The 48,351-nt window shown below is 28.6% G+C and carries 31 protein-coding genes; 3 read left to right on the forward strand and 28 right to left on the reverse strand.

What is annotated here, in order from left to right; all coding sequences use genetic code 4:
* Positions 1-101: 101 nt before the first annotated feature.
* From C4B24_RS01560 to asnS, 7 genes are all read right to left on the reverse strand, one after another.
* Positions 102-410, reverse strand: coding sequence for a thioredoxin family protein (locus C4B24_RS01560; protein WP_131598694.1), 309 nt, complete (start codon positions 408-410; stop codon positions 102-104).
* Between the two features lie 25 nt (positions 411-435).
* Complete coding sequence (gene proS, locus C4B24_RS01565; protein WP_394343188.1) at positions 436-1,764, reverse strand: proline--tRNA ligase; 1,329 nt, start codon at positions 1,762-1,764, stop codon at positions 436-438.
* A gap of 233 nt (positions 1,765-1,997) precedes the next feature.
* Complete coding sequence (locus tag C4B24_RS01570) at positions 1,998-3,593, reverse strand: MHO_4530 family protein (RefSeq protein ID WP_131598698.1); 1,596 nt, start codon at positions 3,591-3,593, stop codon at positions 1,998-2,000.
* A 1-nt stretch (position 3,594) separates the two neighbouring features.
* Positions 3,595-5,736: an ATP-dependent helicase gene (locus C4B24_RS01575; RefSeq protein WP_131598700.1), complete on the reverse strand. Its 2,142-nt coding sequence runs from the start codon at positions 5,734-5,736 to the stop codon at positions 3,595-3,597.
* Positions 5,729-6,412, reverse strand: coding sequence for an RDD family protein (locus tag C4B24_RS01580; RefSeq protein WP_131598702.1), 684 nt, complete (start codon positions 6,410-6,412; stop codon positions 5,729-5,731). The genes C4B24_RS01575 and C4B24_RS01580 overlap by 8 nt, the downstream gene beginning before the upstream one ends.
* Positions 6,413-6,428: 16 nt before the next feature.
* Positions 6,429-7,397 carry a glycosyltransferase gene (locus tag C4B24_RS01585; RefSeq protein WP_131598704.1) on the reverse strand — a complete coding sequence of 323 codons (969 nt, stop codon included), beginning with the start codon at positions 7,395-7,397 and terminating at the stop codon, positions 6,429-6,431.
* Positions 7,398-7,636: 239 nt separating this feature from the next.
* Positions 7,637-8,983: an asparagine--tRNA ligase gene (gene asnS, locus C4B24_RS01590; RefSeq protein WP_131598706.1), complete on the reverse strand. Its 1,347-nt coding sequence runs from the start codon at positions 8,981-8,983 to the stop codon at positions 7,637-7,639.
* Between the two features lie 364 nt (positions 8,984-9,347).
* On the opposite strand from asnS, the gene guaB reads away from it, so the two are divergent.
* A complete protein-coding gene (gene guaB, locus C4B24_RS01595) occupies positions 9,348-10,448 on the forward strand; it encodes an IMP dehydrogenase (protein WP_131598708.1) in 1,101 nt (366 codons plus the stop codon).
* 617 nt (positions 10,449-11,065) lie between these two features.
* On the opposite strand, the gene C4B24_RS01600 is transcribed toward guaB, so the two are convergent.
* The 3 genes from C4B24_RS01600 to C4B24_RS01610 form a co-directional block, all read right to left on the reverse strand.
* The gene (locus C4B24_RS01600) at positions 11,066-12,400 is read right to left on the reverse strand and encodes an ATP-binding cassette domain-containing protein (RefSeq protein WP_168388311.1); all 1,335 of its coding nucleotides are present in this window, start codon (positions 12,398-12,400) and stop codon (positions 11,066-11,068) included.
* A 163-nt stretch (positions 12,401-12,563) separates the two neighbouring features.
* Positions 12,564-13,811 carry an ATP-binding cassette domain-containing protein gene (locus C4B24_RS01605; RefSeq protein ID WP_168388312.1) on the reverse strand — a complete coding sequence of 416 codons (1,248 nt, stop codon included), beginning with the start codon at positions 13,809-13,811 and terminating at the stop codon, positions 12,564-12,566.
* Between the two features lie 516 nt (positions 13,812-14,327).
* Entirely contained in the window at positions 14,328-15,692 is a 1,365-nt protein-coding gene (locus tag C4B24_RS01610; protein ID WP_168388313.1) for an MATE family efflux transporter, read from the reverse strand.
* Between the two features lie 298 nt (positions 15,693-15,990).
* Here C4B24_RS01610 and asnA point away from each other — a divergent pair, with 298 nt between their 5' ends.
* Positions 15,991-16,890, forward strand: a complete 900-nt coding sequence (asnA, locus tag C4B24_RS01615; RefSeq protein WP_131598716.1) for an aspartate--ammonia ligase — start codon at positions 15,991-15,993, stop codon at positions 16,888-16,890.
* A gap of 568 nt (positions 16,891-17,458) precedes the next feature.
* Here the strand turns inward: asnA and C4B24_RS01620 are convergent.
* The 14 genes from C4B24_RS01620 to C4B24_RS01685 all read right to left on the reverse strand — a co-directional run bounded on the left by C4B24_RS01620 (position 17,459) and on the right by C4B24_RS01685 (position 43,133).
* Entirely contained in the window at positions 17,459-18,181 is a 723-nt protein-coding gene (locus C4B24_RS01620; RefSeq protein ID WP_131598717.1) for a class I mannose-6-phosphate isomerase, read from the reverse strand.
* Between the two features lie 12 nt (positions 18,182-18,193).
* Entirely contained in the window at positions 18,194-19,687 is a 1,494-nt protein-coding gene (locus C4B24_RS01625; protein ID WP_131598718.1) for a glycoside hydrolase family 1 protein, read from the reverse strand.
* A gap of 129 nt (positions 19,688-19,816) precedes the next feature.
* On the reverse strand, positions 19,817-22,363 hold the full coding sequence (locus tag C4B24_RS01630) for a glycoside hydrolase family 38 N-terminal domain-containing protein (protein WP_131598719.1): 2,547 nt from the start codon (positions 22,361-22,363) through the stop codon (positions 19,817-19,819).
* Positions 22,364-22,378: 15 nt separating this feature from the next.
* The gene (locus C4B24_RS01635) at positions 22,379-24,511 is read right to left on the reverse strand and encodes a fructose PTS transporter subunit IIB (protein ID WP_131598721.1); all 2,133 of its coding nucleotides are present in this window, start codon (positions 24,509-24,511) and stop codon (positions 22,379-22,381) included.
* 8 nt (positions 24,512-24,519) lie between these two features.
* Positions 24,520-27,123: a glycoside hydrolase family 38 N-terminal domain-containing protein gene (locus tag C4B24_RS01640; protein WP_131598723.1), complete on the reverse strand. Its 2,604-nt coding sequence runs from the start codon at positions 27,121-27,123 to the stop codon at positions 24,520-24,522.
* Positions 27,124-27,132: 9 nt separating this feature from the next.
* Positions 27,133-29,751: a glycoside hydrolase family 38 N-terminal domain-containing protein gene (locus tag C4B24_RS01645; protein WP_131598726.1), complete on the reverse strand. Its 2,619-nt coding sequence runs from the start codon at positions 29,749-29,751 to the stop codon at positions 27,133-27,135.
* Position 29,752: 1 nt separating this feature from the next.
* Complete coding sequence (locus tag C4B24_RS01650) at positions 29,753-32,200, reverse strand: glycoside hydrolase family 38 N-terminal domain-containing protein (RefSeq protein WP_131598728.1); 2,448 nt, start codon at positions 32,198-32,200, stop codon at positions 29,753-29,755.
* A gap of 146 nt (positions 32,201-32,346) precedes the next feature.
* Entirely contained in the window at positions 32,347-33,093 is a 747-nt protein-coding gene (locus tag C4B24_RS01655; RefSeq protein ID WP_168388314.1) for a MurR/RpiR family transcriptional regulator, read from the reverse strand.
* A gap of 74 nt (positions 33,094-33,167) precedes the next feature.
* Complete coding sequence (locus C4B24_RS01660; RefSeq protein ID WP_131598732.1) at positions 33,168-35,126, reverse strand: ABC transporter ATP-binding protein; 1,959 nt, start codon at positions 35,124-35,126, stop codon at positions 33,168-33,170.
* 18 nt (positions 35,127-35,144) lie between these two features.
* Positions 35,145-35,669 carry an RDD family protein gene (locus C4B24_RS01665; protein WP_131598733.1) on the reverse strand — a complete coding sequence of 175 codons (525 nt, stop codon included), beginning with the start codon at positions 35,667-35,669 and terminating at the stop codon, positions 35,145-35,147.
* Positions 35,656-36,597, reverse strand: a complete 942-nt coding sequence (locus C4B24_RS01670) for a carbohydrate ABC transporter permease (RefSeq protein ID WP_131598734.1) — start codon at positions 36,595-36,597, stop codon at positions 35,656-35,658. The genes C4B24_RS01665 and C4B24_RS01670 overlap by 14 nt, the downstream gene beginning before the upstream one ends.
* A gap of 1 nt (position 36,598) precedes the next feature.
* Positions 36,599-37,549 carry a carbohydrate ABC transporter permease gene (locus C4B24_RS01675; RefSeq protein ID WP_131598736.1) on the reverse strand — a complete coding sequence of 317 codons (951 nt, stop codon included), beginning with the start codon at positions 37,547-37,549 and terminating at the stop codon, positions 36,599-36,601.
* On the reverse strand, positions 37,542-39,344 hold the full coding sequence (locus tag C4B24_RS01680) for a hypothetical protein (RefSeq protein ID WP_131598738.1): 1,803 nt from the start codon (positions 39,342-39,344) through the stop codon (positions 37,542-37,544). Before C4B24_RS01680 ends, C4B24_RS01675 begins: the two co-directional genes overlap by 8 nt.
* Before the next feature lie 243 nt (positions 39,345-39,587).
* Positions 39,588-43,133, reverse strand: a complete 3,546-nt coding sequence (locus tag C4B24_RS01685) for an endo-beta-N-acetylglucosaminidase (protein WP_131598740.1) — start codon at positions 43,131-43,133, stop codon at positions 39,588-39,590.
* A 332-nt stretch (positions 43,134-43,465) separates the two neighbouring features.
* Between C4B24_RS01685 and C4B24_RS01690 the strand changes: the two genes are divergently transcribed.
* The gene (locus tag C4B24_RS01690; RefSeq protein WP_131598742.1) at positions 43,466-44,320 is read left to right on the forward strand and encodes an ROK family protein; all 855 of its coding nucleotides are present in this window, start codon (positions 43,466-43,468) and stop codon (positions 44,318-44,320) included.
* Between the two features lie 1,036 nt (positions 44,321-45,356).
* Here the strand turns inward: C4B24_RS01690 and C4B24_RS01695 are convergent.
* From C4B24_RS01695 to C4B24_RS04945, 4 genes are all read right to left on the reverse strand, one after another.
* Complete coding sequence (locus C4B24_RS01695) at positions 45,357-46,316, reverse strand: ribose-phosphate pyrophosphokinase (RefSeq protein ID WP_131598744.1); 960 nt, start codon at positions 46,314-46,316, stop codon at positions 45,357-45,359.
* On the reverse strand, positions 46,306-46,905 hold the full coding sequence (locus tag C4B24_RS01700) for a DapH/DapD/GlmU-related protein (RefSeq protein WP_168388315.1): 600 nt from the start codon (positions 46,903-46,905) through the stop codon (positions 46,306-46,308). The genes C4B24_RS01695 and C4B24_RS01700 overlap by 11 nt, the downstream gene beginning before the upstream one ends.
* A gap of 84 nt (positions 46,906-46,989) precedes the next feature.
* The gene (gene rsmA / locus C4B24_RS01705) at positions 46,990-47,820 is read right to left on the reverse strand and encodes a 16S rRNA (adenine(1518)-N(6)/adenine(1519)-N(6))-dimethyltransferase RsmA (protein WP_131598748.1); all 831 of its coding nucleotides are present in this window, start codon (positions 47,818-47,820) and stop codon (positions 46,990-46,992) included.
* A 161-nt stretch (positions 47,821-47,981) separates the two neighbouring features.
* On the reverse strand, positions 47,982-48,152 hold the full coding sequence (locus C4B24_RS04945; protein WP_168388316.1) for a hypothetical protein: 171 nt from the start codon (positions 48,150-48,152) through the stop codon (positions 47,982-47,984).
* Positions 48,153-48,351: the final 199 nt, after the last annotated feature.

The following is a 48,351-nucleotide window of genomic DNA, read 5'->3' on the forward strand; positions in this document are numbered from 1 at the left end:
CAATTGTTTTAATGCCCACAATTTATCTTTAAATTTATAATGTTTCATAAAAGACACCACCCTTTCCGAGTTGTGTCTTAAATTTTTATCCTAATATAGGTTTACCCTCTTACATTTTCTTCAAATTGTTCTCTTGGTACGTAACCAGAGATTTCAGAAGCTTTTATTCCTTTTCTGTAAATAAACATTGTTGGTAATCCTGAAACATTGTTTGAAGTTGCCCAATCTCTATGTTCATCAGCATCAATTTTGTAAATTGAAATGTCGTTTTTTTCTTCATTAATTTGATTTCAAACTGTTGAAGTCATCATTTGACATGGTCCACATCATGATGCGGCCACAGCGATTACTACAAAGTCATTTTCTTTAATTTTTGCTTCTATTTCTTCTGGTTTAATAAATGTTGTCATTTTTTCTCCTTACATTAATGAAAGTTTAATAAGCCTTCGCGAAAATTACAAAACGCTTTGTTTCTTTCCCAGTAATTATACATCTTCTTATGCCTGGCTTATCAAATTTAAATGGTAAGCATCTTGTAGATGCAAATGTTTCTTTCTTAATCTTATTTTCATCTTCTTCATCACCTGCAAAAGGTACAATTACAAACTTAAGGTTTTTATCATCTTTGAATATTTCTTTAAATTCTTCATATGATTCAGTATATACTGTTTTTTCTTCAAGTCTTTGTTTTGCGCTTGATAGTAAATTATTATGGATATCTTCCAATAATTTCTTAATTCTATTTTTAACGTCATTAACTGGAACTTGGATTTTTTCAAGTGTATCTCTTCTTACTAATGTAACTAAACCTTGTTCTAAATCTCTTGGTCCAACTTCGATTCTTAATGGTGTACCTTGAATTTCTGATTGCCCTGCTTTGAAACCCGGTCCTTTATCTGAAGCGTCTAGTCTAACTCTTCACTTACGGCCAAGTTGCTTAATTAAATCTTGTGCAGTTGCATGAACATTTTCATGTTTATTACCAAAAATTTCTAAAACATCGATTTGTGTAGGTGCTATTTTAGGAGGCATAATAATTCCTCTATCATCACCGTGTGTCATGATTATTGCTCCAATTAGTCTTGTTGAAACTCCTCATGATGTTTGATATGCAAGTTCTTGCTTATTATCTTTATTTTGGAAAGAAACATTAAATGCTTTTGCAAAGTTTTGTCCAAGATAATGTGAAGTTCCTGATTGAAGTGCTTTACCATCTTTCATCATTGCTTCAATTGTATATGTAGTAACTGCCCCGGCAAATTTTTCTTTTGGTGTCTTTTTCCCAACGATTGTAGGAATTGCCAAGAATTTTTCTAAGAATTTTGCATATTCTTTAATCATTGTTCTTGAAAGTTTTCTAGCTTCAAGAGCGTTCGAGTGTGCAGTGTGACCTTCTTGTCATAAAAATTCTGATGTTCTTAAAAATGGGTTTGTAGTCTTTTCTCATCTTAAAACATTCGCTCATTGGTTATACATAATTGGTAAGTCATTATAAGAGTTAATTTCTTTTGAAAATAGCTCTCCAAATAAAACTTCTGATGTAGGTCTCATTACAGCATATTCATTCAGTTCCTTTTCTCCAACTTTTGTAATTGTTGCTAATTCAGGCGCAAATCCTTTTACGTGATCTTTCTCCTTTTCGATATATGAAAGAGGTATCAAAACTGGTAAATATACATTTTGAACTCCCTTTGATTTTATAATTTTGTTGAATTCTGTTTGGATGTTTTCTCAAATACCATAAGCATTTGGTTTGAATATAATTGTTCCTTTAACTGGACCATATTCCATAAGTTGCCCTTGTTTAACAACGTCTGTATATCATCTTGAGAATTCTTGTTCTTGTGGTGTTATTTTATCTAATTTTTTCATTGTCTCATTATTATATAACAACAACTTTAAAAAAACACTAATTTTTACAAAAAGATTACTTTTTCGCAAAAAGTTTCAATAAAAAAGCCACTTTTAAATAAAAAAAAGAGTCCTTAGACTATTTTTTATTTGTAATCATAGTAGAATTTTAAACTTATAACTTTTCTTTGTTTTGCATCAATTTTTCTTGATGGTAGTTCATAAATAATATATGTATTTTTAGCAGCTTCAGCAATTGAAGCTAACTTAACATAAGTAGCCGGATTATGAGCTGTTTTAGATACTTCTCTATCAATAATCATAAACTTAGGTTCTATCCTAATAATTGTTGTTAAGTGTTTAATATCTGCATTTTGAATTCTTATTCCACACATAATTTTTCTTTCTTGAAGTTTCTTAATTGTTGCAAATAATAATTTGTGTTGTGTTTCAGAAGTATATTCAACCATATAAATAATTTTCTTATTTGTTATTGATGCAGATCTTTTAATTAATCATTCAGCGTTAACATCTAAAATAGAAGGTTGTGTCTCTGGTGATTCCATAACTTTTTGAGCATGGGCATCCATCATTTTACGCCTCATATTAGGATTAGATAATACCATTGCAAAGTATCTTGGTTCGATATTTTCTATATCAGGATATAGGTAATTAATTAAGCCACGTTTATTTCTAGGGCTATCAACTTCACTATATTTTTTAACTCTTGTTGATCTACTTATCATTGATTGAGCTTTAATAGCCTGGCTAACGGTAACATATGCCTCTTTATATTTTTGGAATTCCTGAATATCCTCATCTAAATATCTAGATTTTGCATTCATTTTATCTGATTTTCAAAGTAGATAATCCAATTTGATAATTGTCTCAGCATTTTTTTTGGGGGAAGAAATACGTCTTGTTAGTAATAAACCATTTAAATCATAATATTGCTTAAATCCCTTGGCATAAAGAATTTTTTCCAACTTAGATTCTTTTCTTGATAACTTTCTATCGGTTAAAATAATGCTTGAAGTAGGTATAACAACAGCTAACTTATTTTCATATAAAAAATACTTAAGATTTTTAATACCAAGATTATCATGAATTGCTTGGAAAAATAAATCTTTCTGATAACTTTTTAATTCTCTTAAATTAAATACTCATAACCCAATAAATTTTTCTTCAAATTGAAATAATTTATTTGGAGAAATTCTACTAGGAAATATTTTTTTATCTTCATGCATTGGGAGCGCAAATTTAATTTCTCCAGCTATATATCCACTTTCAAAAATTCCATCGTTTTTTTTATCCTTACATTTAAATAATGTAGCGTGCATTAGAAAGTCTTTTTTATTTTTTTCTTTTGAACTCATTTTTTTAATGGGGTTGTTTTTAATAATAAACACTGGGAATGTTTTCTTTTCAGCAATACCATTTTCTAATTCGTGAAGTGAATTCCTAATTTTTTTATTTGTATATTCATCAAATATACTTGTAAACTCATCTAATTTCATCCACTTATTATTGTAAAATTTATTAATTCTTTGAGAATGTGGTAATCTATTCTCAATTAAAGATGGGTGATTCATGTTTCTAATCTTCCTATTTTTATAATCGATTTCAAACATAATCTTTCCACTATCATTAGCAATTAAATCTTTATTAAATAATAAATAGAGAATAGCTACAACCATTCCTAAAATTAATATTATTGATATTGTTATAATAGCGATTACCATTTTATTCCTCTGTTTCTACTTTAATTTCTTCAACTGAAGATAGTGATTTATGATTTTTCATTAATGTTTTTTCACCATATGGATCTTCAAACATAATTACAGCCATTTCTCCATCAAGTTCTTTTATTTCACCAATTCCAAATACTTTATGTTTAACTTTTGAACCTATTTTAAATTCTACATCTTCTACCTTTGAATAATGTAAATCCATAGTTTTAGGTATAAATATTTCTCTTGTAAAATCTTTTATTCTGATTCCCATTTCAGAAATAAATCTAGATGGGACTTTCATGAATCTATGATCGATTGAATAACCTTTTGAATCTGATATAAATAATCTTTGTCTTGCACGTGTTACTGCAACATAAGCAAGTCTTCTCTCTTCTTCAATTGAATCTAATCCAGCATCAATTGCTTTTGAAGAAGGGAATACTTGTTCTGACATACCAATTATAAATACATTATCAAATTCAAGTCCTTTTGAAGTATGTATAGTCATAAGATTTATATATGAAGAACCAGCACCCAATTCATCTTGTGCTGACATTAATGCTATTTGTTCTAAATAGTCATCAATTGTTTTATTAGGATTTTCCTCTTCTCATTTACCAATTGTATCAATCAATTCTTTAACATTAGCCACTTTTTCTGTTTCCTTAAATTGATTTAATGTTGTCATATAACCAATTTCAATTAAGAATTTTTCTAACACAAGTTTAATTGAGTTTGTTTTAAGCGCAGCTCTATATTTACCGAATAAGTTAAATGATGTCCCTAATGAATTTCTTTGTGAAGTTGAAACGGGTAAAACACCATAAAATTTAGTAATTGTTTCGTATAATGGAAGCTTTTTCTCCTCTGAGAAATTTGCTAATTTTTCAATAGTTGTTGAACCTATTTTTCTGGCTGGAACATTTATTATTCTTTGTAATCCAACTTCATCAGCATGTGCAATAACTTTTAAGTAAGCAAGAGCATCTTTAATTTCTTTTCTTTCAAAGAATTTAACGTCTCCAAATATTTTATAAGGAATATTGCCATTAATAAGTGCTTGCTCCATAGTTCTTGATAAGTAATTAGATCTATAGAAAATAGTCATATCTTTTAATTGAATTTTTTGACGTCTTAATTCATCTATTTTTTGAACAACTCATTTAGCCTCTGCTTCTGGTGAATATGCATGATGGAAAGTTATTTTTTCTCCCTCACCACTATTGGAAATTAATTTCTTAGGCAATCTTTTTTTATTGTGTTCAATTAATGAATTAGCAGCCTTAAGGATTTCCTGAGTAGAACGATAATTTTCTTCCAATTTAATTGTTGTAGACTCTTTAAAGTCTTTATCAAAATTAATTATAAGTTCAACTTTTGCCCCTCTTCATGTGTAAATTGTTTGATCTGGATCACCAACAATTGTTATGTTATTATGGTGTGCCAAAGTCTTAACTATTTCATATTGAATTCATGAAGTATCTTGGAACTCATCAACTAATACATAATCAAATTTATCTTTTCACTTATTAGCAACTGATTCATGGTCCTTGAATAGTTTGTAAACAAAAATTAATAAATCATCAAAATCAAGAGATTTGCTTTTAATAGTTTGGTCTCTATAACCCTTATAAATTAGGGCTTTGTATTTATCACCTTCTGTTTCTGCTAATGAAATTAACTCTTCCGGTTCTTCTAACGCTGACTTAGCTTTTGAAATATAATCAAGCATATGACTATAAGGCATAGTTTTAGAAGAGATATTATATTTTTTATAAATCGGTTTTAGAACTTGTCTTTGGTCAATCGTGTCAATGATATTAAAATTCCTTGGATAACCTAAAACTTGAATATCTTGACGCAATATCCTTACACACATTGAGTGATAAGTAGAAAGTAAAGATTTTTTTGCTTTATCTTCCCCAATAATCGCAGCAACACGTTCTTTCATTTCTCCTGCAGCTTTATTAGTAAATGTTACAGCAAGAATTTTTTCAGGTCTTATCCCTTTTTCTTCTACTAAATATGCAATTTTGTGAGTAAGAACTCTAGTTTTACCAGAACCTGCTCCAGCCAACAATCTTAAAGGGCCTTTTGTGTGTTGAACCGCTTTCTTTTGCCCATCGTTTAAACCTTCGATAATTTTACTCATATTTCTCCTTAGTGTCAATTCATTCGACTATTTTATTTTCTATTTCAGTAGGCGATATGATTGTGTTTTGTTCTTCAATTTGTTTATTGATTTTTTTATTTGTGTTTATCATTTGGCAATGTGCAAATTTATCGTTTCATCCTCTTTTTTCTGGATTTGGTATAACTGTGATGGCTAATCACATTTGTGCAAACCAAACAAGACCAGAAATTGAACCGGTAAATGTAATTCTAGTTTTTTCTCATTGAGTCATTTTTTGAGTTGGATTTTTATATCCTTTTATTTCTGCTGAAGCATTAATTAATGTATGGTTAATAACAATTAGCACTAACAAGGATACAAATATTCAAGCAAAAGCAAAAAATATCTCTCTTTTTAAAATAACTTTATATATATTTGTATCATCTACAGCAGTGATTTTAATCTTCATAATCTTCATCCCAATACTTCAACCCTTAGTTGCTAATGGAATTGCTATCATAAATAAAAATATTGAAAGCGTGGTTATTAAAGATCAAACATAGAAATTTCACGGTTCTGGAAATGTAGAATGTCCAAATTTTTGAGGTTTAGTAAAAATGAAAATAATACCAACAGAAATAATTGCTATAAATGTAAAATCAATTCCTCTAGCAACTAATCTTTTAAAAAGTCCTGCTGGTTTTGCAACTTCCATTTTACCCCCTTGTTTTTTATTCAAAATCTTTAACTGTTTTTTTAATTTCTGTTTTTGTTCTTCTTGCAGAAAGTCAAATAGCTTCCCTATTATTTTTTAATAAATATTTATTAACAGATAACGCATTTTTTAAATCTTTATCAAAAATCTTCGTTAGTTGGTCATATAACTTATCAAACATAACTTTATTTTTATAAGCTAATGTAAAAATAGGTAGGAAAATTGCATTTGAATATAATGATGCATATGTTAACTCTTGTATATATTTATTGTCATTATTTTCAAATTGAGAAATTATTCTCAAAAGTTGATTAGAAATTCTAATTGGATTAAATGAAACGGAATTTCTCCTAAAGAAAGTTTTTACAATTCTTTTGTTAACAGTAGCAAACGTCTTAGCTTCATAAATCAAAAACATATACATTCACTCAATTGCAAACTTAGAATTTATTTCGTTTTGATTACATCTAGATGTTGCTGCAAGCATTAAATCTGTTCTTACAACTTTATTAGCAAGAGTTGGAAGCGTTTTAGCAATAAATGCTGGTCTCTTTTCAATCTCTGTGGCCGTCAATGCTTTAATACTTAGATTTGTGTTTCATCTTTTCACACCTCTAAATGAAGCTGCAAATTCTAAAATATCTGGTTTATTAGTTTTATCTAGTGCTTTAATAATCTCATCAATACCATCTGTTCTTTTAATCTCATCTGACGTACAAATAAATAATGCGTACTCTCCAGTAGCAACTTTAATAGCATCCCTTTGCGATTTACTTCTTCCTTGGCGTTTTGTATTGTATATAATTTTCATTTTATTTTCAAATTTTTCAGCTCATTTTTGAATCTTTTCTAATTGACCTGATGTATTAGTTTCTACTGTAACAACTAATTCAAAATTTTGATTGTTTTGAGTATAAAATCTTTCAAAAAATGCATCAATTTCCTCTGCGTATCTATAAATATTTGTTATTATTGATATTTTCATTTTGCCCCCTATTTTTATATTAAATTATATCATTAAAATAAATGAACTTTTAAGGGTACTTTTAAAAATAGGCTTTTTTATTGAAAATCATTGGATTAAATAATAAATTTGTTGCTATTCAATTTTAATTTTGGTTTTTATAAGTTTTAAAAAAAATTATTTTTTTACAAAAAACACTAAAAAAAAGACACAAAAAAATGACTTTTAAAGGTCATTTTAAAGTTGTTGAAAATAATGAATTACATCATTAATTTTCCGGGTGTTCTTGGGAAAGGAATTGCATCTCTAATGTTTTCAACACCAGTTACATACATAACAAGCCTTTCAAATCCAAGACCAAATCCTGAAGACATTGATTGACCAAATCTTCTAAGGTCTAAATATCATTGTAAATCTTCTTGATCAATTCCCATTTCATTAATACGTGTAACTAACTTATCGTAATCACATTCTCTTTGAGAACCACCAATTAGTTCACCAACTCCTGGCACAAGAAGGTCAAAAGCAGCAACAGTTTTACCATCATCATTTTGATGCATGTAGAATGCCTTAATATCTTTTGGATAATTAATAACAGCTACTGGTGCGTTATGCAATTCTTCTGCAAGATATTTCTCGTGTTCAGTTGCAAGGTCAATACCAAACTCAATGTTTTTTTCTTCAAATCTATCAGCAACTTTTTTAAGTTCGATAATAGCATCTGAGTAATCCATAACTTTAAGATTTTGTTCTAAGAATAGTGAAAGTTTTTCCATAAGGCCTGGAGCAACAAATTTTTCTAAAAATGCAAATTCTTCAGGATGTTTTTCTATTGTTTTTGTAATGATTGTTTTTAATAAATCATCAGCAATTCCTAAAATATCTTGTAAATCAGCGAATGCAACTTCAGGTTCAATCATTCAGAATTCTGCAGCATGTCTTTGTGTATTAGAATTCTCAGCTCTAAATGTTGGAGCAAATGTATAAACTCCACCAAAACCATTTGCATATGCTTCAGCATGCAATTGTCCAGTAACACCTAAAGTAGCTTTCTTACCAAAGAATAAATCTTTTGATTCATCATCTGTTACAAAAGCTTCACCAGCACCTTCTCCATCATTACCTGTAATAATTGGAGATACTGCAAGTAAGTAACCTTTACTTGCAAAGTGTGCGTGCAACTCTTGTGAAAGTGTTGATCTAATTCTCATAACTGCACGGAATAAGTTTGTTCTGTGTCTTAAGTGAGGTATTTCTCTAAGAACCTCTTTTGACATTCCATTTTTTTGTAATGGAAAATCTTCATCTGTATTTTTAAGAATTTCAAATTCCTCTGCAACCATTTCAGCGATTTGTTTACCGTTTGGCGTATGAAGTATTTTCCCTTTTACTAGTACTGATGCACCCATTCTTACTTGATCGACTATTTCTAAATCAATCTTAGAACCTTCTTTTGCTACAATTTGCAGGTTTGCAAATGTAGAACCATCGTTAATAGTTATAAATTTAATTTTTTTATTTCCTCTATTTGATAGGGTTCAACCCTTAATTTTTATTGTTGAATCATGTAGTTTTTCAACATCTTTTAATATTTCTTTTATTGTCATATTGTAATTATATATTAGCCCTTGCTAATCTCCTTTTTAATTTATAAATTATTATGAAAAAACACATTCACTTGAATGTGTTTCATTAATTAACGACTCCACATTCAATAATAAAATTAACGTAGAGTTTGCTTCTACGCCTAACAATTATTATTATTCAATGTACTAAAAAGTTTTTTCATAACAAAATTATTATAAACTAAAAATATAAAATTGAGATATTTTAAAATAACTTTAATGCCTCTATGCGCCTTAAAATAGGGACATTTTATATATTCAAAAAAATGTAGAAAAATTATTTATTTTCAAAATGTTGGATGCTATATAATTTGTTAACATTTAAAAAGTTTAAAAGGAGATAAGAATGTTCAAAAAATTTGCGGATATGGAAACATCATTTACTTTTGATGATGTTCTAATTAAACCAGCTTATTCAGATATCCTACCTAGTGATGTTTGCACAGCTATTAGATTGAATGATAAGATCGAATTGGGTATCCCTGTTATGAGTGCTGCAATGGATACTGTAACTGAATATGATATGGCTAAAAAAATGATCGAATTAGGTGGCATTGGTGTTTTACATAAAAATATGTCACTTGATTTAATAATAAAATCGATTGAAAAATTACATAAAGAGTTTGGAGATTCAAAACCAATCGCAACTTCTGTTGGAGTTGGTTCAACTGATGAACATATTAAAAGAGTTGTAGAGGCAGGGGCAAATGTGTTAATTGTTGATTCTGCTCATGGCCACTCAAAAGGTGTTGGTGATGTAGTTGAAAAAATTAAGATAAGATATCCAGAAGTGTTTTTAATAGCAGGGAATATAGTTACAAAAGAAGCAGCCGCCTTTTTAATTGATAAAGGAGCTGATGCAGTTAAGGTTGGAGTTGGTCCGGGTGCTATTTGTACAACACGTGTTGTTACGGGTGTTGGTGCTGGTCAAATTTCTTCACTTAAGAATGTTTCATCTGTTGCAAAACTAAAGGGAGCCTTAGTAATTGCTGATGGTGGTATGAAACAAACAGGTGATATTACAAAAGCAATTGTTGCAGGGGCCGATATGGTTATGCTTGGTTCAATGCTTGCCGGAACAAAAGAAACACCAGGAAAAATCATTGAACATGATGGTGAAAAATACAAGTCATATAGAGGGATGGGTTCTTTAAAGGCTATGAAAAAAGGTTCAAAAGATAGATACAACCAATCTTCAGTTGCTGATATTAAATTAGTACCGGAAGGTATAGAAGGATTTATTAAATACAAGGGTTTAACAGAAGATGTTATCCAACAAATTGTTGGTGGTCTTAGAAATGGTATGGGATACATAGGAGCTTCAACAATTCAACAAGCACATGAAAATGGACAATTTGTTAGAATTACTCAAGCTGGATTTAAAACTTCAAATCCCCATACACTTGATAAAATCTTACCCACAACTAACTTCAAGGGTACAAAATAATAAAAAAATCAAGGTTTTCTTGATTTTTTATCTTGCATTTTATATAAAAAAGACTTAGCTATGCCAAGTCTTTATGCTCGTTCAAATTATTTAATTGATTAAATCTTAAGTACACCAAAAATGATGTAAGCATTGCTGAGAATATAGATATTTGCACAAAGTAATTCAACAATTAAACACTTAATTGTCAATCTCTTTATAATATCAATTATATAAAATACTCAAATATCATAACAATAGTCGATGAATATAAAATTGGTCATATAAAATATAATAAAATTCTCCAAAGAAAAAACACAATTCCTTTAAAAACTATTAAAAAACAATGTTTTTGTTTTCTTGAAAATTTATTTAAACTAAAACATTTCAAAATTATAAGTCTCTAAATATAACTAATAAATATTAGTGAAAAACTTTAAATTATCTTCATATTAACAGTGCCGAATAATCAACCTGGAATATTAGCACATAACTCCTAAAACTTTTATAATTTTATTATTCTTTAGTTAATTCTATTGCAATCATGATTGTCTTATTATGATGAATTTGTAAACAAATTGCTTTAATTTACTAAAATAAAATCTGGTTTCTTAATTATAGAGTGCAAAATTGGTGGGTTAGTATATCGTAATTTCTTTTCAATTGAGATTTGTAATGTCTGTATGAGACACATAAATAATTGTCTTATTTACATGATCAAGATAATTTTCAATTTTATCTTTATTATCTTTTGAAACGGCATCTAATCCTTCATCAATAATAATTAATTCTTTATTAGATATCAATGACCTCAATATTGCAATCATTTGTTTTTCACCAAGAGATAATAAGGTGGCTTCTGAATTATAGTCATTAAAGTTTTTTGTAATAAAATGAAATTCTTTATTTATGTTATCCCAGTCCTCTTTAGAAATAAAAAGATTTTCTAAAATGCTTCCTTTAAATATTAAGGGTTCATGCCTTAAACTGATAATTTTAGAAGATATTGTTGGGACATTTAAATCTTTTCTATTATATTTGTTATATTTTATTTCACCTTCACCAAAAATATGAGTTCCCTGAAAACCTCGTAGTAGAATAGATTTACCGACGCCATTTCTTCCGCTTAAAATATATTTATTATTTTTCCTAATACAAATATCCGGGTAGCTCAAAGTTTTGTTTCTCGTTTTAAAATATAAGGATTTTGTGGAAATTGGAAATATTTCTTTTTTTAGTGTAATTTCTGGTTTGTGTAATATATTCATATCCTCCATTAATTTGTTCATTGATTTAAGTTTCCCAAAATCACTAAATACGTTATTCATATAAGCATTCATAGTTGTATTAGCTGCTATAAGAGAAATAATAACATATAAACTTATTATCCCTTCTCTAGACATTAAAATAGTTACAATTGAAATGGTTGCTGTAACAACTATTGAAGTAATCCTTATTATGGAAGAATAAAGAATATCTCTTCTATTCACTTTTAGATTATTTTTATAATAAAGATTATTTATTTCGTTTAGAAATGAATCCATAACTTCAGTCCTATTAAAGGCTTGCAAATCAGATGAACCATCAAATATTTTAGATGATTCTTTTATGAATTTACTTCTATTTTCAGCATAATCTTTTTGAATTTGTGCATTTTTATTTTTTAGGATAAATATTGTTAAAATAATAATCATATTCATGAAAAAAGCCAAAATTGCAATTTCTCAAGAAATTAACGAAGTAAAAACGAATGATAGAATAATTGCGAATGTATATATAAAAATATCTATTTTCTTAAAATAGTAATTTGAAACTAATTTTTCAGAATTATATAAGTAATCATTTTTAAAAACAGAATTGGAAAATTTATCTATTGAATCATTTTTTTTATTATTCAAGAAAGCTTTCTTGAATTTATATTCTATTTCATATCTAACTTTTTCACTAAGAATGTCTATTATTAAATATAACATCGCGGAAATTATAACTAATGCACATTGTACAGCCAAAAGGAAAATCATATAATTTATTTTGTTGTCTATTAAAGATTTAATTAATAAATTTGTTAAAAAGGGGATAGATGTGAGCATTATATTATATAAAAATTCACAACATATAAATATGAAAACAGCAGGACTAATTAATTTTAATTTTCTTAAATTCATTTGAAACCTCCTTGTGAGAAATTATAATCACACCCATTTTTTTTGCCAGTAATTTCTTTTCGATTATATTCTTACTCTTCATATCAATATTATTTAATGTTTCATCTAAAAATAAAATATTTGAGTTATAAATAAACGCTCTAGCTATAGAAATTTTTTGTTTCTGCCCATCAGATATGGCATCATTAGATATTTTTTCATTTAATTTTAGTTTTAAATTTACTTCTTCGAGAGCTTTAATAATTTCAGCATCATTTATTGATTCATTAAATAAACTTATATTTTCTTTTACGGTCCCGTTGAATATATATGGTTTTTCCCCCAAGAAAACAACACCTTCCTGTCCTAATAATGAAGGATTTAGAATATCATTAACAACAAATTTCCCCTCAAATGTTAAGAGTTGACCTTTTAATATGTTTAATAAAGATGATTTTCCTGATCCATTTCTTCCAACGATGTTTAATTTTGAATTATTATTTATATTGAAAGAAATTGGAGAAGAAAATATTTTTGTTTTATTGATAATTGGATTTATTCCTTTAATTTCAACTTTACTTATAAAATCCATTTTTGTACGTGTCGAACTTTTGAGTAGATCATTCATAATAGACTTTGAAGATACAAAACTTTTAATTAATTCTGGTAAAACAATTAAAGTTGATAGTGCAGTGCCAAATATATATGCAGATATTCCTACTAATGTGACAGAAACCATACCATAGTGTGCAAGAATAGCAGATAAAATTGGAGCAAAAATCTGAGAAATTAGCCCAAAAACAATATTTGGTGAAAAAGTTATAATCATTTTTTTATATATTTTATATGAATTCTTATTTTTACCTAATGTTAATCTTGCAGCTATATTATTTATTATATTTAATTTATTAATTAAGTACATTGGATTTCTTTGATTGATCAGTATCCCCATCTCACCTTTGTACTCATTGTCAATTTTGATAATTTTTGATTGATAATTATTATATTTTTTTCTATAGAGAATTGGGAGTAAAGATAATGTTATCGCAAAGAAAGCAGCAAGCACCCCATAAGATCAATGATAATACATTAAAAGACTTATGGCAAATATAAGAGAAAAAGAATTAGAAATTATTTCAAATAAGTTAAAAATTCTAGCTTGCGTTACAAAATTAACATTAGTTATTATTTTTGAAACGTTCAAGTCAGTTGAATTTTTATTCATATTATTTTTAAACATTTCACTCAAGGCCTCTTGTCTTATGTAATTATTGACTTTTAATTTAAAGCTTTTAGAAAAATAATTATTTATAATTGATATTATTAGTCCTCCCCCAATTATTGAAATATAAATAATTAAATACTCAATATAATTATTGGTTTCGAAAATGAGTGCTTCAAATAGCTTATTTGTAAAAAACATACTAACTATTCACAAAAATTCTATTGTAAATAATAAAAATATATATGAAAAAGTTAGCATTTTAAAGTGACTTAAAATTTTAATGGTATTTTTCATTAGCACCTCCTAGATTTATGCAATATTGCTCAAATGCATTCCATTACTTTAATTATAAATTAATACTTTGTTATCAATTTTTAAATTTTTAATCTAAAAAATATAATAAAGCAAGAGAAGGATGACATATGATAATAAAGGAGTCTCATAAGTATGATTTGAAACTTCAAATTAACACATTATTGATAAATTTTATCCACAACTAACTTTAAAGGTACAAAATAAAAAAAGACTTAGCTATGCCAAGTCTTTATGCTCGTTCAAATTATTTAATCAATTAAATCTTAAGTACACCAAAAATGATGCAAGCGCTACTGAAAACATAGACATTTGTGCAATAAAGAATGTTCATTTAAAACCAAGGCCAATAACTCATGGTCCACAAATAATCGCTAAAGGTATAACCAATCAAATTTGTGTAAAGTAATTTAAGAATGAGACACTTAATTGTCCACCTCCAGCTTCTAATAAACATGAGTAATAAGAATTTATAGCAAATGCATATAGCGAAGTAGAATATGTATATATCATTCACTGAGCCATTTCTTTATAGTGCTGTCCATTTATGAGATATTTAGGTAGAGTTGCTCCAGAAATTATTCCAAATATTACAACAATGGTAGAAACCACAAAAATTGGTCACACTAATTTCTTTGAATATTGTTTTGCAATAGCAAACTCTCCCTTACCTAATTCAGAACCGATAATTATTTTAACTGATTGATTTATAGCTGGAAAAATTGTAAACATCACCGATGAAATAGCATAGGCAATCGCCATTGATTTCATTAATTCCGAACCAAACATATTTGATCACAGTATTGTTAACGCTACAAATGAAGCATTCATTAATGAGAAAGATAAAATCATTCAAGATCTTTTTAAAAATATTTTAGTAAGTTTTTTATCAAGTAAGAATATACTTCCAAAATTACTATAAATTGATTTATTTTTAATCGCTATAATAATTGATAAAATCATTTGTATAAAGAATGAACCAGACGTTGAAATAGCAGCTCCTGTTGCCCCTAAATCAAGTGGATAAATAAATATATAATCAAACAAGGTATTTGTCAATAAGGATATTGCAGAAACAATTAATAAGTACTTAGTCTTGCCTAAAGTTATTAATGGATTTAGCAATAAATATGAAACAGATACAAATATATTTCCAAGTGCCAATATTTTAAAATAATCCACCGCTATTTTAAAAGCTATTTGAGAATTTGTTGAATCATCACTCATAAAGAATAGATTAATTATTGGTTGTGCCAGGAAAAACATAATTAATGAAGTGATAATCATAATTCCAAATGAAAAGTGAATATTTATTTTAAATGTTTGAGTAAATTTATCTTTATCACAACTAAATTGAGCATAAAATATACTAAATAAAATACCAATTGAAATATATATTGATGAAAATCCAAATCACATTTCTGCACCAGCACCAACTGCTGTTAGATGATTTTGTGCAGAATCATAACCAGTAATCATAAAATTATCAACAAAACCAACTGCAATAATTAACATTTGAGATAAGACTACTGGAATTATAATTTTTAAAGATTTTTTTCAAAATATCTTGTTTTCTTTTATCATTTTTTTCATATTATAAATAATACTACAACTAAATAAAAAAATGCCTGCCAACCTAAAAAAATATTTTTAAAATTGTTAAAAATATTTTTAAGAAAATTCTTCAACTTTTAAATGTTGAAAAAGTTGGTATAATTATCATATGAAGACAATGCAAATCATCAACAATAATAATAATTATTAATTAATGGGTTAAATGCTCATTAAGATTTTATTATGTTGTGAGCGTTGTTGAATTACTTTTAATAAAACGCTCTTGAGGCGTTTTATTTTCATTCATAAAATATAAAAGGAGAGAAATATGACAATTAAAATATTAAAGAAACAAGAACAAGTATTAAAGACATTTGAGGAAGAATTAAAAAATAATCTTTCCTTAATAAAAGTACAAGCACCATTATTTGTAACTAAAGAATCAAGATTGAACGATTCTTTAAACGCAATAGAAAAAGCAGTAAGTTTTAAATGCAAGCAGGATGTTGAATGAGAAGTAGTGCATTCACTTGCAAAATGAAAAAGGGCAGCTTTATGAAAATATGATTTTCCACTATATGAAGGATTGGTTACACATATGAAGGCTATAAGAAAAGATGAAGAGCTTGATGAAACACATTCTTATTTTGTAGAGCAATGAGATTGAGAAAAAGTTATTTCTAAACAAGATAGAAACAAGGAATTCTTGAAAAATGAAGTATCTAAAATTTATAAAGCTTTAAAGGCAACAACAACAAAATATTCAAGTATTGAATTACCCGAGAAAATATTCTTTATAGATTCTATAGAACTTGAAAAAATGTATCCAACACTTTCAAGAAAAGAAAGAGAAGATACGATTTCTAAAATACACAAAGTGGTATTTATTATGGGTATTGGTTGGGAACTTGAAGATGGAAAACCACACGATGGTAGAGCACCTGACTATGATGACTGAGAACTAAATGGAGATTTATTAGTTTGATTTGAACCGCTTAAAAAGGCCTTAGAATTATCTTCTATGGGTATCAGAGTAAGTGAAGACTCAATAAAAAAACAACTTTCTCACAGAAAGGTGAAATTTAATAAAATACCAAACTTCCATCAATCAATAATTGATGGTAAATTACCTTACACAATTGGTGGTGGCATTGGACAAACAAGAGTCTTAATGTATGTCTTAGGAATAAAAGATATTAAAGATGTCCAACTATTTAACAATTTTTAAATTATAGTTTCTTATAATTATTAAAAACTAAAATAGACTCTAAGAAAGAGTCTATTTTTTATCTAAACAATTAGAAAATAATGTAATTCTCACTGCAATGCATGTTTAGCAATGACACTTGTAAAATTATGGAATACATCGCTAAATACATAATAATAAAAACAACATCAAAACAAGCAAATTTAGTAACACCGATATTCATAAAAATGTTCTCTCTAAACAAGAGGATATTTTAGTAATGAGAAATTAAAATTTTCTCTTTTTCTCAAACCATTGTGATTAAAGTTACATCAGTGTTCCTTAAACGCTCATTTTAATACATGTATTAACATATGATAATAGGATATTTACGTATTTTTCTATTTCTATATTAAGCAAAGTAAATACCTAATCTTTATACAAAATTTAAATCTCCACTTTAATTAGAAAAACAATATTTTGGTAATATAAAGTTATAGAGGACAATCATATTTTCTAAATGCCCAATATATAAATTTCTAATTAAAATCATTCGCAACCATAAAACAATATCCATTTAAAAATAGAGTTAAATATCTTTTTTAAATTACTAGTATGTAACAATTGCGTAATGTTTAAATTTAATTTGTTCTCCCTCAGAAATATAGGCATTTTCCAATTCAAGATCTATAACTATAGAATCTTTAGGAGCAAAAAAATCCGTTTTGTGAATTTCAACTTGATATGTTTCACATTTTTGAGTTTTAAAATCTTGAGTAGAACTTTCCTGTTTCCACTCTAATTGTTTTATTGATTTTATTGATTTTTCAATATGAAGTTCCCTTGGCTTCCCATTTTCTAATCTTCCATAATCATAAAATCTATAAGTAGTGTCAGAGGGTTGTTGAACCTCCATAACTTTGGAACCACCACCTATTCCGTGAACTAAACCTGCAGGCACATTTATGAAATCACCAACTTTTGGTATATAAATATCTAATTGTCTAAAAAAAGTTCCATTTTTTAAAGATTCCCTTATTTTTTTACCGTCAGTTGTCTTAATACCAACAATAAATTCCGTATCTTTATTAGCCTCTAATATATATCAACACTCGGACTTACCATTAGGTTGTCCTTCTAATTCTTGTGCAAGCATATCGTCAGGGTGAACTTGTACCGATAGCGGTCTATTAGCCTTGATTATTTTTATTAATGGACCTTTTGTTGTTTCTACATCATTTTCAGTTTTAGTTGGATTTTTTTTATACGTAGAATGTAGTCAAATCTCATAACCTCAAATTTTTTCTACTCTTATTGGTATTACTTTTATCATAATATTCTCCTTCTACATTCCTCTTGATTTGCTAAATTTAATCTTATCAAAATCCATATAGTGTTCCATTTTTTTATAATTCAATTTGATTTCTCTTGTTTCAATTAAATCTTTCATAAAATAAGCAGACTTCTTATATCTTCTTGTGAGATTATTTTCTAAATCAACCTCAATAAGACCATATCTATTTTTAAATGCATTACCTCAAGATCAGCAATCAATTATTGCCCAAAGATGCGCTCCAATAATATTTACACCGTCTTCCATAGCTCTATGTAGATGCTCTAAGTGTTCTTTTATAAAAGAGACTCTATATTCATCTTGAATAATGCCGTTCTCATCTCTAAAGATACCTTCATTTTCGACTCCCATCCCAAATTCAGTAAGCATGTATTCAATTCTACTTCCATATTTATTAAACATTGCTTTTAATGTATCATAAACTGCTTCAGGATATATCTCTCATCCCCTAAATTTATTTTCTCTTCTATTAGGCATTTTATAATCTTCAAAATAATCATCAAACTTGGATTTATTTCCCATCTTAGAAGGGGCCTTCGCTCTTCTTGGTGAATAATAATTCAATCCCACAATATCTAAACGAACTTTTGCAAGAGTAGTTTTATCATGAATGCTATAATTTGTTGGAAATAAATCCATTTCTAATAATCATTCTTTCATCCCTTCGGGTCATTTACCCATTACCATAGGATCTGTTAAACCACTAAATTCAAATAAATCCATGTATTTTGCAGCCTTAATATCTTCAATATTATTTGGGTCCTTAGGATAAACAATAGCGGAATTAAATATACCTCCAATTTTAATATCTTTGAATTTTTCTTTTAATTCTTCATTAAAATAATTAACCACTAAAGCGTGTGACATTACAATTCCATACGCAGCATTAACTCCACTTTGATCGTTGTTTAACTTAGGATACTGAACATCTTTTAAATAAGAAGCTTCTGCAGGGACTCATGGTTCGTTCATAGTGGTTCAAATTTTAACAATATCAGATAATTCATTTAAAACTGTTTTTGAATACTCTAAAAAATCAAATCAAACTTCGCGGGATTCCCAACCACCTTTTTCTTGTTCATAAATCGGCATATCAAAATGAAATAGTGTTGCTATTGGTTTGATTCCATTATCCAACATCTCTTGAAAATAATCCCTATAAAATTTTATCCCTTCTTTAGAGGGTTCTTTAGTCATCCCATTAGGATATATCCTAGCTCATGATATTGATGTTCTTAAAGAGTTAATCCCTAATTCTTTTCACATTGCAATGTCTTCTTTATACCTTTTAGTTATATCTATAGTTATGTTAGAGCCAATTTCTCCAAAAAAATCTTTTGGTTGTTCTTTAAATCACCTTTCATAAACTGTTTCAGCTTTTGGCGTGATTCCTCTACCTTCAGTTTGCTCTGCAGATATTGCTCCGCCTCATAAAAACCCATTAGGAAAACTAATTTTTTTTGTCTTTTTATCTTTTATATTCATATATAAATTATATATTTATAGAGTTGTATTTTGACAAAAAAAACTAAAAATAAATACAAAAATGAAAAAAAATTTCACTATTTTTAAAATAAGTTTAAAATCGTTGAATAATTTATTGAAGTAAAAACTCTAAATCTCCACCGTTAAAAGTTTTCAAGGCCTAATTTTTTTATCATCTAATTTTATGATTTTGTTTGTTACATTTAACAATCTAACTTTAAATTTACCTTCAGGATCTTTATAAAGTGCCTTCATACTTAAACCTTCAGGAATTGAAAACGGCAATTTAAATTCTTTATTTTCCCCAATATAAAATTCCTCTTCAAATCCAAATACCTCCATTGGATTCTTCGTGTCTCAAGAATCTTTTATATAAAAAGCTTTATTCGAAAACATATTTGTTTGTTCGTAAAGTGCAACATTTGAAATATCGTTTGTAATGAATTTAATATTAAATTCCAAGAAACTATCTTTAAGTTGCGCTAATGGTGCAATCGAAGGTCTACCAGAAGGCCTACCTGGTCTGTATGCCATATCTCCTCTTGAAAATACGTCCAACGCTCTAAATAAAGTTAAGGCAACATGGGATGTACTATTAAAATTAATAACTTCATGTTCTTTTGAACCGCTTGTTATCAAAGCAACACCGGCGTTTTTTGAACTAATGATTTTTTGATGAGGTGATAAATTTGTTGGATATTCCAACCACTTATCTCCATTTTTATCAACTTTCTTTCAATCGATATTTTTATCAAAATCAACTTTTCTTTCAGTTATGAAATATTGCATATCATGCTCTCATTTTTTAACTTTTTTACCTAAGTTAATCATTGCCCTCAATCTTAAATTATCACAATTATTTTTTACTTTAATATTAAAAATTAATTGTTCTTTAAATAATGTGATTGTTAGAAAAACTTTTTGGGTTTGAGTTTTCTTTTTGAGTTTTCATTCACTCAAACCATTGGGAAGTTTGGTTTCATAAGTTAGTTCAATTGTTTTTAATTTATTACCCTCAGTAACTTTAGTGTTGACAATATTTTTTAATTGTATTTCATTTTCTTTAAAATCAAGGGGTGAATGGTCATAGGTATCCCCAGCTGATGCATCGGAAATTAATTTAAAAACATCATCGTAAATTTTATCTTTCCTCTTATCGTAAACATTAATCTTTTGATTTTTAACTTCTATTTTTCAAAAAATATTTTGAATATTTTTTTGAATATTTATCGTTTTTTCTTCAGAAATATATTTAATATCAATAGTTTGCAATTCAAAAGGTGGTATATCCTCTACAAACAATATAACATCATCAAGAGTTCTGTTGTAGTTTTCTTTTCTATTTCTATCATTTAAGTGATATTCAACTTTTTTTCCTTCTAATTCAAATGAATATTCACTAAATTTTTCACCTTCTTCTTCCGGTTCATAAGACATTTGTATTTTATATGGTCCTGTATAAGGTTTTGGAGAGAGATTCATTATAAATGCTTGATCTTTTTTTGAAGAAGTTCTTTTCTTATAAGAAATAAGTTTCATAAGCATTGTTTCTACACTTCTTGTAATTATCAATGCATCCACAAGCCTTTGCATCATTTTTTTATAGACAAAATCTTCAACACAACCACCATAAGAGTCATGTGCTGATGTTTTGAATAAATCTTTTCAAGCTCTTTCAATCATTTTTCAAGGAACGTCAATTCCTTTTTTAGCTGCAACTACTGACAGTGGTTCTATAACTTCAATCAACGACGATTCTAATTCATATAATTTTTGCTTTAAATCCATTCTTGCAGACATTATTGATCTGTGAGCTCTCCCAGTGAATGAATCTCTTAATTCTCCTTCATATTTTTCTATTTTAACATTATTATTATTAATGTACTCCTTTGCCTCTTTGATTGCATCTTCATAATTTGACATTATAAAATTATATTTTTTATCATCTTGGAATTTTTCAATGTAATCATTAATTTCAGGTTTAAAACTTCTCATATCACCACCCATGGTAATTCAAATTGGTGCACCTAATGAACGTTCATCATATGATTCGACTGTGACTTCCCCTGTTGTACCCCTATTTTTATATCCGGTTTTCATAAATCCTTCATAGGTATTTCATTTACTTGATGTAAAGTAGTGAGTTTGCCATACCCCAAGAACTTCATCCCCAGATGGAGCAATAAAATTAAAATAAAGTTTATTATTTACTTTTTTAGGATCCAAACCTCTATAAAATGTGAAATTATCAATTCCTACTTGTCTCATAATTTGAGGAGTTTGAGGGTTGTGCCCAAATGAATCTGGTAAGTAACCAACATTCATTCTATGTCCCATATCCTCGGCAATCTTTCCACCTATTTCTAAGTTCCTTAAAATTGATTCACCCATTGGCTGTAAATTATCAGTTTGTGTATATCATGGTCCAACCATTAATTGTCTAGAAGTGATGACTTTTCTTAATCTTTCTTCTCAATCAGGTGCAAATTCAATAAAATCATCAATAATTGATGTTTGACCATCAAATAAGAATTGCGCCTTATTATTTTTTTCTAAATATGCAATCATATATTTCATACTTCAATAACACATTGCTTTTGAATTTACAGATGAATAATATCATTCTCTGTCTCAGTGAGTTTGAGGTATTAAATGGACATTTTTTTTATTTGACATTTCTATTTCTCCTGTTTATTTCTTTCTAATGAAAGGTATTTTCTTACCTAAGTTAAATGTAATTCCACCAACAATGAAATATGTTAATATACCAATTGCAAATGACAAGTAGTATCCAATAACACCATATATAAATGATGAAACTATTGTAACCATCGTAGATTGATTATTTGGATTGATTAAATTATTTAAGAATCCAATATCATTAGTAATAATTCCACCATTAACTAAATCTAATCCTGCATAACCTTGAGCACCAAATGATAAGATGCCTAAAGAACCAGTTTTAAACACTTGAATATTTAATACAAATGCAAATCCAGTTGCAACAAAAGCAGTTACTAATGACGGAAAATGCGCTTTTCATTTGTATTTATTCACAAAAGGAATTGGACCCTCAGATAAACCAGATTTACCAAATTTTTGAGCAGTTGTAACATATTCCATATCTTCACTTTTAACGTTCTTGCTAAATATTTTAAAGAATAACCCACACGACATTGAAGCAATTGGTATTGCTATTGCAAATAATGTTCTCATTCTTCAATCATATTGCATCATACCAATCAAAAATAAAATTGTAAGTTTGTTGATAGTTCCTCCATAATCTCATGTAATTAAAACACCAATAATACCACCAATAATAAATCTTAGTCATCAATATGAGTTTGGATAAATAACAATTCCTTTTATAACTCATTGGAATAATCATGCAAACGGCGCTGCAGAAAAGTATGCAAGAGAAAATATAAAAGCTAATGTTATATAAGAAACTCAATGTTTTAATAAAATGGATACATATTTATTTATCATGTATTTCTTTTTAAAGTTATCAACATACTTCATAATACAAGCAATGAAAGGTGCAAATAATATACCTCCAAATAGTGATGTTCCCATCATAAATTCTGGATTAAATGTTCCCCCATATGTAAATCATATTTCAAAATGTTGATTAGATACACCGTGCAAACCAAATGTTGACATAGCCCCAATCATAGGCGTATTTAAAATAAATGTAAATATAAATGTTGCCAAAAATACTTCTGTTTTATCATAAAACTTCCTTGCAAAAATACCGGCAAATATTGGCATACATAATTCAAAACCAAAGAAAGATATTGATTGGAAAGTGAATAAAGTTTGATTTTTAGTCCACCCTGATGTAAATCAATCAGCACCATACATTCCATAACCAACCATATTTAATACTGCGTAAAATGTTGCCAGTATTGTTAAATATGCTCAAGGCTTATTAAATATTTGAAGCAATGAAGACTTAATATTACCCATAAAGAAATAAAAAGGGTTTTTATCTCCTCTTTGCATTTTAATTAATTCCTCTTTTGTTAGCTCCTTTTGCTTAGAAGCTCTTTCAATTAATTTTTTTGTGTCATTAATGGCTTCTTTTGTTTTGGTAATTGTAACTTTCTTATTTACAAAGCGTTCGAGATTAATTTCTATTTCAGAAGCAATAATAACAAATTCAGCTTTTTTAATTTGTTCACTATTCATCGCATTTTTTTGAATTCCCCCACCTTGCGTTTCAACATGTACTGAGTAACCCATTTTATCTGCCACTTGAATTATTCTTTCTTTAGACATATAGGTTTTGGCAATTCCTGCTGGACATGCTGTTATAGCAACGAAAAATTTATCATGCTCTTTTTTAACATGATTTTCTTCTTTTGGAGAAATTGTATTCAAAATTACTTCATTCAATATATTGAATATGACCCCAGAAGACTCTTTGTTTAATTTTTCTTTAAAATCAGAGTCTATCAATTTTGTTGCAATAGATGAAAGAATGTCCATATGCAATGATCCGGCATCGGCAGGTATTAATAAAAATATCGCTTTATTTATATCGCCACCATCCAAAGCATCATATTCTTCAATTTTTTTATTTGTTCTGAAAAAAAATATTTGAGGTTCATTAACATATTCTGAGCGAGCGTGTGGAATTGCAAATCCCTCTTCAAATCCAGTTGTACCCTGTGCTTCACGATTAATAAAAGCTTCCTTAACCCCTTTTCAATTTGAAGTCACACCTTTTGCCTCTGCAATTTTTGATACTTTTTCAAATAATTCATCCCGTGTTGGCTTAGAATTTTCAATGATAATATTGTTTTTACTAATTATTTTCATAGTTCTCCTTAGATGTTAATATTGATTAATTTTCATGGTTTAATTTTGACTTTTCCAGTTTCATTAATATTTTTCAAATCAAAACCAAATGTGTTATCTTTTAAATCTCATTCAATAACTTTATTAGTAGAGTTAAATAATCTAATTATATTTTCTCCATAAGGAGTTTTATATATCGCAGAAACAATCATTCCATTAGGAATCTCAAAATTAATGGAAACTTCTTTATTGTTTGAATTATTATAAAATTCATGATTAGTCTCTCATCTTAATAACACTTTTTCTTTACCTCAAGAACCATCTAAAAACGAAGCCTTAGAATTAAATTCTTTTGCCTTATTAAATAATTCCTCATTTTTTAATTTTTTACTGAATATTTCGCAACTAAATTCTAATTCCTTATTTATAACTTGTGCTTTTGGTGCTTCGCACTCTGCACCAGAACCGCGTCCAGGTCTATAAGCGATATGACTTTTACCAAAAACATCAACCGCTCTATAAAGAGTAAGTGCAATAAAAGCATTCTCTTTTTTATTAATAACCTCATGTTCTTTAGCTCCAAAAGTTGTTATTGCATAATCATTAGAAGGAACTTTGATAAATGATTGATGTGGAGACAGATTTGTTGGGAATTCTTCTCACTTAGCATTGTATTTATCTTCCTTTTGTCACGTTTTAAGGTATTCATTTTCTATCTTTCTTGACACAACAGAAAATTGCATATCGTGTTCTCATGATTTTGTATTTTTTCCTGAATTGAATAACATTCTCATTCTTGTATTCTTAGATTTATTGGATATGAATGTTTTTAAAATTATCCTATCTTTTATTAAAGTTATAATTATCTCAATATCTTGAATAATAGATGTTTTGTTTTGTTTTCATTCATCTAAACCATTAGGAATTTTCTTAGTTGTCTTGAATTTAATATTTTGCATTTCTTGAGAAGTTTCAGATCAAATAACCTCAAATTTATCAAAAATATATTCAGGGTCGTTAAATGTTATTGGTGAATGATCGTATGTATCACCATTTGAGGGGTCTGCGCTAAATATAATTGGATTTAAAATTGTTTTATCATTCTCTTTATCTTTTAAAGTTAGTTTGCCTTCTTGAATACTTAAGTGAAATTTTTCATTTTTTCAAAATGTTTTATCATTTTTTATTCTTGATTTTTCCTCGAAAACAACTTTAAATTTTTTATGACTAAATGGAGGAATATTTTCAACATACATCATTACGGTAAACATTTCCCTTTCGTGTGTACCAAAGTGGTCTTGCTTTAATATTACATATGGTATTTTTTTATCTCCATCATAAATTGTAAATTGATCATTTTTATTAAATCTCTTACCAATCATAAATTCAGATTCAAATAAACCGTCATATGAATTTGGTTTCGTGTTTATTAAAAATAAATCCACTTTTTCTTTATCAATTTTTTTGAATTTAGAAACATAAATTTTGCACAACATACCAACAACTGCATTAGCTACCCTTCAACCGTCAGAAAGTCTGGACATAATTTTATCATGAACAACATCTTCAATTGATCCTCCATATGAATCATGAGCAGATGATTTAAATACATCTTTTCAACATCTTTCAATCATTTTTCAAGGGACATCAATTTCTAATTTCTCACATATATAAGCAAGTGGCTCTATTTGATTTACAAGTATGTCCTCTAATTTATTTATTGCTTGCTTAAGATCCATTCTAGCCGAAATTATTGATCTGTGAACACGTCCTGTTAACGCTTCTCTCAATTCACCTTTATAAAGTGGTAATTTAATATTTTTTTCTTTGATTTCTTTTTTAGTTTCTTCAATTACATCTTCATATGACGAAATCAAATAATTGAAATTTTCTTTTTCTGTTTCATTTAATTTTTTAACAGTTTCAACTATTTCTTTTTTATAAGGTTTCATATCCGTTCCAATAGGCAATCAAAATGCTAATCCATTTGAACGTTTTTCATATGATTCTACCGAAACATCAATGGGATGATTTTTCTTATCATAACGACCACCTTCCATAAAACCTTCAAAAGTAGTCAACCCATCAGTGCTATAGTGTGTTTGCCACACCCCAAGAACTTTATCCCCGGATGGAGCTACATAATCAAAATAAAGTTCATTATTAACTTTCTTAGGATCAAGGCCTCTATAAAATGAAAAATTATCAATCCCAACTTGTCTCATAATTTGGGGCGTTTGAGGATTATGGCCAAATGAATCTGGTAAATAACCAACCTTCATTCTATGCCCCATATCTTCTGCAAGTTTCCCACCAATTTCAAGATTCCTTAAAATAGATTCACCCATTGGTTGCAAATTATCAGTTTGAGTGTATCATGGACCAACCATTAACTGTTTTGATTTAATAACTTTTTGCAACTTTTCTTTTCAATCGGGCGAATATTGAAGAAAGTCATCAATAATAGATGTTTGTCCGTCATAAAGGAATTTTGAATCTTTATTTTTAATTAAATCTTCAATTAAAAATCTCATATCTCAATAGATCATTGAACGAGAATCATCAGATGTGAAATATCACTCTCTATCTCAGTGGGTATGTGGTATTAAATGTACATTTTTTTTATTAAACATTTTTCTCTCCTAAATTTTGATTGAAACAAATTTCCAAGGTTTCAACTCAATTTTTCCTTGTCTTCTTAAATCATAAATATTAAAACCATATAAATTGTTATTTTCGATAGTGATTATCTCACTTGTCGTATTCAATAATCTAATGACATTTTCACCTTGAGGTGTAATGTATAAAGCTTTAATGACTACTCCTTTTGGAATATTTGGAATCTTGATATCTATATTTTTTTTATCATGTTGTTTATCATATCAACGATGATTAGTATTCCATCTTAAAACAACTCTTTCATTAGCTGAATTGCCATCTAATATATAAGGTCTTTTATTGAAAGATTCAGCCTTCTTGAATAACTCATAATTACTTTTATGTCCAAAAACTATTTCAAATTTGAAAACTAATTCTTTATCAATCAGTTGTGCATGCGGTGTTCTCGTTCTACCACCTGAAGATCTACCTGGTCTATAAATAAAATTACTTCTACCAAATGTTTCAAATCCTCTATAAAGAGTTACAGCAATTCAAGCTTCGCCACCCTTATTAATAACTTCATGTTCTTTGGATCCGTATGTTGTTATTGCGTAATTATTGTCGTTCACGTTAATAAATGATTGGTGGGGAGAAAGTGTTGTAGGAAACTCTTTTCATTTGCACCCATATTTATCTTCTTTTTCTCATTCATCAAAGTATTTGTCTTTAATTTTTCTTTCGTAAACACTATATTGCATATCGTGTTCTCATTTTTCAACTTTTGATCCCGATTTAAATAAAAATCTCATTCTTGCATCATTTGATTTATTCTTGATATTAATTCTCAATAACATTTTCCCACCAATTAAAATAATCATTAATTCAGCTTTTTGTAGAACATTAACTTTATTTTGTTTTCATTCTTCTAAACCATCAGGAAGTTCCGCTGAAGTTGAAAGTCTAAGAGCGGTAATATTATTATTTGTGATTTTTTCTTCAAATTTAAAATTGCGGAATCAATATCATTTATCATTTCATGTCACTGGTGAGTGATCATATGAATCTCCAGCGGAGGGGTCTGCAACAAAATCAAATGCATTCTTTCTTGTAGTGTTTGTTTGTTTGTTTGTGATATCAACTTTACCTTTGTTAATTTGAATTTTAAATAAATCATTTTCAAATATATCAGAATTATAAATTTCTTTCTCTATTCCCTCTTGTTCAAAATCAATTCTTAATTGCTTGTGTGAAAAAATTGGAATTTCTTTAACATCTATTAATAGAGTTAGTGATTCTTTACCAAATGTTGATATTTCCTCTTCTTTAACAATGATGTATGAAATTTTTTCTTCGCCATCATAAATTGCAAATTTTCTCTTATCTTTTGAAGATGGGATAGAAATTTTAATTTCGTATTCTCCTACAAATTTTTCCGGATAAGGGTTAATTAGAAATAAATCTTCATAACTTCTGTTAATTTTCTCTTTGAATTTTGAAATATATATTTTGGACAACATAGAAGAAACTGCTGTAGCTATCCTTGATGCACTCTTAAGGCGAGCAATAATTTTTTCATAAACATCATCCTCAACGCATCCTCCATAAGAATCGTGAGCTGATGATTTGAATACATCTTTTCATGATTTTTCAATCATTTTGTATGGGATATCAATCCCTAATTTAGAACACATAAGTGCTAGTGGTTCGACTTCATTAACCAATTGATTTTCCAAATTTTGAATCATTTGCTTAAGATCCATTCTAGCAGATATAATCGATCTATGAACCCTTGCTGTAAGGGCATCTCTTAATTCACCCTTTAGTGTTTTTAATGGTGTTCCTTGTTTTTCAATTTGTTCTTTTGCTTCCTCGAGCATTTCTTCATAAGAAGATATTTTATAATTAAACTCCCCATTATCTTTATTAAGTTTGGTGGCCGTATCAATTATTTGTGGATCGTATGGCCTCTGATCAGTACCAATTGGTATTCAGAATGGCAAATCAAACGTACGCTTTTTATATGACTCTATTGATACATCTACAGGATTACCAATTTTTTGTTCAATTAAAGCATTTTTTTTGAATCCGTCATAATCTAATACATTTTCAAATGTTGTGTAGTGTGTTTGTCATGCTGCCAACACTTTATCGCCTGAAGGAGATTCATAATTAAAGAATAGCTTATTGTCAGTTCTCTTTGGGTCAAGACCCCTGTAAAATGTAAAATTTCCGATTCCTACATGTCTCAATATTTGAGGTGTTTGTGGATTGTGTCCAAATGAATCTGGTAAATAACCAACCTTCATTCTATGTCCCATGTCTTTAGCTATTTTCCCACCAATTTCAAGATTTCTTAAAATCGATTCCCCTGAAGGTTGTAGATTGTCCGTTTGCGTATATCAAGGACCAACCATCAATTGCTTAGTTGATATAACCTTTCTTATCTTTTCTTCTCAATCTGGTGAAAATTGAAGAAAATCATCTATAACGGAAGTTTGCCCATCATAAAGAAATTTAGCATCTTTATTTTTAAGTAAGTGATCAATCATGAACTTCATATCTCAATAGACCATAGCTTTTGAATCATCCGAAGTAAAATATCACTCTCTATCTCAATGAGTGTGGGGAATTAAGTGTACATTCCTTTTAGTTTTTTTCATTTTATATCACCGCTTTTATATTTTTATATTCATATGGTTTAAAGACCACTTCTTTTTCAATGCCATTATTTGATACTCTTGTAGTTACTTCTTCTCCAAGCATGTTGGATAATCTCATATCAACTCCACCTTTTCTGGAAAGTTTTATTGACGATATATAAAGCTTTTTATTATCAACTATAGGAAAATATAGTTGCTCTTTAGAATTTCAAATTATGTCATTAATTTCAAATTTATTATGTACATGTGCTGTAAGGTGAACTTTGTTTTTGAAATGAATAATTGGCCTAAAGTTTCAATCATTTAATCCTTCTATTGCCTCAGCTTCATCTAATCTTATTTTAAAAATTAATTTTTTCAATAATTTTGAAGAGTCTGAATTCTCTGCATAAGATATCCCTGAAGCTGCATTTGGCCTTCATTTTAAGTTAGCTCTTGAAACAAATTCTTGAGTTCTATAAAGAATTAATTCAATACCGGTTTCTCTTTTAAAGAATTCATTATTGCCTCTAGTATAAATATTGTATGCGCCTTCTCCATCCATTCTAATTAATCCGTCATTATGATCTATCATAGCAGGGAACTCATGCATATCTTCTCTTCATCCATCCCTTTCATCTAATTCATTAAATTTAGAAATTACAAGATGTTGAGATTTTGAAATTTTATTTGGCCCCTTAAACAAAATTGAAACTCTATATCCAATTAATTTATTTACAGTCTCAATTTCAATATCATGCTTGCCGTTAAAGGTTGTTATTGTCATTAAAAATTCATTGCTATCCTTTTCAGAAACAATCTTTGTATTAATTACAGCTACATTTGTTTCACCAATTAATTCTTGAGAAACTAATTCATGTGTTTGTTTAAATTTAATTTCTTCATTAGTTGGAGAATAATCATAATTATCACCACAATCTTGTGTTAAATTTAATTTGAATTCTTTTCTATTTTCATCACCAATAATAATGTTTTCTCCTTGAATCATTATTAAGTTTGTTTTTATGATTAAAGGTTTATATTCATTCATTTTATTGATTTCAGATATTGAATATGAAAATTTTTCCACTTCCTTTGTTGTTATCAATACTTTTAATTCAAAAATTCCTTTGGTAAATCCAATGTTTTTACTACTTATAGTATGAATCGATAAACCAGTATTTTCTACATTAATTGCATCAAGATTTGAGTAAATAACCATAATTTTTGAATGACTTTTCACAAATGGTGCTTGATTAATTATATTAATTGCATTTCTAGTATCTCTCAAACCTTCATTTTGCATAAGTTTATATGTTATCAAATCTATTAATGAAGTGATCCTTCTATCTACCTGTTTTAATTTAGACAGTATATCTTCATTGGTTATATCAGTATTACAACCTCCAAGAGAATCGTGTGCTTGAAGCTTTAAAAGAGGTTTAATAATTGTATTTAATTTATATTCTTCAAAGTTATATGAACCATCAATATTTTTATACATAATTTCCAAAGGTTCTAATTTGTAATATAGGTTTGTTTCACATCTTCTAAATAATGATTTAATATCATATCTTGCCGAAGATATTGTCCTATGTATTCTTCCAGCAATAGGAGTTTTTAAATCTCCTTTATGTATAATAACTTTTTCATCTTGTCTATATTCATCAAAGAATTCATTAAAGTCAGATGTCAATACTCATTCAAAATCATTTTGTTTTGAATTTATTAATTCAAAGAATCTCTTTGCTTCATGTTCGGCAGGTGCTTGATCTCCACCAAGAGGAAATAGGATGGAATTCCCAATTTTTTGTGCATCAAATCATTCATTCATTGTGTCTTTAGTTTTAGTTATAAATTTATCTGCTAATTCATTTATATTTTCATTTGTAAGGCCTCTATATGGATAATACATACCTAAATGGTAATATCCTTTCTTATAATTAGACGCCATGACTTCAGTTCCATCTATGCCTCTTCATCTATATAATGGATAATCTTTAATTTGTTTTCTATTAAGCCCTCTTCAATGCACAAAATTTCTTAAGCCATTTTTAACAAAAATTTGAGGTAGGTTTTGATTAAATCCAAATGTATCCGGCATATATGCTGTATTCATTGGCTTAATACCTAGGTCGGAAATCGTTTTTTTACCAACTTCAATATTTCTAATTGTTGTTTCTCCCAATGAAGAAAACACATCTGGTTGTGAATATCACGGTCCGAGAGCAACTTGACTTTTTTTAAGAACTTCAACAACCTTTTCTTTTTTATCTTTATTTCATTTTAAATAATCGTCCACTAAAGATGCTTGGCCATCTAGAACCATTTTAAAATCTTTTTGTTCTCCAATGATAAGGATTAGTTCGTTGATCATTTGATTTAGTAAAACATTACCTGTTTGCTCAGAAAACATTCATTCCCTATCTCAATGAGTATGCGGCACTAAATATATTTTTCTTTTTTCCATAAAATCTCTCCTTTTATAAAACTTTTTTTATATTTATATCTTAATAAAATTATATACCATTATCACTTTAAAATGAGAAAAAATATTGTTTTTGATTTATAAAATGAAAATAATTTTCAATAATAATTTAAATAAAAAAAAGACAATTATACATTGTCTACAATACAGTCAGATATTAGCAACTGTGCTATTTTAGAAGATAGGGATTTTTTTTCAGAAGACGTTTCAACAAAATCATAATATAAAACTCTATTCCTTGCATTTCCCTTTACCTGTATATTGTGAGTAATCATTCAAGGTGTTGCTTTATTTGTCTTTGTAATTCCTCTAATTTCATCCGTAAGTTTATTGTTTCCTCTTTCGCTAAACTGAATAATCAAATCCCCTTCTTCAATAAATTGAACAACTTCATTAGAGAATCAATCACCAAAATTCAACATAGATTTAATCCCACGTTTTGACATATAAATTTCTAAATTTTTTGCTGCAAAAAATGAATTACCATGCCCGTAAATATAAATATTTTTAGCTTTGTGGATATCCCTTACAATTTTAGTTATTTTTTTAGAAGTTATCTCATTAACATTAAATTCAATAGTATTTCTATAATCAGAATAAATTTTATTTTGAGAAAGAGCTTTAGAATTTTGATATTTCTTTTCATCCGTTGAAACGATAACCATTTTTTCTTTTAACATCATCTTAAGTTCACTAACATTTTTAGCTCCCATTTTTTTAGATGTTCTTGAAATTCCTGCGATGTTTAAACTATATTTTTCAGCGAATTCCGCTATTGATATCTTTGTAAAATCATTAGGATGTTTATTTATTGATTCAAAAACTTTCATCTCTTGTTTTGTGAATTTATAATTTTTACTTTCAAAATATTTCATATAATAATTATACCAATATTTTAGCGTATAAGTGTTGAGATTAAAAAATATAGAAGGCATTAGCCTTCTTGATATTATTTTTCTTCAATTTCCGCTTTAAGTTCTTTAATTAATGTTTGCATTTCTTTTTTATCATTTTCAAGTTTTTCACGTTTAACTTTCGAAACAATTGCAACACATTTATCTAATTGTTTTTGAGAAAAAGTTCTCTTGTTTTTTGATTTTTGCATAGTTATTTTATTTTTAATAACTTCAATATTAGAATTAAACATAATTTTGTGTGCCTTTTTAGTAGCATCATTTAATACTGATGTCAATGAAATTTCTGTTTCTTTATCAAATAAATGAATGTTTTCTTTATTTATTTTGAAAGAAATAGTTTCTCCAACGGAAATGTCGTTATTTTTATTAACAACAATATTAACTTCTCCAAGATCTTTAGTTTTGACAACTAATGAGTGTTCATAACCAAGCATCTCTTTAATTATAACCTCACCTTTAATAACATTCTTAGCTTTTGAGGTTGATCCAACCAATTGAACATCTTGAGGTCTGAAGCATAAGTAAATATCTTTTCCATGGTATTTTTCAATATTTTTTTTCAATTCTTGCGGTGAAGCGTAATCAAAAATATGTTTTCCAATACTTAAAACTCCCTCTAAATCTAATTTACCATTCAGTTGATTAATAGAGGGTGTACCAATGAATTTAGCCACAAATAAATTAGCTGGCTGGTCAAACATTTCTTTTGGTGAACCAACTTGTTGGATATATCCTTTATTAATAACAACAATCTTGTCAGCCATAGACATAGCTTCAACTTGATCATGAGTAACATAAATAGATATTGCACCAAGCATATCGTGCAATTTTCTAACTTCAACACGCATTGTTACACGTAACTTAGCATCTAAGTTTGAAAGTGGTTCATCATATAAAAATATATTGGCATCACGAGAAATAGATCTAGCAAGAGCAACTCTTTGTCTTTGCCCCCCTGAAAGTTCCATAGGCTTGGAATTTAAGTAATTATCAATTCCGATTAATTCAGTGATTCTACGAACTCTTTCAGGAATTGAAGCTTTTCAAATAACCATTGACTCAACTAATTTATCTGAAGAAACTTTAATAGCTTCCTTGTGCTTCTGTTTCAATATTGCAAGTTCTTTTTGTATTTCACTAATTCTTTGTTTATTTTTCGCAATATTTTTATCATTTTTAATTTGATTTTTAAGTTCTTTCATTTCCAATGTTAATGGAAGGTTGATTGAACCTTCTATGATTTTAATTTCTTCAATTCTTTCCTTTATTTCTTTAATTTCCTTTTGATTTTTTATTTTAAGTTCTGCAATTTTTTCTAAGATTTCTTGTTTTCCTATATTCAACTTCTTAACCATAGCAGAACTTCCACGCATTTTCTTCATTTTTTTAATTTCATTTTTAATTCCGATAAGCTCGGAGTGCAATGGATTTTTTAACATTCAAATTAGGTGTTTTAGATTAGAAATTTCTGTTGAACCAGGATTTTTAAGTTCTTTAAGTATCCTTGAATATTGCATTGTTAAGGGGTTTTTATTAGTTTTTAATTTTAAGCCAAAAGCAATGTTGTTATAAACATTCATATATGGATATAATGCATAATTTTGGAAAACCATTGCAATACCTCTATCTGATGGCTTGGCAGAGTTTAAGATAACTTCATTCGATGTTAACTCACCCTCTGAAATATATTCTAAACCAGCAATCATTCTAAGAATTGTTGTTTTACCACAACCTGAAGGTCCAAGAAAAGCAACAAACTCCTTTGGCTTTACTTCCAAATTAAAATCATGAACTGCTTTATATCCATTTGAATATATTTTTCCAATATTTTTCAATTGGACTATTTTATCTTTTTCTTCACCTCGTTTATTGTTTTCAAAATAATCAGCGATTTCTCCTTTTGTTGGATTAGGAATATCAAATACTTTTTTGAAATACTTTTTTTTCATTAGTTTAGCTTTTTTTTGTGCTAAAAATAAATCTAAATTCATAATTTACCTTTCACTTTATTACTCGAATTCTCTTTCAAGTTTTTTTAAGTTTTCGTATGTTTTTGAAGAAACAATGACAGTTTGAGATATTCCCCCAACTGGTGTTATTCCTCTTGTTAAGAAAGCTGAAATACAAGCAGCAATCATTAAAAATTGGCCGATGATTGGTACAGCATACATTACCACAAGCATCCCTCTAAAATAATAATTTGCATAACTAGTGTGGAAACCAGTTTTATGAACTATTCTTAATTTGGCAATTGCCAAGCCAATTGTCCTACCATTTGTACACATTGGTACTATTGTCATATATATTGCTACATACAACAACGGAATAATAAATGGAAGATATTCATTACCCTTAAAAACAACATAATACATTATTGCTCAAAGACCCACAACTATTGAAAAATCTAATATAAATGCAAGTAAACGCAACAACATTTGAATTCAAAAAGTCTTTTTTAATTTAGGGTATTCTATAATGAAACCTTTTGGTGAATAAGATGGCTTAAAATATTTTTTTTCCTTATTTTTCTCCATCAATCATTACCTTTCTTTGAAATTTTAAAGATATTACATAAACTGCAAGAACAGGCAATATAGACAAGTTAGTGGCCGCAAGAAGGCGTCCCGTACCACTAGAACCATATTTACTATCTGCTAAAATATTAAAAGCTGCAGTTATGGTCATACGTGTTGGATCACCTGATGCTCATAACGTAAACATGATAAAGTTATTTCATGATCCAATAAAAATCATTGCTCATTGTGTTGCAAGTAATGGCAACATAGATCTAATAGACACCTTTAAAAATACCTTAAATCTGCTTAGACCATCTATCATACCCGCTTCTTCTATTGATGCTGATTGATTAACATAAAATTGTCTAACCATAAATATTAACACTCCAGATGTCATACCCGTTGTTAAGATACCAATAAATCATATAAAGTTACTTTGATAAGGATCAATAAAACCCAATTTTATCAATATGTATAATTGTGGAACTTGTGTTGCTTGAACAGGAATCATTAAGGCAACAATTATGTATCAAATAACAATTTTGCGACCTTTAAATGAAATTCTAGCTAATGCATAGCCAGCTAAAAAGTTAAAGAAACAATTTATTGTAGCATTAGATAATGAATAAATAACAGATGTCATTAGTCATGATGTTGCATATTGCTTTGTAAGTGGGTTTGTAAATAAGGAATTGTAATTTTCCGTAGTTAGTTTAGAACCAGCAGGGATTGGTCAAATACCTATCCCTTTCAGTTTATCTGATTCAACAAATGAGGAAATTAGCGCTCAAAAAAGCGGGTAAAATGAGATTAATGCATAAGCAGCAAGGAAAAAATAAAGCAATAATTTAATAACCTTATTGATCTTATTAGTTCTTTTAAGCTTTTTTTCAAATTCTCTATTTTTTCTTTTTCCCTCAATGTTTGTATATATATTATTTTCCATATTATTTCCTATCTATTGGTTTAAATATATTAATTATCTTAGTTAAACCAAATATTGTTATTCCAAGGAATGTCAAGGTCGCAACTCCAAGACCTACATTAGGAATCATACCCGCACCTTTAACCGGAATAATTCTAGCGAATCCAAGTAATGACCAAGTCATGACTGATCTACCATTGCCACCTATCAAGGCCATGACGTAAGCTTGATCAAATACACCCATGCCTCCAATTACTGAAGTTATTAATGTATAAGCAAGAATAGGTCCAAGTGAAGGAACGGTAATAGAAATAAATGATTGTCATGCGGAAGCTCCATCAACCTTCGCAGCCTCATATTGTGAGTTACCAATTCCAGAAAAGGCAGTATTAAATGTAATCATTCCCCCGGAAATTCCACCTCAAATACTTGAAACGATCATAATTCACATTGCATCACTAGGATTTTTAATTAAATCCAAATGAAACAATCCATCTTTACCAATAATTTTAGTAAAGATAATTGCAGCAGCAATTGAAGAGGTTACTTGTGGAAAGAAATAAATAGTTAAGAAAAAGTTCTTGTTTTTAATTTTACCCAAGTTTAAAATAGATGTAATTATTAATGCACCTACAATATTAAACGCTGTTGTTACCGATGCAAAAAGGAATGTGTTTTTTACAGCTTTACCTAGCATAGGATCTTTAAATACTTTTGTTCAATTGCCAAAACCAACATAGTGAATTGATTTCATTGATGGATCTAAATTACCTGAGAAAAATGATAAAATTATAGCCAATATAAATGCCAAGAATACATAAATAGAAATTATTACTATTGGTGTGGCAACAAAAACTGATGCAGTTAATGCTTCTTTTCTTTTAATTCTTCTTATTTGAGAGTTTGTTGCTCCTTCGGCAATCAACACTCTCTCTTTTAAGGCATTTCTTATAAGTTTTCTATCACTAAGCATTATCTATCTCGCTTCAAGATTGATCAATACCTTTTTTCAATTGTTTTATAAGATTACCCATTGTTAAGTACCCATTGTTACTTTTTTGTCAAGATTCAATAGAACCTGAAATATTATCATTATAAATTTGATACAAACCATCTGTTGAAGATGCAGCGAAGAATCCACCTACACCATTATATGGATCTGAAGGAAGGTTTTTATCATTTTTACCCATACCGAATGGAGAAAGAAATTGTTCTTTTCATTCATTACTTTTTTTAGAGTTTTTTGCAATATCTTGAATATATTTTGAAGCTCTTCTTGCTGTTGGAACAGCTTTATATGCAAGTGGATCATTAGGTTTGTTTTGAACATCCCTAGAAACAAGATATGAAAATGGGTTTCCATTTGCGTCCTTATGCATACTCATAGCTAGTTTAATGAATTTTTTAGAGGCTATTAATTTAGCACCATTTGTTCCAGAAGCAATCCCAAGACCGTCCATATTAGCCGAACCATAAGGGACTGGTAGTTGTAATAATTCTTTTTCTGGGTTTGTCGCTTCATCAGTTCAGTTAGATTTAATTAATGGGCCGGATCATTTTTTACCAAGCAAATATGCTGCTTTTTGTTTTCACATTAGTTCAGCTTCACCTGCTTCAGATGCTGCTGCAGGATCGACGGCATATCCTTTTGAATGTTTGTAATATCCATAGTAATTATCAAATAAATATCTAAATGTATCTGAAATATCAGGTCCGCCTGCAAAGGCTTCGCTTTTGGCATCATTTGGACCACTAATTGCACCTGCTCGGTCATATATCTTTTTAAGAATTTCATCATCCATTTGACCATTATGCATTAGACCTTTTGTTGCAGATGAAATAATTTCAAATGCAAAACCAACATCATGAGACCACCCTACATCAATATTTGCATTATCAGCTATTGTTGATAAAGATAAAGAGGCAATTCTTTGATACATATTTCCAGCCCCGTATCCACTTCAAGTTTTTAATTTTTCAGCATCTTTTATAAGAACTTTACCTCCAGAAGGAAGGTTATTTAAATCAGCTCAAGGATTATCCTTTCTACCAGATTCAAGTATAAATTTCTTAATATTAGCTTGAGTAGCAATAATTCCCGTATCAACAGCGTCAATTGCTCCAGTTGCCTTTGCATTATTGTTAGGTAAGTAAATATGGATTTTTTTAGTATGATCAATAAATTTATTGTTCATATAGATATTTGAAGGACCATATTGATATGGAATACCAACTAATCTAGGGTGTCCATTAAGAAGTGTTTTTCTTTGATATGGCTGAAATGAAGCTTCAAAAAAATCACTTGTTTTATCACCCGCTACTTTGAAGTTCATGCCTTTTTGATCATCAAATAATTTATATTTATCGTTTGCTTTATTACCTAAAAATTCAACCGGATCTAAATCCATAAATCATGAATTCTTACGTGCACTATCTGCAGTATTGGGATCAATTGATGTGACAGTAGGAACATCACCCATTGAATATTGTGCTTTTTGATCAGATAATATAACAGTTTTAATTTTGAAGGCAGGTATGTTAGAATTTTTTTTATGTATTTTCTCATATTTATTTTCAAAAGCTTTTATGATTGGTGCTCACGAAGCAGTATCCTCTGCCCTCATCCCAAATCTTATTGTAGAAGCTTTGTCTGTTTTCCCAGCAAAAAAACCTCCACATGATGTTGCTGCTACCACAGGCGCTGCAATTACTACGGTAGCCAACAATGATAAGCTTATCTTACGCATTTTCATAGTATTTTTTTTCATTTTTCTCTCCTTGAATAAACTTTAATGAAGAAAACTTCATCAATTATATAAATAATATTATTAAAGTTATCTATACAAATAAATTATATCATTTGGAAACTTTTTTTGAAAAAAATATTTATATTGAAAATAATAATAATTTTTTAAAAGCATAAAAGCTATTGATATTAGTGCTAAAATACTTTAATTTGCAAAAATAAAACATTGCCATAAAAAGCAATATCTTATCATTATTCATTTTTTCTATTTTGTTGGATTGTTTTTTATATTTTTATCTTGACCTGTTAATGTAATAGCTTTCTTAATAGGAAGTTTTTTACCACCTTTTTCAAATATAAATATCACTTCTCCAACTTCCTGTAGTTTTAGTTTTTTATTTTTAGCATTTTTAGCATAATTAATCAAACCAATTCTACCAAAATCTTCTGTACCATAAAGGATTTTATTATCTGCAAGTGTTATCATTGTTCTAATGCTTCCACCTCATTTTTTATAGTCACCATCTAATGTAGTTGTTGTTGATTTATCAATATAATAACTTCTACCAAGGTGATCTAAAGCATTTGAAGAGATATCGAAAATAACTAATCTTGAAAATTCTTCCACAAATCCTTTTGCCCATGGTTGTGGACCGGCTCCCATTGGGTTTTTTCTAGAATTATCCCTAATAAAAATTGTATTACCGTCATTTGAAAATACAATTGAGAATCTAGTTGATTTTAGATCAATTTTCGAAGGAGGGAAAAAGTCAAATGGTTTTTTAAATGCAAAAGTTCCATATGTTAAAGTAGTTCTTAAAGCAATGTTTTTAGTTATTTTATTATAGTCAAATACACGACCTTCTCTATCTACAAATACAATTTTTTCTCCAAGATCCTTAGTTTTAAGTATTGCTGTAGCATTAGTGCCAAGTGCAATCCCCAGGGTATCATTAGTAGTTATTGCTCCGTTAGCACCAAATGAAAATACTTTTGTCGCTAAAGTTGATGGGTGGCTAACATCGAAGAAGTTTCTATCATTTGTTTGTGAAATAAGTTCGAATGAGTCATCTTTATTCTGTAAGATAGTTACTTGAACATCAGCTGTTGATGTTGGAATTGCAACAGAACTAGAATACGAAGTATCTAAAACACCTAAATCTGAAACTCTCTTAATATTTCCTTTATTTGAAATTAAATAAATATACCCTTTTGATTCAAATATTTTATTAACATATTCATTATCATTACCAAATAAAGCATTGTCTGTTTTCAATAATTTAAATGCATCAATAGGATTTAAATTATTATCATATACATATAACTCATTTTTACCTTTTTTAACATTAGTTCTGGAGCTTACTTCAGCTTTCCTTGAAACAAATAGTTTTTTGCTTTTTGAAACAAATGTTGTAGCTAAAGCATCACCATCATTTCAACCATTTTTACCTAAGAATATTTTTTTGCCAAAATTACCAGATCTATCTAACTCACCTGATTTTTTATAATGTATAACACTCACTTGATCATCAAATAAGAAAGCTCCGCCTTCTCCATCTCTAACTGATGTTACAATTCCATGCATTGTTTCTACACCAAATTGCCCAACTTTTTTAACAACTCTATGAGTTCATTTTGAATCATCCTCAAGTTTTAATGTTGAAGTTGATAATTTAATTTTAATTGGGTCCATTGGTTTGAGAACTTTATTATAAGGAACAATCTCAATATCAAATAACTCTTGATTAAATCCAAGACCTTTAATGACTAACCCTGGAGTATTTGTTATTTCAACAAGTTCTTTCTTTTTATCTTTAACAGTGTAAATCATATATAGTTTATTAGGGTCTTTTGTTTTAATATTAATTCTTACATTTTTTCCATTAGGCGTGAATCATTGTCCTTCACCAATAACTTTATCAACAGTTGTTTTAGTCGAATTTGTTGCTCCAGCAGGGATGTATCTAAGTTGCCCGATTTTAGTATTAACTACACCTGTTCCAAACGCAACACCAAACGACGTCATAACTTTGTTATTAAGTGCACCTAAATCAAAAATGGCTTTTTTATATCCATTTGCAAATATTTCTTTCGAAAGTTTTCCGTCAATAATTTCTTTTGTTGCGCCATTGTTTGATCATCCAACAAATTTTGGGGCAACATTACCCTTAAACATAATTTCTACTTTATCTTTTGTTTTAATCGGAATTTTAGATGCGTAGAGTTTGTTTGTATTTATACTCTTAGCGGCAACAGTTCCCTTATAACTCAATACGGAAGAACCAAACCATGCATCTTGACTGTCTTCCTCTTGCTTAATTATCAAAGAAGAATCTTTTGTTATTGTAGTGCCTACTACTTTATCTTGAATATATCTCCATGTTGGTTGAAGATCTGAAAATGCAAAGTTAGAGTAACCATCTTTCATACTTTTCGAATCAATTCTTTTACCATTAACATTAAAGTTCGAACCTTCGCCTCTATTGAATGAAGTTGCAAATTCTTTTCTTTCAATTAATGTTGTATATTCTTTATATCAGTGAGCCAAACCTTCAGTTGTAGCATCTCTAGTATCTTTAACTGAGGCACCATTTATAAATGTCATTTTAGATTGTTCATTATTAAATGCTTGCCCATCTTTAACGGCAGTATAAAATCAAATCGAACCGCCTTTTTGCCCACTAATATCTTTCGCAAGACCATCGGTTGCTTGAACTCCTTGTGGCGAATGTGCTGAATCTAGATATTTTGAAGAATCTGCAGGTTTTTTAGAACCAGTTAATGTACCTCATTTATCGCCTTTAAAATTATAATCATTAAATCATACATCTACAGCATCAGTGCCTAATTTAGCAATTTCTTGCCCAGATAATCTATTTTGATTAGTGTAGTATGAAATTTCAATATTTTTTGGCTTTGAAAGCTTGTGCAGTTCTAGTAGCATTTCTTTTCATCCAGGTAAATCCTTTTGTTCTATATTATTCTCATCATTGAACATTCAACCATCAAAACCATAATAATTAGCAATTTCAACTAATTTTTTTGCAGTAGCCTTTGGTCCAGCACTTAATAGTTCAGCATAAGCTTTTGGAGAACCTCCATATGCTGCAGGAGCCATAAAAATAGTTCCATGAACTTTTACCCCCGATCTATGTAACTGATCAATATCTTGAGCTCTTGGAATATAAATAGTACCCTCACCCGTTGATCCACCAAAAGATATTCAGTCAGTTGCGTATTGCATAGCTCCCAAAATCTGTTGTCTTGTAGAATTTTTTTCACTAGTTCCAACAATTGAGTTTGACGTATTAGTTCTCATTGTATCCATAAAATATACTCTTCCATCTTTTTTAGTTGCTATCCCATTTGTTTCAGGAGAAACAACTCTTTTTTGAAGCGGAATTCTACTACGTACGTATTCTCCGTCGACAGAATTTTTTGCATCCCATTTAGCAATATCTCTTGGATGCAGATGTGGTGCATATACATCACCAGTTGCCTTACGACCTTCATATTCATTCTTATTTAAACTATTTGATAAAGTGGCATCTTTAGAAAAATAGTTTTTAGTCCCATAATCAACGCTATCAGGGGTGCTCATAGTTGGCAATGAGAATACACCATTTTCTTCTTTTGCAACTGCAGAGGAAGTTTTTTTCTCTTCTACTTTATTTTTGTCTTTTTTTAATCCATCGTTAGAATCACCATCTTTAGCTTTAGTTCCACAAGAGGTAACTAATGCTATTGGGGCTACAATTGAAATAGCAGCTAATGTTGAAACACTAATAATATGCAGTTTTTTCTTTTTCATTTTCTCTCCTTGAATAGTGAATTTATTTTATAATTTTTAGCGAAATAAAAAAACTGAAATCCACTATATATAAATATATTTATACACATTTATACATATTAATTATAGCACCGAAGAAAATTGAATGAAAAAAATTTTGGGGATTTCCTATTATTTTGAAAAAAAATAACACAATAATTAGAAGGACTAAAAGTAGTTATCATGACCCACATTTTACTTTATAAATGTTTTAAAGTTAATTATTTAGTAAATGCTAAATTTTATTAACATAAAAAATGTTCCCTCAACATTTAGTAGGTATTATGATTAATATGTAAAAGAAAGAAGGTAATATGAAAATTTTAGCTTTTGATATTGGTGGAACAGGAGTTCAATATTGTTTATTTGAATCGAAAAATAAGGAATATAGCAAAATTAAAACTTTTACCACAAGAGATATAACAAAAAAGATTTTAATGATTAGATTATCAGAAATTATTAACAAAATTAAACCTGATATAATTTCTGTATCATCACCAGGTGCAATTATAAACAATGAATATGTTTCAGGACTTACGGGAATAAAGGGTTATTCAAACTTTAATTTTGTGGCCGAACTTAAAAATTTATTAGAAAATAAAGAAGTGAAAATAAGAGTTCTCAATGATGCAAATGCAGCACTTATGAGTGAAATTAATGAATCTAATTCACATTTAGATATAGCATTAATTTCTATTGGAACGGGTATCGGTGGAGCCATTGCTTTCAAAGGGAGAATAAGAAATGGTAAGAGAGGTATGGCCGGAGAGTTTGGTTATCAAATTGTTGATGATGAAAAAAATGTTTCTTTAGCATCAAGTTCAAGAAGTATTGAAACAGCTTTTCAAAAAGAATTTAACGAAAGTAAAACTGCTAAGGAAATAGAAACTTTGTACATGAAAGATCCACGGTGCAAAAAAGTATTTGATGCTTCAATAAAGCAAAACGCAATAAATATTTTCAACTTATATTACATCTTAGATATTGATTTATTCATTATATCAGGAGGTATTTCACATTCAAAATTATTTATAAATAAAATAAAAGCATCAGTGAAAACCTTAGTTAAAACTAGAGGTGCGGGAGAACCAATAAATATTAAAATTGCTACTCACCAAAATAATAGCGGGGTAGTTGGCGCCATTAATTTTATACTAAAAGAAATTTAAGTTTACTTGTGATTATTTCAAGGTAATAATAAATAATAATCCACTATATAAAAAAATACAGTTTAGATTGTGCAAATGCTAGTACTTACTGGTGTTTTTTTAATAGAGTCTTTTTAAAATTATATCATTCAATGTATAACTCAATATGTTCAGGATTTTCTTCAAATGACATTTTTAAAGTTTTGATTGCTTTAAATATTAACCCTTCGAACATATAAATAAATACCCCCCTTGTTATCTAAAAGGCTCCCTATCTGAACCATTAATTAATTTTGAATAAGTCTAAATAAATTCACCTAAGTTTTGAAAACGGCGATCAAAGTACACAACGAATCCTTTCTTTTTTTTAGTTTGTTAAATGCATCTGTAACTAATTGATTACAATCCTTTTTGATAGGTGCCGAGATTCAATTAACTTTGTTTACAACTTATTAAAACTGATAATTAATTTTAACTCCTTATTACGGCATAAGAATCATTATTAGTGATAATATTATTCTTCTATAGGGTTGAAATTCCTCTCAACTAAATTAATGTATCTAGGTTTTGTACTTTTAGATTCAAAACTTTAGGAAGTATTTTTTAAACCATAAATACAATTATTTTCAACAAAAGTTTCTTTTGCGATTTCTTTTGTTCAATCAAAACAGATTCTCTTTTTTTGTTTTCATACAAAATTTTCATACGTAAATTTAGATAAAGGTACATTAGTTATATAAAGATAAACATATTGAGATTTATATTTCTATTTTTCATTAAGATTATTTTATCCTCTTATGAATTTCTTATTTATTCTATAGCTAGATTGACAATAAAATTATGAATTACCTTTTCAGTTTTCTTTTTTATTTTTTGCTTGTACTTATTAATAAATCAATTTCTAGTTTGGATAGTATTTTTCTCAGCTAAAATCATTCCTCTCATATTTATTAAATAAGTTAATTCATTCTTATATCGCTTTGTGTTTTGACATATAAAAACCGCATCCTTTCGAATACAGAATTTACTTATCCACGTTTATAAGCATTTTTAATTATTATAATTTGTTTTGAATTTCTTCATAAATTGAAGAAACTGATGTTCCACCAATTGTTGCTTGAATAATGTTCGCAAGGAATTTATCTAATGAAACAACTTTAAGTTTTTTAGATTTAATTTTATTAACGCTTGCAATTGAATCTGTTATTAAGACATGCTCAATAGCATCTGATTCTTCAAAATGTTGGAATCCTTTTGAAAAAATACCGTGTGTTGCAGCAATAAGGATTTTTTTAGCTCCCTGACGTTTAAGTTCTTCAGCAGCTTTGATAATAGTTCCACCTGTATCAATCATATCATCAATAATTACACAGTTTTTACCTTCAACATCTCCAAGAACACCAGAAATAACTGATTCATTTGGTCCCGTTCTTCTTTTATCAACAATAGCTACTTGAACTGTATCAGCCACAAGTTCAGCCAAGACTCTAGCTCTAACTGCTCCACCATGATCAGGAGAAACAACAGAGAATTTACTAAGTTTTTTAATTTCAGGAGCAAATACAAATTGACCTTTTAAATCATCAACTGGCACATTAAAGAAACCTTGAATTGAAGGATTGTGTAAATCAACACCAATAATTTTATCAACACCTGCTGTTTCAAGTAAATCAGCAAATAGTTTAGCTCCAATTGGTTGTCTACCTTTTGCTTTTCTGTCTTGTCTTGCATATCCATAATATGTATTAACTACAGTAATACGTCTTGCTGATGCTCTTTTTAGAGAATCGATAAATAATAGTAATTCCATAATATTGTCATTAACTGGTGTTGATGTTGAAGCAATAACAAAAACATCTTTATTTCTAACTGTATCAATTGCTTGTACTAATACTTCACCATCTGAAAATACTGTCTTTGCAATTTTTGACAAATCAGTTCCTATAATTTTTGAAATTCTTCCACCTAGTTCTTCTGAATTTTCCATCGCAAATAATCTTACATCGTTATTTTTCATTTTTAGCCCCTTTATTTACTTGCCTTGCTCTTGCAAAGGCAATTTCATTTTCTTTTACTTCATCTGTTATTGTAGACCCTGCAGCTATTATTGAGTTCCTCTCAATATTAACTGGTGCAACCAATGTTACATTCACACCAATCTTTACATTTTCACCTATTGTTGAATCATACTTATTCCCATCATGCCAAGAGTTAGCAGTGATGAAACTTGCACCTATTTGTGTCCCTTCACCAATTGATGAATTTGATACAAAAGCTTTATGATAAGCACTTGCTCCTTCGTGGAATGTTGAATCAGAAATCTCTGATTGTGGACCAATTACATTCTTACCAAGTAAAATTGTATTATTTCTTATTAATGTATATTGTCCAATAATTGACTCAGCACCAATAACTGATTCCTTAATAATTGAACCTTGAAAAATTTTTGTATTTTCTTTAATTGTTGATTTTGAATCAATCCTTACAAGAACTTCAATGTAACAACCCGGTTCAATTTTGGCTCCCGGTTCGATAAATGTGTGTGTAATATCTTCGAATATAACTCCTGGATAAACAGAAGAATCCGCAATTCATTTACTTTTCATATGGTTATTATACATAAAACAAGGTAAAAAACCTATCAAATAGAGTATTTTTCTCTTATTTTATAGGTAAAAAAACAAACCCAATTATTTCACGGGTTGTTCTACATATTTTTTATATTCTGTGAAAGCTTTTTTATAATGCTCTACAGTTAAATTTTGAGGACGAATTGCTTCTGGTAATTCCAAAAACATAATTAATTCTCTTGCTTTTTCTGGAGACATAATTAGTTTTCAATTGTTGAAAAGAGTTTTTCTTCTTTGGGTAAATGACTTCTTGACGAACACTAAAAATTCTTTATTATCAAGCTCTTGTTTTTTATTAAATGTAAGTGAAACAATAGCTGAGTTTACCTTAGGTGCAGGTGAGAACGATGAAGGTTTAACAACAAATTCTTTCTTTACTGTTGCAAAGTAATTAGTTGAAATAGTAAGTTTACCATATTGTTTTGATCCAACTGGCGCACTCAATCTATCAGCAACTTCATTTTGAATCATTATGATTGCTCTATCGAACTTATCCACATTTTCAAATAACTTAAATAGAATATCAGAAGTTATGTAATAAGGTAAATTAGCAACTAATGTTTTTTGATCTTCTCAATCTAATTCTTGCTTAAGGAAATCCCCTTCAATTAATTCAAAGTTTTTTTCTTTGATTTCACCATTAAGTACTTTAACCATATCTCTATCAATTTCATAAGCTGTAAGTTTCTTAGCCTCAGGAATAACAAATACAGTTAATGAACCCATACCAGGACCAACCTCAATCACTTCTTTACCCTTTATATCTGCAACTTCAATAATGTGTTTTAAAACATTTTCATCTATTAGAAAGTTTTGTCCAAACCTTTTTTTAGCGTGAACTTGTAACTCATATTTTTCTTGTATTTCTTTTATTTTATTAAGTGTTAACATATGTATAAATTATAAAGAAATATGCTTTCATTTTAAAATAAAATATCCACATTTTTTATTTGTTCAAAAATAAATCAATGTTCACTTTTAAAAATAGTACAGAAGACAAAATAAACGTACAATTTCATCATTAAAAAACCAACATTTAATATGTTGATAGTCTATTTATAATAAATTGTTGCAGCTTTATTTCTTCCTAATGAATTTGCGTCTGCATATTGAGTAATTGAAATGATTTCAAACCCTTCTTCAATTAATCTAGAAGCTTCAACAGCAGTTTTTGTTGCAACACTTTCTTGTGATATTCCTTTAATTCTTGAAAATTTAACCATTTTCTCTCCTTTATAATTATATTTTACTTATTAAGTATATTCCTAAAGATACATTAATGACTTTTAAGGTGGGATTTTCTTCACTTTTTTGTTTTTACAATAAAAAAGGCGAAAAAAAATGACCTTCTGGTCGATTTATCCTAGTTCTCTCAAAACTGAATAGCAGATTGTTTGTTTGGGTATGTTTTGTGACGTACCG

Origin of the sequence: Mycoplasma marinum, assembly GCF_004335975.1 — a bacterium.
GTDB classification, from domain to species: Bacteria; Bacillota_I; Bacilli_A; order Mycoplasmatales; family Metamycoplasmataceae; genus Mycoplasma_K; species Mycoplasma_K marinum.